Source organism: Streptomyces sp. NPDC058335 (assembly GCF_042723915.1).
In the GTDB taxonomy this organism is placed as follows: domain Bacteria; phylum Actinomycetota; class Actinomycetes; order Streptomycetales; family Streptomycetaceae; genus Streptomyces.
This window is the reverse complement of record NZ_JBHXHX010000024.1, coordinates 1-56,949: the sequence shown is the minus strand read 5'-3', so window position 1 is coordinate 56,949 and position 56,949 is coordinate 1. Positions and strand designations below refer to the sequence as shown.

At 71.7% G+C, this 56,949-nt stretch carries 51 protein-coding genes and 1 riboswitch; of the genes, 10 read left to right on the top strand and 41 right to left on the bottom strand.

What is annotated here, in order from left to right; genetic code table 11:
* Nucleotides 1-207: 207 nt before the first annotated feature.
* Nucleotides 208-684, top strand: coding sequence for a hypothetical protein (locus ACFWJX_RS34735; RefSeq protein WP_383250308.1), 477 nt, complete (start codon nt 208-210; stop codon nt 682-684).
* 436 nt (nt 685-1,120) lie between these two features.
* Here ACFWJX_RS34735 and ACFWJX_RS34730 read toward each other — a convergent pair whose 3' ends face one another.
* Nucleotides 1,121-2,293: an acyl-CoA dehydrogenase family protein gene (locus ACFWJX_RS34730; RefSeq protein WP_383250307.1), complete on the bottom strand. Its 1,173-nt coding sequence runs from the start codon at nt 2,291-2,293 to the stop codon at nt 1,121-1,123.
* A 201-nt stretch (nt 2,294-2,494) separates the two neighbouring features.
* On the opposite strand from ACFWJX_RS34730, the gene ACFWJX_RS34725 reads away from it, so the two are divergent.
* Nucleotides 2,495-3,739, top strand: a complete 1,245-nt coding sequence (locus ACFWJX_RS34725; RefSeq protein ID WP_383250306.1) for a glycoside hydrolase family 18 protein — start codon at nt 2,495-2,497, stop codon at nt 3,737-3,739.
* A gap of 57 nt (nt 3,740-3,796) precedes the next feature.
* Here ACFWJX_RS34725 and ACFWJX_RS34720 read toward each other — a convergent pair whose 3' ends face one another.
* From ACFWJX_RS34720 to ACFWJX_RS34710, 3 genes are all read right to left on the bottom strand, one after another.
* Nucleotides 3,797-4,456, bottom strand: a complete 660-nt coding sequence (locus tag ACFWJX_RS34720; RefSeq protein ID WP_383250305.1) for a TetR/AcrR family transcriptional regulator — start codon at nt 4,454-4,456, stop codon at nt 3,797-3,799.
* Between the two features lie 107 nt (nt 4,457-4,563).
* Nucleotides 4,564-4,710 (bottom strand): SCO1431 family membrane protein, encoded by a 147-nt coding sequence (locus ACFWJX_RS34715; RefSeq protein ID WP_383250304.1) that lies wholly within the window; start codon nt 4,708-4,710, stop codon nt 4,564-4,566.
* Between the two features lie 145 nt (nt 4,711-4,855).
* On the bottom strand, nt 4,856-6,277 hold the full coding sequence (locus ACFWJX_RS34710) for a peptidase C39 family protein (RefSeq protein WP_383250303.1): 1,422 nt from the start codon (nt 6,275-6,277) through the stop codon (nt 4,856-4,858).
* 199 nt (nt 6,278-6,476) lie between these two features.
* Here ACFWJX_RS34710 and ACFWJX_RS34705 point away from each other — a divergent pair, with 199 nt between their 5' ends.
* Both ACFWJX_RS34705 and ACFWJX_RS34700 read left to right on the top strand, forming a co-directional pair.
* Nucleotides 6,477-7,082 carry a uridine kinase gene (locus ACFWJX_RS34705; RefSeq protein ID WP_383250358.1) on the top strand — a complete coding sequence of 202 codons (606 nt, stop codon included), beginning with the start codon at nt 6,477-6,479 and terminating at the stop codon, nt 7,080-7,082.
* Nucleotides 7,083-7,575: 493 nt separating this feature from the next.
* Nucleotides 7,576-9,435, top strand: coding sequence for an AAA family ATPase (locus ACFWJX_RS34700; RefSeq protein ID WP_383250302.1), 1,860 nt, complete (start codon nt 7,576-7,578; stop codon nt 9,433-9,435).
* A 67-nt stretch (nt 9,436-9,502) separates the two neighbouring features.
* On the opposite strand, the gene ACFWJX_RS34695 is transcribed toward ACFWJX_RS34700, so the two are convergent.
* The 9 genes from ACFWJX_RS34695 to ACFWJX_RS34655 all read right to left on the bottom strand — a co-directional run bounded on the left by ACFWJX_RS34695 (nt 9,503) and on the right by ACFWJX_RS34655 (nt 16,803).
* Entirely contained in the window at nt 9,503-10,549 is a 1,047-nt protein-coding gene (locus ACFWJX_RS34695; protein ID WP_383250301.1) for a hemolysin family protein, read from the bottom strand.
* On the bottom strand, nt 10,546-11,871 hold the full coding sequence (locus ACFWJX_RS34690) for a hemolysin family protein (protein ID WP_383250300.1): 1,326 nt from the start codon (nt 11,869-11,871) through the stop codon (nt 10,546-10,548). Before ACFWJX_RS34690 ends, ACFWJX_RS34695 begins: the two co-directional genes overlap by 4 nt.
* A 223-nt stretch (nt 11,872-12,094) precedes the next feature.
* Nucleotides 12,095-12,550, bottom strand: a complete 456-nt coding sequence (locus ACFWJX_RS34685; RefSeq protein WP_383250299.1) for a PH domain-containing protein — start codon at nt 12,548-12,550, stop codon at nt 12,095-12,097.
* Nucleotides 12,551-12,563: 13 nt separating this feature from the next.
* Nucleotides 12,564-13,412, bottom strand: coding sequence for an ATP phosphoribosyltransferase (gene hisG / locus ACFWJX_RS34680; RefSeq protein WP_383250298.1), 849 nt, complete (start codon nt 13,410-13,412; stop codon nt 12,564-12,566).
* Nucleotides 13,413-13,461: 49 nt separating this feature from the next.
* Entirely contained in the window at nt 13,462-13,734 is a 273-nt protein-coding gene (locus ACFWJX_RS34675) for a phosphoribosyl-ATP diphosphatase (RefSeq protein WP_062704494.1), read from the bottom strand.
* A 33-nt stretch (nt 13,735-13,767) separates the two neighbouring features.
* Complete coding sequence (gene ribH / locus ACFWJX_RS34670) at nt 13,768-14,253, bottom strand: 6,7-dimethyl-8-ribityllumazine synthase (protein ID WP_086764975.1); 486 nt, start codon at nt 14,251-14,253, stop codon at nt 13,768-13,770.
* Nucleotides 14,254-14,273: 20 nt separating this feature from the next.
* Entirely contained in the window at nt 14,274-15,563 is a 1,290-nt protein-coding gene (locus ACFWJX_RS34665; RefSeq protein ID WP_383250297.1) for a bifunctional 3,4-dihydroxy-2-butanone-4-phosphate synthase/GTP cyclohydrolase II, read from the bottom strand.
* The gene (locus ACFWJX_RS34660) at nt 15,560-16,201 is read right to left on the bottom strand and encodes a nicotinamide riboside transporter PnuC (RefSeq protein ID WP_383250296.1); all 642 of its coding nucleotides are present in this window, start codon (nt 16,199-16,201) and stop codon (nt 15,560-15,562) included. The genes ACFWJX_RS34665 and ACFWJX_RS34660 overlap by 4 nt, the downstream gene beginning before the upstream one ends.
* A complete protein-coding gene (locus tag ACFWJX_RS34655; RefSeq protein WP_383250295.1) occupies nt 16,198-16,803 on the bottom strand; it encodes a riboflavin synthase in 606 nt (201 codons plus the stop codon). Before ACFWJX_RS34655 ends, ACFWJX_RS34660 begins: the two co-directional genes overlap by 4 nt.
* Nucleotides 16,804-16,951: 148 nt before the next feature.
* Nucleotides 16,952-17,082, bottom strand: a riboswitch (FMN riboswitch).
* A 215-nt stretch (nt 17,083-17,297) separates the two neighbouring features.
* On the opposite strand from ACFWJX_RS34655, the gene ACFWJX_RS34650 reads away from it, so the two are divergent.
* The gene (locus ACFWJX_RS34650; protein ID WP_383250294.1) at nt 17,298-19,688 is read left to right on the top strand and encodes a chitinase C-terminal domain-containing protein; all 2,391 of its coding nucleotides are present in this window, start codon (nt 17,298-17,300) and stop codon (nt 19,686-19,688) included.
* 89 nt (nt 19,689-19,777) lie between these two features.
* Here the strand turns inward: ACFWJX_RS34650 and ACFWJX_RS34645 are convergent, their stop codons facing one another.
* Nucleotides 19,778-21,022 carry an ROK family transcriptional regulator gene (locus ACFWJX_RS34645; protein ID WP_383250293.1) on the bottom strand — a complete coding sequence of 415 codons (1,245 nt, stop codon included), beginning with the start codon at nt 21,020-21,022 and terminating at the stop codon, nt 19,778-19,780.
* A gap of 152 nt (nt 21,023-21,174) precedes the next feature.
* Between ACFWJX_RS34645 and ACFWJX_RS34640 the strand changes: the two genes are divergently transcribed.
* Complete coding sequence (locus ACFWJX_RS34640; RefSeq protein ID WP_383250292.1) at nt 21,175-22,386, top strand: MFS transporter; 1,212 nt, start codon at nt 21,175-21,177, stop codon at nt 22,384-22,386.
* Here ACFWJX_RS34640 and ACFWJX_RS34635 read toward each other — a convergent pair.
* On the bottom strand, nt 22,346-22,804 hold the full coding sequence (locus ACFWJX_RS34635; protein ID WP_383250291.1) for an acyl-CoA thioesterase: 459 nt from the start codon (nt 22,802-22,804) through the stop codon (nt 22,346-22,348). The two genes, ACFWJX_RS34640 and ACFWJX_RS34635, sit on opposite strands and share 41 nt — an antisense overlap.
* A gap of 131 nt (nt 22,805-22,935) precedes the next feature.
* Between ACFWJX_RS34635 and ACFWJX_RS34630 the strand changes: the two genes are divergently transcribed.
* Nucleotides 22,936-24,315 (top strand): uracil-xanthine permease family protein, encoded by a 1,380-nt coding sequence (locus ACFWJX_RS34630; protein ID WP_383250290.1) that lies wholly within the window; start codon nt 22,936-22,938, stop codon nt 24,313-24,315.
* A gap of 125 nt (nt 24,316-24,440) precedes the next feature.
* Nucleotides 24,441-25,169: a DUF5995 family protein gene (locus ACFWJX_RS34625; protein WP_383250289.1), complete on the top strand. Its 729-nt coding sequence runs from the start codon at nt 24,441-24,443 to the stop codon at nt 25,167-25,169.
* A gap of 59 nt (nt 25,170-25,228) precedes the next feature.
* On the opposite strand, the gene ACFWJX_RS34620 is transcribed toward ACFWJX_RS34625, so the two are convergent.
* The 12 genes from ACFWJX_RS34620 to fmt form a co-directional block, all read right to left on the bottom strand.
* Nucleotides 25,229-26,926 (bottom strand): flavin monoamine oxidase family protein, encoded by a 1,698-nt coding sequence (locus ACFWJX_RS34620; RefSeq protein ID WP_383250288.1) that lies wholly within the window; start codon nt 26,924-26,926, stop codon nt 25,229-25,231.
* Between the two features lie 58 nt (nt 26,927-26,984).
* A complete protein-coding gene (locus ACFWJX_RS34615; RefSeq protein ID WP_383250287.1) occupies nt 26,985-27,773 on the bottom strand; it encodes a carbon-nitrogen hydrolase family protein in 789 nt (262 codons plus the stop codon).
* A 158-nt stretch (nt 27,774-27,931) separates the two neighbouring features.
* Complete coding sequence (locus ACFWJX_RS34610) at nt 27,932-29,134, bottom strand: MFS transporter (protein WP_383250286.1); 1,203 nt, start codon at nt 29,132-29,134, stop codon at nt 27,932-27,934.
* 197 nt (nt 29,135-29,331) lie between these two features.
* Nucleotides 29,332-29,784: an Lrp/AsnC family transcriptional regulator gene (locus tag ACFWJX_RS34605; protein ID WP_073493514.1), complete on the bottom strand. Its 453-nt coding sequence runs from the start codon at nt 29,782-29,784 to the stop codon at nt 29,332-29,334.
* Between the two features lie 10 nt (nt 29,785-29,794).
* Complete coding sequence (locus tag ACFWJX_RS34600; protein ID WP_383250285.1) at nt 29,795-31,264, bottom strand: amino acid permease; 1,470 nt, start codon at nt 31,262-31,264, stop codon at nt 29,795-29,797.
* A gap of 334 nt (nt 31,265-31,598) precedes the next feature.
* Nucleotides 31,599-33,041: a GuaB1 family IMP dehydrogenase-related protein gene (locus tag ACFWJX_RS34595; protein ID WP_383250357.1), complete on the bottom strand. Its 1,443-nt coding sequence runs from the start codon at nt 33,039-33,041 to the stop codon at nt 31,599-31,601.
* A gap of 199 nt (nt 33,042-33,240) precedes the next feature.
* Nucleotides 33,241-33,561: a barstar family protein gene (locus tag ACFWJX_RS34590; protein ID WP_383250284.1), complete on the bottom strand. Its 321-nt coding sequence runs from the start codon at nt 33,559-33,561 to the stop codon at nt 33,241-33,243.
* A complete protein-coding gene (locus tag ACFWJX_RS34585; RefSeq protein ID WP_383250283.1) occupies nt 33,558-34,019 on the bottom strand; it encodes a ribonuclease domain-containing protein in 462 nt (153 codons plus the stop codon). Before ACFWJX_RS34585 ends, ACFWJX_RS34590 begins: the two co-directional genes overlap by 4 nt.
* Before the next feature lie 49 nt (nt 34,020-34,068).
* The gene (locus ACFWJX_RS34580) at nt 34,069-35,112 is read right to left on the bottom strand and encodes a sugar-binding transcriptional regulator (protein WP_383250282.1); all 1,044 of its coding nucleotides are present in this window, start codon (nt 35,110-35,112) and stop codon (nt 34,069-34,071) included.
* 78 nt (nt 35,113-35,190) lie between these two features.
* Complete coding sequence (gene rpe / locus ACFWJX_RS34575; RefSeq protein ID WP_383250281.1) at nt 35,191-35,877, bottom strand: ribulose-phosphate 3-epimerase; 687 nt, start codon at nt 35,875-35,877, stop codon at nt 35,191-35,193.
* Nucleotides 35,878-36,002: 125 nt separating this feature from the next.
* Nucleotides 36,003-37,421: an RsmB/NOP family class I SAM-dependent RNA methyltransferase gene (locus ACFWJX_RS34570; protein ID WP_383250280.1), complete on the bottom strand. Its 1,419-nt coding sequence runs from the start codon at nt 37,419-37,421 to the stop codon at nt 36,003-36,005.
* Between the two features lie 85 nt (nt 37,422-37,506).
* Nucleotides 37,507-38,451 (bottom strand): methionyl-tRNA formyltransferase, encoded by a 945-nt coding sequence (gene fmt, locus ACFWJX_RS34565; protein ID WP_383250279.1) that lies wholly within the window; start codon nt 38,449-38,451, stop codon nt 37,507-37,509.
* Between the two features lie 325 nt (nt 38,452-38,776).
* On the opposite strand from fmt, the gene ACFWJX_RS34560 reads away from it, so the two are divergent.
* Complete coding sequence (locus ACFWJX_RS34560) at nt 38,777-39,334, top strand: hypothetical protein (RefSeq protein ID WP_383250278.1); 558 nt, start codon at nt 38,777-38,779, stop codon at nt 39,332-39,334.
* Between the two features lie 76 nt (nt 39,335-39,410).
* Here the strand turns inward: ACFWJX_RS34560 and ACFWJX_RS34555 are convergent, their stop codons facing one another.
* The 14 genes from ACFWJX_RS34555 to pyrR form a co-directional block, all read right to left on the bottom strand.
* Complete coding sequence (locus ACFWJX_RS34555) at nt 39,411-41,594, bottom strand: primosomal protein N' (RefSeq protein ID WP_383250277.1); 2,184 nt, start codon at nt 41,592-41,594, stop codon at nt 39,411-39,413.
* Between the two features lie 146 nt (nt 41,595-41,740).
* Nucleotides 41,741-42,949, bottom strand: a complete 1,209-nt coding sequence (gene metK, locus ACFWJX_RS34550) for a methionine adenosyltransferase (protein ID WP_383250276.1) — start codon at nt 42,947-42,949, stop codon at nt 41,741-41,743.
* 237 nt (nt 42,950-43,186) lie between these two features.
* Nucleotides 43,187-44,389: a bifunctional phosphopantothenoylcysteine decarboxylase/phosphopantothenate--cysteine ligase CoaBC gene (gene coaBC, locus ACFWJX_RS34545; protein WP_383250275.1), complete on the bottom strand. Its 1,203-nt coding sequence runs from the start codon at nt 44,387-44,389 to the stop codon at nt 43,187-43,189.
* A 158-nt stretch (nt 44,390-44,547) separates the two neighbouring features.
* Nucleotides 44,548-44,820 (bottom strand): DNA-directed RNA polymerase subunit omega, encoded by a 273-nt coding sequence (gene rpoZ, locus ACFWJX_RS34540; RefSeq protein ID WP_003977348.1) that lies wholly within the window; start codon nt 44,818-44,820, stop codon nt 44,548-44,550.
* 52 nt (nt 44,821-44,872) lie between these two features.
* Nucleotides 44,873-45,466 carry a guanylate kinase gene (gene gmk / locus ACFWJX_RS34535; RefSeq protein WP_383250274.1) on the bottom strand — a complete coding sequence of 198 codons (594 nt, stop codon included), beginning with the start codon at nt 45,464-45,466 and terminating at the stop codon, nt 44,873-44,875.
* Between the two features lie 60 nt (nt 45,467-45,526).
* Entirely contained in the window at nt 45,527-45,850 is a 324-nt protein-coding gene (locus ACFWJX_RS34530; protein WP_073493500.1) for an integration host factor, read from the bottom strand.
* A 279-nt stretch (nt 45,851-46,129) separates the two neighbouring features.
* The gene (pyrF, locus tag ACFWJX_RS34525; RefSeq protein ID WP_383250273.1) at nt 46,130-46,972 is read right to left on the bottom strand and encodes an orotidine-5'-phosphate decarboxylase; all 843 of its coding nucleotides are present in this window, start codon (nt 46,970-46,972) and stop codon (nt 46,130-46,132) included.
* Nucleotides 46,969-48,075, bottom strand: a complete 1,107-nt coding sequence (locus tag ACFWJX_RS34520) for a quinone-dependent dihydroorotate dehydrogenase (RefSeq protein WP_383250272.1) — start codon at nt 48,073-48,075, stop codon at nt 46,969-46,971. Before ACFWJX_RS34520 ends, pyrF begins: the two co-directional genes overlap by 4 nt.
* A gap of 53 nt (nt 48,076-48,128) precedes the next feature.
* Nucleotides 48,129-51,437, bottom strand: coding sequence for a carbamoyl-phosphate synthase large subunit (carB, locus tag ACFWJX_RS34515; RefSeq protein WP_383250271.1), 3,309 nt, complete (start codon nt 51,435-51,437; stop codon nt 48,129-48,131).
* A complete protein-coding gene (gene carA / locus ACFWJX_RS34510) occupies nt 51,430-52,587 on the bottom strand; it encodes a glutamine-hydrolyzing carbamoyl-phosphate synthase small subunit (RefSeq protein ID WP_383250270.1) in 1,158 nt (385 codons plus the stop codon). Before carA ends, carB begins: the two co-directional genes overlap by 8 nt.
* A complete protein-coding gene (locus ACFWJX_RS34505; protein ID WP_383250269.1) occupies nt 52,584-53,150 on the bottom strand; it encodes a hypothetical protein in 567 nt (188 codons plus the stop codon). Before ACFWJX_RS34505 ends, carA begins: the two co-directional genes overlap by 4 nt.
* Nucleotides 53,147-54,433 carry a dihydroorotase gene (locus tag ACFWJX_RS34500; RefSeq protein WP_383250268.1) on the bottom strand — a complete coding sequence of 429 codons (1,287 nt, stop codon included), beginning with the start codon at nt 54,431-54,433 and terminating at the stop codon, nt 53,147-53,149. The genes ACFWJX_RS34505 and ACFWJX_RS34500 overlap by 4 nt, the downstream gene beginning before the upstream one ends.
* 5 nt (nt 54,434-54,438) lie before the next feature.
* The gene (locus ACFWJX_RS34495; protein WP_383250267.1) at nt 54,439-55,419 is read right to left on the bottom strand and encodes an aspartate carbamoyltransferase catalytic subunit; all 981 of its coding nucleotides are present in this window, start codon (nt 55,417-55,419) and stop codon (nt 54,439-54,441) included.
* Nucleotides 55,420-55,501: 82 nt separating this feature from the next.
* Nucleotides 55,502-56,116, bottom strand: coding sequence for a bifunctional pyr operon transcriptional regulator/uracil phosphoribosyltransferase PyrR (pyrR, locus tag ACFWJX_RS34490; RefSeq protein ID WP_383250356.1), 615 nt, complete (start codon nt 56,114-56,116; stop codon nt 55,502-55,504).
* A gap of 260 nt (nt 56,117-56,376) precedes the next feature.
* Between pyrR and bldD the strand changes: the two genes are divergently transcribed.
* Nucleotides 56,377-56,877, top strand: coding sequence for a transcriptional regulator BldD (bldD, locus tag ACFWJX_RS34485; protein WP_020128858.1), 501 nt, complete (start codon nt 56,377-56,379; stop codon nt 56,875-56,877).
* The last annotated feature ends 72 nt before the right edge of the window (nt 56,878-56,949 follow it).

Genomic DNA, 56,949 nt, shown 5'->3' with positions numbered 1-56,949 from the left:
GTATACGTATACAGCCCAGGTCATACCGGTTCGTGATGTGGCGGACCGTACGAGCTGATCGGCATCTGCGATTGGCATGTGACGAACGCCACAGTCCGTGCCAAGTCTTCGTGATGCTGCCGTGATTACCGCCGAGACGGGCTGGGAAGTGCTTGCTGTGGTCGAGGCCGCAGCGCCTGAACGGCCCAGCCCGAGGGGGAGAATCCCATGCAGAGTCTTAAGCGCCCTGGTCGCACCGCGCCCAAGCGGTTCCAGCCCACCATCGTCGAGTCCGAGCCGGAGGGCGTCGAACCCGACGGCTTCGACGGCCCGGACGGCTTCGACGACGAGAACGGCGACCACGCCGACGAGTTCGACGCGTACGACACCTTCGAGATGTACCGGGTGATCTGCCCGGACTGCGCGCAGCCCATCGCCCTGCTGGCCGACGAGGAGATCCTGCCGGAGCACGCGCTGTGCGCTTCGCCGTGGAACCCGTTCGGGCTCACCGTCTGCGCCGGCACCGGCCGTACGGCGGCCGAGGCCCGTCCGGCGGACGAGTCGGTGGATCCCCAGGAGCAGGAGACGGCACTGCTGTTGACGCTCCCTCAGGGGCTGGACTGGCGCACGCAGCCCTTCTCGCACGTCGGCGGACCGGCCTCGCGCCCCATGCGCGTGCCGGCGATGCGCCGCCACGCCGCCTGAGCGCCTCGGCCCGACTCCCGTAGCCGCCCCGCGCCATGGCCGGCAGCCCGGCCGTGGCGCAGGATCAGCATGTCCGGGTGTCGCTCGATCGCGGGTGCAGGTCGGGCATGTGACGGTACGTCCGGAGGCGGTACGCGGTTCGTGCGGGCACGGGGCATGTCCCGAACTCACGCACAAGGGTGCGGGCCGTGACCTGGCGTCGCGCGCTCGCGTTGCCCTGGTATGACCCCCACATATCCAGACCCCGGGCGTCACCGCCAACTGTTCGTCCCCGTGCCCGCAGGATCGGTTCCGCTGGCTCCGCCGCCGCCTCCGCCGGACCCGCCGATCTACCGCGACATGATGCGCGTCTGGGCCGACGGGGGCCGCACCCTGCCCGGCCGGCGGGACCCGGAGTGGGTGCGGCTCGCGGCGCCACTGGTGCGGCCGGGCCAGTTCAGCGGGTCTCCGGACCCAGCAGGTGACGGGCGATGACCATGCGCTGGATCTGATTGGTGCCCTCGACGATCTGCAGGACCTTGGCCTCGCGCAGATAGCGTTCGACGGGGAAGTCCGCGGTGTAGCCGTATCCGCCGAGCACCTGGACGGCGTCCGTGGTGACCTGCATCGCCGCGTCGGTGCAGTGCAGTTTGGCCATGGCCGCCTGCCGGACGAACGGCCGGCCCGCGTCCCGCAGCCGTGCCGCCGCGAGGTACAGGGCCCGGCCCGACTCGACCCGGGTCGCCATGTCGGCGAGCAGGAAGCGCAGCCCCTGGAAGTCGGCGATCGGCCGCCCGAACTGCCGCCGCACGGTGGCGTAGGCGACCGCCTCGTCAAGGGCGGCCCGCGCGACGCCGACCGCGCAGGCGGCGATGCCGAGCCGTCCGGAGTCCAGTGCGGCGAGGGCGATGGCGAAGCCCTGGCCCTCGCCGCCGATGCGCAGCGCGTCGGGGATCCGCACGCCGTCGAAGTGGACCTGGGCGGTCGGCGAGCCCTTGAGACCCATCTTCCTCTCCGGCGGCGCGGCGCTCAGCCCCTCGGTGTCGCCGGGCACCAGGAACGCGGTGATCCCGCGGGCGCCCTCGCCGCCGGTGCGCGCCATGACGGTGTAGAAGTCGGCGACGCCGCCGTGGGTGGTCCAGGCCTTGGTCCCGTCGATGATCCAGCCGTCGCCGTCCCGGACGGCCCGGGTGCGCAGCGCGGCCGCGTCCGAGCCGGAGGTGGGCTCGGAGAGGCAGTAGGCGCCGAGCAGTCCGCCGCCGAGCATGGCGGGCAGGCGGGCGCCCCTCTGCTCCTCGGTGCCGTGGGCGGCGAGGGCGTAGCTGGCCAGGGTGTGCACGCTGACGCCCAGTCCGACGGTGAGGCGGGCGGCGGCGAGTTCCTCGAGGACTTGGAGGTAGACCTCGTAGGGCTGGTCGCCGCCGCCGTACGCGGAGGGGTACGGCAGGCCGAGGAGGCCCGATTCGGACAGGAGGGTGAACAGCTCGCGTGGGAAGCGTCCGGCGTCCTCCTCCTCGGCGGCCTTGGGGGCGATCTCGCGGCGGGCGATGTCCTGGACGAGGCCGAGCAGGTCGCGGGCCTCGTCGGTGGGCAGGAGGCGGTCCGTGGACGGCGGGACACGGTCGGTCATGGCATCCCTCTCCTTCCCCTGCCGGCCGGCGGCTCGGCGCTGTGAGTATGCCCGCGGGGCAAGAGGGCCGCACGGCAGGACCGGACAGGATTGGTCCGCACCATTGACCAACTGGTCTAGTCCTCCTACGCTCTCGACACCGCGTTACCGCGTTCATGCCAATCGGCGCGCGTTCCCCTCTCCCCCACGAGGTGACACCCGATGCAGCACTCCGCCCACCGCCGCTCCCGCTTCCGGGCGCTCGTCGCCGCCGCCTGTACGGCCGTGCTCGGCGCCGGCCTGCTCGCCGGTGCGGGCTCCGCCACCGCCACCGACGCCGCCACCCCGTCCGCGCGGGTGGCCGCCGGGTCCAAGGTCCTCGGCTACTTCACGGAATGGGGCACCTACGACCGCAAGTACCTCGTCAGGAACATCGAGACGTCCGGATCGGCGGCGAAGCTCACCCACATCAACTACGCCTTCGGCAACGTCACCGGCGGCAAGTGCACGATGGGCGACGCCTACGCCGCCACCGACCGCACCCACACCGCCGCCGAGTCCGTGGACGGGGTTGCCGACACCTGGGACCAGCCGTTGCGCGGCAACTTCAACCAGCTGCGCGAGCTGAAGAAGAAGCACCCGGGCCTCAAGGTCCTCTGGTCCTTCGGCGGTTGGACCTGGTCGGGCGGGTTCGGCGAGGCCGCCAGGAACCCGGCCTCGTTCGCCCGGTCGTGCTACGACCTGGTCGAGAACTCCAAGTGGGCCGACGTCTTCGACGGCATCGACATCGACTGGGAGTACCCGAACACCTGCGGCGCCACCTGTGACACCAGCGGCCGGGCGGCCTTCAAGAACCTCATGCAGGCGCTCCGCGCGAAGTTCGGCACCGGGAACCTCGTCACCGCGGCCATCACCGCCGACGCCACCGCGGGCGGCAAGATCGACGCGGCGGACTACGCGGGCGCGGCGCAGTACGTCGACTGGTACAACCCCATGACGTACGACTACTTCGGCGCCTGGGACGCCACCGGGCCGACGGCCCCGCACTCGCCGTTGCACTCCTACTCCGGCATCCCGAAGGCGAACACCCACACCTCGGCGACCATCGCCAAGCTCAAGGGCCTCGGTATCCCCGCCTCGAAGCTGCTGCTGGGCATCGGCTTCTACGGGCGCGGCTGGACCGGAGTCACCCAGTCGGCACCCGGCGGCACCGCGACCGGACCGGCCGCGGGGACGTACGAGCAGGGCATCGAGGACTACAAGGTGCTGAAGACCAAGTGCCCGGTGACGGGCACGGTGGGCGGGACGGCGTACGCCAAGTGCGGGAACAACTGGTGGAGTTACGACACCCCGGCGACCGTCGCGACGAAGATGACGTACAAGAACCAGCAGGGTCTTGGCGGGACCTTCTTCTGGGAGCTGAGCGGCGACACGGCCGGCGGTGAGCTGATCAAGGCCATCAACTAGCCGGTCCCGCGAGGGCACTCGGGGCGGAGGACCACGAGCCTTCGCCCCGAGGGCGGTTCAGGCCTGGCGTCGGGCCGGCTTCGGGGCCGGGAAGGCGGGGTCGAGTTCCTCGACGGCGCGCAGGGCACCGCCCAGGGTCCTCACCAGGAGGTCGCGCATGGTCTCGCGGGAGAGGTCGGGGCGGTCGATCCAGTCGAGGGTCGCGCCCTCCACGCTGCACACCCACGACAGCAGGCTCATGCGGGGCAGCGCCGGGATGTCGCTGTGGCCGTACGCCCCTTCGGCGATGGTGGCCACGATCGCCTCGCGGACCCCGTCCCGGATGGCGTGCACCTCGATGTCGAAGCCGACGCCGCCGCTGACGATGGTGCGGTACGCGGACTGGTGGTGCTCGGCGAAGCGCAGATAGCCGTCGATCGTGCGGTGGACCCGGTCCACCTGGGGCAGTTCGATGCCGCTCGCCGCGAAGGACACCAGGTCGGCTACGGAGTCCTGGATGATCGCCAGGTAATAGCCGCGCTTGGACTGGAAGTAGTAGTAGATCAGCCCCTTGGCGACGTGCGCCTGCCGGGCGATGTCGTCCATGGAGAGCGCGTCGTAGGACGTGTCGGCGAACAACCGGCGCCCGATGGCGATGAGTTCGGCGCGACGCGCCAGTGAGCGCTCGGTGCCGCGCGCCCGGGGACGGGACGCGTCACGCTGCTGGCTGATATTCAATGTCGACCCTGGTCTCCAACGGTCGGCGGGACGACGTCAGTATGTCAGGTCGAACGTGGGTGACGTCACAGCGGCTGCGGGCCGCCGACGGCGCTCCCGCACCGGTGTCAGACCAGGCCGAGCTGGGTCACGAGCATCGCCACGACGACGACCAGGGTCCATCCCATGACGTGTTCGAAGATCTTCGGACCGTCGTCCTTGGGCCCGCCGGTACGCGTGCGGGCGGCGGTGACGGCGGCGGTGTGTGCGGTCATGGTGTCTCACTGACGGTCGGGCGTGCGATGGACGGCGGACCCCCGCCGATCCGTCCACCTTGCCACCGCGCGGGGCTTTTGCGGCTGAGAGCTTCCTCACACGCCGACGGCCCCGGTCGCGCCGGGGCCGTCACCGAAGGGATTCTCAGCGGACGCCGACCGCCTCGAGCGCCCTGCACTGGAGCGGGCTCGGACGTGCCGGGAAGTAGAGGTAGCAGACGCCTCCGGTGCCGGACGCGACCTTGCCGCTCGCGTTGTAGCGCTTGGTCCGCAGCCAGATGTTCTCGAACTCCCGTCGCCGGTAGACGCGCCGCACCGCCTGATCGCTCGGCGAGGCCGGGTCGTTGGCGATCACGTCGCCGTCCGCGGTGAAGCCGATCACGGTCATCAGATGCCCGGACGTGCCGTACCCCGCACCCGTCAGCTCCTCCTTCAGGAAGGACTGGGAGGTGATGGCCGGGATACCGGCCGCGATGAGCGTCTCCAGGTCGGTCAGGGAGGTGAGCCGGGTCACCACTCCCTGGAGGTCCTTGAAGGTCGCGGCGTAGGCGGCGTTGAACGGCCAGTTGCCGCAGCCCTTGTACTGGTGGTCGAAGGTGTACCGGGCCGCGTGACACACCTGCGGGTCGGCGTACGTGGGGTCGACCCAGGCCAGTTGGCCGGGGGTGAGACGACCGCCCCAGTACTCGATGATCATCTGGGAGGAGGTGGGGCTGCACCAGGCCTCGCCGCCGTTGTCGTACTCGGGGTACTGGCCGACGTGGATCTCCTGCGAGTAGCGCGGGACGACCAGTTCCTGCGCGAGGCCGGGCACCGAGGCCGGCACGGTGAAACGGTCCGGCACGTCGGAGCCCATCGCGCCGACCCGCCACACGGTGGGGGTGAGCTTCGTGCCGGGCCTGCGGTAGAGGGTCAGCCGCAGCCGGTACGACGTGAGGCGCAGGCCGGTCGCGGCGTCGTCGACGGCGAGGGTGTCCGTCCACACGGTGCTCTTGCCGTCGGTCTGGTCGTCGACGGAGGTCCGCTTGATGTCCTGGTCGCCGGCCGCCCACCGGCCCATCACGTACCAGGGGGTGTCCGTGCCGTCGGAGTAGGCGGCCTTCAGCTCGATCCGGAGCCAGGTGCCGGCCGGCGTGCTGGCGTTCCAGGAGGCGATCGCCTCGGTGGCGGGGACCGCGAGGCGGTGGACGGGGGACGTCCAGGTCGCGTACTCCCAGGCGGCGGTGGTGCCGGTGTGCGGGTCGGTGTAGTCGGTGGTCCCGGCCGGGGCCGCGAGGACCAGGCCGGGCCGGGCCCCGGAGACGGCACGGGTGCCGGCGGCGGTGCCGGAGCGCCAGCCGGTGTAGGTGGTCCAGGAGTGGTGGTCCACGGTGCGGGCCGGGGCCGCGCCGGGCGCCGCGTCCGGACCCCCCGGCTCGGCCGGCCCGGCGGCCTCCGCCACCGCGGGGGCCGCGCCACCCGCCACGGCGGCGACGACCGCGGCGGCGAGGAGTGTCCTGCGGGACGGCTGATCGGTTCGGTCGGAGAGCTGGTCGGCTCTGCTGGACGGTTGTGCGGCTCTGCTCATGAGCGGAAGACCCCCAAGGTGTCCGAGTCGGAGCGGTCCGGTGTGCGGTGTGGGCCAACTATGGCGGGAGGCGGGCGGACCTGCCAGCACCTCAGCCTGTGCCACGCCAGGCAATATTGGTCTGGTCCACTGGCGTGACCTGCGGGAGGGCGGCCCCGCGCCGCTAGACTTGCCCACCCCGCCGCCACCACCGCCATCTCTGCCACCACCGCGACCACCGCCAGGAACCGCCATCCGCCAGCTCGCCTCCCGGCTCCGCCGTCTGCCGCCGTCCTGCGGCCCGGTCCGCCTGATCGGCGTCGACGGGCACGCCGGGTCGGGCAAGTCCACGTTCGCGGAGCGGCTGGCCGAGGCACTGGGCGGGGCGCCGGTGCTCCACCTGGACGACCTCGCGACCCACGACGAGCTGTTCGCGTGGACCGGGCGGCTGCTGACCCAGGTGATCGAGCCGCTCGGCCGCGGCGGGACGGCGCACTACGCTCCCTACGACTGGCGCACCCGTCGCTTCGGCCCGCCCCGGCCGCTCCCCCCGGCTCCCGTGATGGTGATCGAGGGCGTCGGCGCCGGCCGCCGCGCCCTGCGGCCGTATCTGGCGCAACTGCTGTGGATGGAGTTCCCCCGCGAGGAGGCCTGGACCCGCGGGCGGTTCCGGGACGGGGAGGAACAGCGGGAGTTCTGGGACGGCTGGGTCGAGGCGGAGGCGCGACATTTCGCCGAAGACCCGTCGCGGCCGTACGCGCACGGTTTGGTACGGCAGTTGCCGGAGGGGTACGAGGTGCTGCCGGGACCCGAGGGAACGCGCTGAGCGCACCATCTGGTCACGCACGGTGAGTGGCCACCCTCAATGTGGTGAAACGGTGAAGGACCTTGCGTTTGGACTTCGTCAAGTGCTTCAACTCGGCTTGACCGAGGGCCCGTACAGGACTTACGTTCTCAATGTGCGGCCTCAGAAGCCGCCCCGCAGTCGCGAAGCCCCCGGTTGTTCCCCCGTGATCGGGGGCTTCGTTCTGCCCTCACGCCCCCATTCGCGCCGGTTTGCGGATGCGCCGTGCCGCCGCCAGCTCACCCAGGGTCACCACGCGACGGTGCGCCCCCTCTGCTCCCACCTCGTCGAACGGGCTCTGCCACACCCTTCGGCGGGGTGCTCCCCCGCAGGTACGATGCCCCTCGGTGCGACCTACGGACGACTGCTGCGCGCACCTGGCAACTCCGGTCTGCAGCACAGCGGTTCGACCATGGCAGCCGAGGGGCTCCGGCCCGGCGGCATACCGACGGGGGCACGGTTTGTGGGGGACGTGATGGACTTCGGCACGCAGGGCCCCGAGGCCCCGGCCGACCTCGCCTGGCTACGAGGCGTGGACGCCTACACCATGGGCGCGTATCCGCAGGCGGAGGAGGAGTTCCGCACCGCGGTGCGGATCGATCCCGGCATGGCCGACGGCTGGCTCGGGCTGCACGCGCTGCGCGTCGACACGACGACGGCGCTGCTCAGGATGTTCCGGCACCGCGATCGCTTCGGTGACCAGCGCACCCGGCACCGCCGCACGCTCAACTCCTGGTACTGGCTCGGCTGGTGGGTCCAGCCCGTGCTGGAGAGCCCCCGCGATCTCCTGCTCGCGCACGCCTCGCACTGGCTGGACGGCCGGCACGTGCCCGAGCTGGACCGGGCGCTCGCCGGTCTCCCGCCCGTCGACACCGACCACCAGGTCCGCTTCCTGCACGCCTGCCGCGCCTACCTGGTCAAGGACTGGGAGCAGCTCGTCCGGCACACCGACCCGCTCCTCGACGACCCCCTCCTCGGCATCGAGGCCGGTCTGTTCGGCGGAATGGCCCGGGTCCGGCTGGAGATGTACGGGCAGGCCGAGCCGCTCCTCTCGACGGCGTTGATGCGCTGCCGCAGCGAACAGCCGCAGCGCAAGGAGCTGCGGTACTGGCTGGCCCGCGCGCACGAGGGCACCGGCCGTTCCGCCGCCGCGCTCCCCCTGTACCGGGCCGTGCACCGCGTCGACCCCGCCTTCATGGACACCTCGGCCCGGCTCGCCGCGATCTCCGAGGGCGACGGCTACGACGACACCGCCGACCTCGCGGCCATCACGCTGAGCGGAATCGGCCAGGACGTCGGGGACGGGCCGGACGTCCTGGACCCGCTGTTCGGCACCGAGGGCCGGGACCTCAAGCTCACCGAGCCCTCGGACCTGCCGCCCGTCGGTCCCGCCCCGATCGTGCCCGACCCGGCCGTACGCGAGAAGACCGTCGTGCCCTCGGTCCTGCCGGCCGGCCCCACCGACCCGGTGTTACTGGAGGAGGCGCTCGCCGAACTGGAGCGCATGGTGGGTCTGGAGCCGGTGAAACGGCAGGTCAAGGCCCTTTCGGCACAGCTCAACATGGCCCGGCTGAGGGCCGGACAGGGCCTGCCTGTCCAGCCTCCGAAACGGCACTTCGTGTTCTCCGGCCCGTCCGGCACCGGCAAGACCACGGTGGCCCGCATCCTCGGCCGCGTCTTCTACGCCCTCGGCCTGCTCGGCGGCGACCACCTCGTGGAGGCCCAGCGGGCCGACCTCGTCGGCGAGTACCTGGGCCAGACGGCCGTGAAGGCCAACGAACTGATCGACTCCGCGCTGGGCGGCGTCCTGTTCGTCGACGAGGCCTACTCGCTGTCCAACTCCGGCTACGGCAAGGGCGACGCGTACGGAGACGAGGCCCTGCAGGTCCTGCTGAAGCGGGCCGAGGACAACCGGGACCACCTGGTGGTGATCCTGGCCGGCTATCCGGAGGGCATGGACCGCCTCCTCGCGGCGAACCCCGGACTCTCCTCCCGCTTCACGACCCGCGTCGACTTCCCGTCGTACCGTCCGCTCGAACTCACGTCGATCGGTGAGGTGCTCGCCGCGGACAACGGGGACGCGTGGGACGAGGAGGCGCTGGACGAGCTGCGGTCGATCGCCGGGCACGTGGTGGACCAGGGGTGGATCGACGAGCTGGGCAACGGACGCTTCCTGCGGACCCTGTACGAGAAAAGCTGCGCCTACCGGGACCTGCGGCTGTCGACGTATCCAGGGACGCTGACGCGGGACGACTTGTCGACACTGCGGCTGCCGGACCTGATGCAGGCGTACGGCGAGGTGCTGTCGGGACGGGGGCCGCAGGACCCGGCCTAGGCCCGCTGATCGGACAGGCGGGGGCGGGCGGACGCACAGGGCCCACCCGTCCCGGCGACCGGGCCTTCTAGGTCGCCATCACCACCTCGGGATAGTCCCGGTGCGCGGGATCCGTCACCTCGCCGACCAGCAGCTCCAGGACATCTTCCAGCGCGACCAGACCGAGCACCCTGCCCGAGGCGTCGGCGACCTGCGCCAGGTGGGTCGCCGCCCGCCGCATCACCGTCAGCGCGTCGTCCAGCGGCAGCTCGGAGCGGAGCGTCGTCATCGGGCGCCACACCTGCTGCGGCACCGCCCGTTCGGACTCCTCCAGGTCGAGGACGTCCTTCACATGGAGGTAGCCCATGAAGGCGCCGTTCTCCGCGGCGACGGGAAAGCGCGAGTAGCCGGTGCGGGCGGTGAGGGCGACGATCTGCCCCGGAGTGACCGACGGCGGGACCGTCACCAGCGACTCCCGCTTGAGCAGGACGTCCGTCACCGGGCGGGAGCCCAGCTCCAGCGCGTCCTCCAGCCGCTCCTGCTCCTCGGGGTCGAGGAGACCGGCCTGACCGGAGTCCTCCACCAGCCGGTTGAGCTGCTCGCTGGTGAAGACGGCCTCGACCTCGTCCCTGGGCTCGACGCCGAAGAGGCGCAGGATGCCCTGGGCGCAGGCGCCGAGGGCGACGGTGATCGGCCGGCAGAGGCGGGCGAAGGCGACCAGGCCGGGGCTCAGCCACAGCGCGGCCTTCTCCGGGGCCGCCATGGCGAGGTTCTTCGGGACCATCTCGCCGACGACGAGGTGGAAGAAGACCACGGCCGCCAGGGCGATGACGTAACCCAGCGGGTGGATCATGCCGTGCGGCAGATGGATCCACCCGAAGACGGGCTCCAGCAGGTGTGCCACCGTCGGTTCGGCGACCGCGCCCAGGGTCAGGGAGCACATGGTGATGCCGAACTGGGCGGCGGCCATCATCTGCGGCAGGTGTTCCAGGCCGTGGAGGACCTGGCGCGACCGCGTCGTGCCGAGCGGTTCGATCTGGCTGCGGCGGACGGAGACGAGGGCGAACTCGGCGCCGACGAAGAATCCGTTGGCGAGCACGAGCAGGCCGGCGAAGGCGAGTTGGAGCACGCTCATCGGGCGACCTCCACGACCACTCCGGTGCGGACGATCCGGACCCGCTCGGCCCGGTAGTGGCCGACACGGCGGACCGACAGCCGCCAGCCGGGCAGCTCGGCCCGGTCACCGACGGCCGGGATGCGGCCGAGCAGGTCGGCGACGAGCCCGGCGACCGTCTCGTACGGCCCCTCGGGCGCGTCGAGGCCGATGCGCCTGAGGGTGTCGACCCGGCAGCTGCCGTCGACGTCCCAGGCGGGCCTGCCGTCCTCGGGCGGGGCGGCGGCCAGTTCGGGGGTGTCCAGGCCGTCGTGCTCGTCGCGGACCTCGCCGACGATCTCCTCGACGATGTCCTCCAGCGTCACCACGCCGGCGGTGCCGCCGTACTCGTCGACGACGACGGCGATGGGCTGCTCGCTGCGCAGCCGGGCCAGCAGGGGCCGCACGGGCAGGGTCTCGGGGACCAGCAGGGCCGGGCGGGCGATCCGGCCGAGCGGGGTGCGCAACCGGTCGTGGACGGGGACGGCCAGGGCGTCCTTGAGGTGCACCATGCCGACGATCTCGTCGATCTTCTCGCGGTAGACGGGGAAACGGGACAGGCCGGTGGCGCGGGTCAGGTTGACCACGTCCTCGGCGGTGGCCGACGCCTGGAGGGCGCTGACCTTCACGCGCGGTGTCATCACGTGCTGCGCGGTCAGCTCGGCCAGCGACAGGGTCCGCACGAACAGGTCGGCCGTGTCCTGTTCCAGCGTGCCGGCCCGAGCGGAGTGGCGGGCCAGGGAGACGAGTTCACCGGGGGTGCGGGCGGAGGCCAGCTCCTCGGTGGGCTCGACGCCCAGCGCGCGCACGAGCCGGTTGGCGACGGCGTTGAGGCCGGCGATGACCGGCCGGAACAGGCGGGCGAACGCGTGCTGCGGGCCGGCGACGAACCGTGCGACCTGGAGGGGCTTGGAGACCGCCCAGTTCTTCGGCACGAGTTCACCGACCACCATCTGTACGGCGGAGGCCAGCAGCATGCCGATGACGACGGCCACACCGGAGACGGCGCCCTCGGGGACGCGGATCGCGGTGAGAGGGCCGCCGAGCAGCTCGGCGAGCGCCGGTTCGGCGAGCATGCCGACGACGAGAGAGGTGATGGTGATGCCGAGCTGGGTGCCGGAGAGCTGGAAGGACAGCTCCTTCAGCGACTCGACGACCGTACGGGCTCGTCGGTCGCCTTCGGCGGCGGCCTTCTCGGCCTCCTGTCGCTCGACGGTGACGAGGCCGAACTCGGCGGCCACGAAGAAGCCGTTGGCGAGGATGAGCAGGAACGCGGCTGCCAGGAGCAGCAGGGGGATGGTCATGGTGCCGCCGCCTCCACGTCGGAGGGGGCGGCGCAGGTACTACAGGACGAACCGTCCATCGCCGGAGAGGGTCACTCCTCGGGTAGCAGGACCCCCCGTGCGCCCGGCAGGGCACCACGGGGGTGGAGGCGCAAAGGGGAACGTCTCCGTCACCAGATTAATCAAGACAGAGGGTCCAGCGGCAGGGTGGACGCCCCCGAGTCAGCCCTGACAATGCTCCGGGTCAGCCCTGATCCGGCTCGGAGCGGTGCACGGACCGGGCCTCCACGAGGCTGCGCAGGGCGCGCGCGTGGGCGATGGCCTGCTGCTTGTCGATGCCGGGCTGGATGCCGAGCGCGGGCAGGCTGGTGCCGTCGCTGAGGTCGAGGAACACCCAGGGGTCGCCCGCCCGGAGGTTCACCCTGAGGATCTCGGCCCATTCCAGGCGCCGCCTGCTCGCGATGTTGACCACGGTGACACCCGAGTCGTCGGCGACGACCCTGACGCGGGCCAGTTGGGCCGGCACCCAGAAGCAGAGGGCGCCGGTGAAGACGAAACTGAGCCGCTCCCCCGGGCCGAGCTGCTCCAGCAGCAGAGCCACGGCGGAGATGACGGCGAAGAGCGCCACTCCGGCCGAGAGCAGCACCACGCGGGTGCGGCTCGGCCGGAAGGTGACGGGGAGCGTGGGCTGGTCGGACATCTTCCCGGGGTTCTCAGAGTCGGCAGGCGTGGATGGCCGTGGTGAGGATGGCGCGGGCGCCGATGTCGTACAGGTCGTCCATGATCCGCTGGGCCTCCTTGGCGGGGACCATGGCACGGACGGCGACCCAGCCCTCGTTGTGCAGCGGGGAGACGGTCGGCGACTCCAGGCCGGGGGTCAGCGCGACGGCCTTCTCGAGCTGCTCGACGCGGCAGTCGTAGTCCATCATCACGTAGGTCCGGGCGACCAGGACGCCCTGGAGGCGGCGCAGGAACTGCTGCACCTTGGTGTCCTCGCCGTCGGCGCCGGTCCGGCGGATGACGACCGCCTCGGACTTCATGATCGGCTCGCCGATGACCTCGAGGCCCGCGTTGCGCAGGGAGGTGCCGGTCTCGACGACGTCGGCGATGACCTCGGCGACGCCCAGTTCGATGGCGGTCTCCACGGCGCCGTCCAGGTGGACGACGGAGGCGTCGATGCCGTGGTCGGCGAGGTGCTTGGCCACGATGCCCTCGTAGGAGGTGGCGACCGTCATGCCCTTGAGGTCCTCGACGCCGCCGGCCGTGCCCGGCTTGGTGGCGAAGCGGAAGGTGGAGCGGGCGAAGCCCAGCGGGAGGATCTCCTCGGCGTCGGCTCCGGAGTCGACGAGCAGATCGCGGCCGGTGATGCCGATGTCGAGGCGGCCGGAGGAGACGTAGATCGCGATGTCGCGGGGGCGGAGGTAGAAGAACTCGACCTCGTTCTCCGGGTCGACGATCCGCAGTTCCTTGGACTCGCGGCGCTGCTGGTAGCCGGCCTCATGCAGCATCTCCCCCGCAGGTCCGGACAGGGAACCCTTGTTGGGGATGGCGATGCGCAGCATGAGGTCGGCTTCCTTCGCGTGGTGTTGTTCGGGGGAGGGTGGGTGGGGCTCAGAGGTGGGCGTAGACGTCGTCCAGCGAGATGCCGCGGGCGACCATCATCACCTGGACGTGGTACAGCAGCTGCGAGATCTCCTCGGCTGCCGCCTCCTTGCCCTCGTACTCGGCGGCCATCCAGACCTCGGCGGCCTCTTCGACGACCTTCTTGCCGATGGCATGGACCCCCTTCCCGACCAGTTCTGCGGTGCGGGAAGTGGCGGGGTCGCCGTCGGCGGCCTTCTGCTGGAGCTCGGTGAACAGCTCCTCGAACGTCTTCTTGGACATGGTGATGCCACCCTAGCCGTTGTGCCGGTCTGCCTATCGCCAGGGTTCGGATACTGAGCGGAGGGTGGCCGCGGTCGCGACCGCCGCGGTCACCGCCTCGTGTCCCTTGTCCTCGTTCGAGCCCTCGATGCCGGCCCGGTCCAGGGCCTGCTCCTCGGTGTCGCAGGTGAGGACGCCCATGCCGATGGGGACGCCGGTGTCGACGGAGACCTGGGTCAGGCCCTGGGTGACGCCCTGGCACACGTACTCGAAGTGCGGGGTGCCGCCGCGGATGACGACACCGAGGGCGACGATCGCGTCGTAGCCGCGGCCCGCGAGGACCTTGGCGACGACCGGGAGTTCCCAGCTGCCGGGGACCCGGAGCAGGGTCGGCTCGTCGATGCCCAGGTCGTGCAGGGCGCGCAGGGCGCCGTCGACCAGTCCGTCCATCACCTTCTCGTGCCACTGTGCCGCGATGACGGCGACCCTGAGATCACCCACATTGCGTACGGACAGTTCCGGTGCACCCTTGCCGCTCACGTCTCTCCTTCGTGCCGTGCTTACTGGTTGCCGCAGGGGGACACGGGGGCCGTGTCCAGCCAGGGCAGGTCGTGTCCCATCCGGTCCCGCTTGGTGCGCAGGTAGCGGATGTTGTGCTCGCCCGCCTGGACGGGCATCGGTTCGCGGGCGGCGACCTCGATGCCGTGCCGGGTGAGCGCGTCGGTCTTCTCGGGGTTGTTCGTCATCAGACGTACGCTGCGCACGCCCAGGTCGTCGAGGATCTGAGCGCCGGCCGCGTAGTCCCGGGCGTCGGCGGGCAGGCCCAGCTCCAGGTTGGCGTCGAGGGTGTCCCTGCCGCGTTCCTGGAGTTCGTACGCCCGCAGCTTGGACAGCAGGCCGATGCCGCGGCCCTCATGGCCGCGCAGGTAGACGACGACGCCCCGGCCCTCGGTCTGGATGCGTTGCAGGGCGGTGTCGAGCTGGGGGCCGCAGTCGCAGCGCGCGGAGCCGAAGACGTCTCCGGTGAGGCACTCGGAGTGGACACGGACCAGGACGTCCTCGCCGTCGCCGATCTCGCCGTGCACGAGGGCGACATGCTCGACGCCGTCGACGGTGGAGCGGTAGCCGTACGCGGTGAAGGTGCCGTGGGCGGTGGGCAGGCGGGTCTCGGCCTCGCGGCGGACGGTGGGCTCGGCGGTGCGGCGGTAGGCGATCAGGTCCTCGATGGAGATGATCGTCAGACCGTGCTTGCGGGCGAACGGGATCAGCTCGGGCAGACGCAGCATGCGGCCGTCCTCGCCGGCGATCTCGACGATCGCGCCGGCCGGGCGCAGGCCCGCGAGCCGGGCGAGGTCGACGGCGGCCTCTGTGTGCCCGTTGCGGACGAGGACGCCGCCGGGCCTGGCGCGCAGCGGGAAGACATGGCCGGGCCGGACGAGGTCGGTGGGCTCGGCGGTGCCGTCGGCCAGGAGCCGCAGGGTGGTGGCGCGGTCGGCGGCGGAGATGCCGGTGGTCACGCCGTGCGCGGCGGAGGCGTCGACGGAGACGGTGAACGCGGTCTTCATCGACTCGGTGTTGTCCGCGACCATCTGCGGGAGTTCGAGCCGGTCCAGTTCGTCGCCCTCCATGGGGGCGCAGATCAGGCCGCGGCACTCGCTCATCATGAAGGCGACGATCTCGGGGGTGGCCTTCTCGGCGGCGATGACGAGGTCGCCCTCGTTCTCGCGGTCCTCGTCGTCGACGACCACGACCGGGCGGCCGGCGGCGATGTCGGCGATGGCCTGCTCGATCGGGTCGAGCGCGAAGTCCTCGACGCCGTCGGTGGTGTAGAGGATGGGTGCCGTGCTCATGCGGGCGCTCCTTCCAGAGCGGGCCGCGACCCCCTGCGGGAGCGCAGCCACCAGTCGCGCATGCCCCACAGGACGAGCGCGCCGTAGATGACGTAGACGAAGCCGGAGAAGGCGTAGCCGTTGGCGAAGTTCAGGGGGACGCCGACGAGGTCGACGAGGAGCCAGGCGAACCAGAACTCGACCATGCCCTTGGCCTGGGCGTACATGGCGACGACGGTGCCGACGAAGATGTAGGCGTCGGGCCAGGGGTCCCAGGACAGGGTCGGGTAGGCCTTGAAGAGGAGGGCCACGGCGACCGTGCCCGCGGCGGCGGCGCCGGCCATGGCGGCGCGCTCGCGCCAGGTGGCGAAGCGCGGGGTGATGTGGCCGTCGGCGGACCCGCTCCGGTCGCGGTTCCACTGCCACCATCCGTAGAGGGCGACGGTCATGACGACGGCCTGCTTGCCGGCGCTGCCGGTCAGGTGGCCGAAGAAGGCGCCGAAGAGGATGAGGCCGGAGAGGAACTGGACGGGCCAGCTCCAGATGGACCGGCGCCAGCCGAGGGCGAGGGCCGCCAGGCCGAAGATGTTGCCGATCATGTCCGACCAGAGGATGTGCTGGTCGAGGAGGACGAACGCCTCGGAGTTCAGCGAGTTCACTTCGCCGCTCCCGGAGTGGCGGCCATCAGCCGCTCCACGTACTTGGCGACGATGTCCACCTCGAGGTTGACCGGGTCTCCGGGCTGCTTCAGGCCGAGGGTGGTCAGGTCGAGGGTGGTGGGGATGAGGCTGACGGTGAAGTGGTCCCGGCCGGCTTCGACGACAGTGAGGCTGATGCCGTCGACGGTGATGGAGCCCTTCTCGACGACGTACCGGGCGAGGTCGGCGGGGAGCGCGACCTTGACGATCTCCCAGTGTTCGGAGGGGGTGCGCTCCAGCACCTGTCCGGTGCCGTCGACGTGGCCCTGCACGATGTGGCCGCCGAGGCGCGCGCCGACGGCCGTGGGCCGTTCGAGGTTGACGCGGGAGCCGACGGTGAGGGCGCCGAGGCTGGAGCGCTTCAGGGTCTCCGCCATGACGTCGGCGGTGAACTCGTCGCCCTCGTGTTCGACGACGGTGAGACAGACCCCGTTCACGGCGATGGAGTCGCCGTGCTTGGCGCCGTCGGTGACGACGGGGCCGCGCAGCCGGAAACGGGAGGCGTCGCCGAGATTCTCGACGGCGGTGACCTCACCCAGTTCTTCGACGATTCCGGTGAACACTTCCCGGGTCCTCCTGCCTCATTCGGGCACGGACTCCGGGGCCTGTCGAAGACGACAGAATGAAACGAGCGAGGACACCGGGGGCGACGCCGGACAGACTCGTCCGCGGACGAGTACATGTACGGCGGCACGCACGAATGCCTGCCCGCCGCGCACTGCCTCCCATCCGGACTTTAACCGTCGGTCCAGGAATTTCACCTGGTCAACCGGTCGCTGGAAGCGACCGGGTCGCGGACTGTAACCGCCGGTTCGGACTTTCACCGACCCCGGAGTGCGCTGCTGTAGGTACAGGGCCAGTGTGCCACGCCCGGCACTGGTCCATGCGGGTGAGGTCTGTGGGGTGGCTCACAGGGGGTGTCCATGGACATCTCGGGCGGGCCGCCGGGGCCCCAACTCGCCGCCGGCGCAGCCCTCTTCAAATTGGTCCATACCTATTGACGCACTGGTCTAGTCCTCTCTAGGGTCTGCGCAACTTCCGTGGAGAGGAACCGACTGTGCTGTCCCCCTCACGACACCGGGCGAGACCCGCGCTGCTCGCCGCCGCGGCGGCCGTCGCGGGCCTGCTGCTCGCCGGACTCCCGGCCACCGTCTCGAACGCCGCCGACCAGGACTCCTGCCGCCCCGACGGGCTGTACGCAACGCCGGGCGTGGACGTCCCCTACTGCTCGGTCTACGACACGGCCGGCCGGGAGAAGATGGGCGCCGACCACCAGCGCCGGGTGATCGGCTACTTCACCGGCTGGCGCACCGGCAAGGACGGCACACCCGCCTACCTGGCCCCGGACATTCCCTGGGACAAGGTCACCCACCTCAACTACGCCTTCGCGCACGTCGACGGGGCCAACAAGCTCTCCGTGGGCGCGGACGGTGCCGCCAACGCGGCGACCGGGATGACCTGGCCGGGAGTGGCCGGCGCCGAAATGGACCCGGCACTCCCCTATCAGGGCCATTTCAACCTGCTGAACAAATTCAAGAAGCAGCACCCGGACGTCAAGACCCTGATCTCCGTGGGCGGCTGGGCGGAGACCGGCGGCTATTTCGCCGCCGACGGCACCCGGGTGAACTCGGGCGGCTTCTACTCCATGGCCACGAACGCGGACGGCTCGGTCAACCAGACCGGCATCGACACCTTCGCGAGTTCCGCCGTCGACTTCATCAGGAAGTACGGCTTCAACGGCGTCGACATCGACTACGAGTACCCGACGACCATGAAGGACGCGGGCAACCCGCTCGACTGGTCCCTTTCCAACGCCCGCCGCTCCGGCCTGGTCAAGGGCTATGCCGCGCTGATGAAGAGCCTGCGCGAGAAGCTCGACCGCGCGGGTTCGGCGGACGGAAGACACTATCTGCTGTCGGTGGCCGCGCCCTCGTCGGGATATCTGCTGCGCGGCATGGAGACCTTTCAGGTCCAGAAATACCTGGACTACGTCAACATCATGTCGTACGACCTGCACGGCGCCTGGAACGAGTACGTCGGTCCGAACGCGTCCCTCTTCGACGACGGCAAGGACGCCGAACTCGCCGCAGCGGGCGTGTATTCGACGTCCCAGTACGGCGGGATCGGCTATCTCAACACCGACTGGGCCTACCACTACTTCCGCGGGTCGATGCCGGCCGGCCGGATCAACATCGGACTCCCCTACTACACACGGGGGTTCAAGAACGTGACCGGCGGGACCGACGGGCTGTGGGGCAGGGCCGCCACGACCACCTGTCCGGCCGGGTCCGGGCTCACCAAGTGCGGGGACGGTGCCGTCGGCATCGACAACCTCTGGCACGACCTGGACACCGCCGGCCGGGAGGCACCCGCGGGCTCCAACCCGATGTGGCACGCCAAGAACCTGGAGAAGGGCGTCGTCGGCGACTACGTCACCCGGTACGGCTTCCCGGCCGACACCCGGCTGACCGGCACGTACGCCCGCAAGTACGACGCCACGCTGGTCGCGCCCTGGCTGTGGAACGCCGAGAAGAAGGTGTTCCTGTCCACCGAGGACGAGCAGTCCGTCGCCGCCAAGGCCGACTACGTGGTCGACCAGGGCATCGGCGGCACGATGGTGTGGGAGCTGGCCGGCGACTACGGCTGGAACGCGGCCGAGGGGCAGTACGAGCCGGGGTCGACGCTGACCTCCGCCATGTACGAGAAGTTCAGGTCCGCCTCCCCGTACGGCGCGAAGCGGTCCACGGTGGAGCTGCCGACGGAGGCGCTGAGGATCGACGTGGAGTTCGGGCAGTTCCCGCTCGGCGACTCCAACTACCCGATCAGCCCCAAGCTGAAGATCACCAACAACACGTCCACGACCCTGCCCGGCGGCACGGAGTTCCGCTTCGACCACGGCACGTCGGCGCCCGGCAACGCCAAGGACCAGTCGGGCTGGGGGACTTCGGTGATCAGCAGCGATCACACGGGGAGCAACGTCGGCGGCCTCAAGGGCAGCTTCCACCGGGTCTCGCTGAAGCTGCCGGCCTGGCAGACGCTGGCGCCGGGCGCGTCGGCGGAGCTGGACCTCGTGTACTACCTGCCGGTCTCGACACCCTCGAACTGGACGGTGACCTTCGGCGGACGGACGTACGCGCTGGCCGGTGATCTGACGCGGGGCACGACGGTGGTGGAGCCGGGAGCGAGCCCCAGCCCGTCGACCTCGGCAAGCCCGAGCGCGAGCCCGAGCCCCAGCGCCAGCCCGAGCCCGTCGGCGAGCGTCTCCCCGTCCCCCTCCGGCGGGACCGGGCAGTGCACCGTCCCGGCCTGGGCCGCGACGACGGAGTACGTCGGCGAGAGCAAGGTGTCCCACAAGGGACACAGCTGGCGCGCCAAGTGGTGGACGAAGGGCGAGGAGCCCGGCACCACCGGTGAATGGGGGGTGTGGCAGGACCTCGGTGCCTGCTGACCCCTGACCCCGTGAGACCGGCCCGGCGGCGGTGACGACGGCCCTTGCCCGCCGCCGGGCCTCTCCATGACCGCGGCCACCCACGGAACTCAGTGGCCCCCGAACAGTTCCTCCTGGGCGGACTCCCGTGCCGTCAGCAGCGCCCCGCGCAGTACCGCGGCGCCGCCCAGGAGGCTCGGGCGAACCTGGGTGGGGAGCGGCGCCATCCGCCGCAGCCGTTCCGCCACCCGTGTCGCGAGCGCCTCGCCCCCGGCCTGGCCGACCTCCCCGCCGAGGACCACGCATCCGGGGTCGAGGACGGCCACGACAGAGGCGGCGCCGATGGCGAGCCGGTCGGCGAGGGCGTCGAGGAAGCGGCCGGAGGCGTCGTCGAGGCCGCTGCCGGGGGTGTCGTCGGAGGTGTCGTCCGGGGTGCCTCCCGCGGCGTGCGCCTGTGCCACCGCCGCCCGCACCAGGCCCGCCGCCTCCGGCTCTCCAGGCACCGGCTCCGGGGCCGGTCCCAACCCGTGTTCCCGTGCCAGCGCAGCGATCCCCGCCGAGCCCGCCAGGGAGTGGAAGCCGCCCTCGCAGTCGGTGGCCGACGGCAGGCCGGTGGTGCCGGGGACCGGCAGGAAGCCGATCTCGCCGGTGCCGCCGGAGGCTCCCCGGCGCAGGGCGCCGTCCAGGACGACGGCCGCGCCCGTGCCGTGGCCCAGCCACAGCAGCACGAAGGTGTCCCGGTCGCCGGCGGCGCCCTCGCGCTGTTCGGCCAGGGCCGCGAGGTTGGTCTCGTTCTCGACCGTCACGCGGGCCTCGGGGAGCCGCTCCTGCAGGGCGGCCACCAGACGGCGGTGCCAGGCGGGCAGGCCGGAGGAGTCGCGCAGTTCGCCGCTGGCGGGGTCGATCAGGCCGGGCGCGCCGATGCCGACGGTGTGGAGCCGGTCGGCGCCGGAGTCCTTCAGCGCCCGCTCGACGAGGGTCACCGCCTGCTCCACGGCGGGCCCGGTGCCGATGTCGCCGCCGATCGGCACGGACGCCTCGGCGAGCACCCGCCCGACCAGGTCGGAGACCAGCACGGCGACGCCCTCGGTGCGCACGTCCAGCGCCGCCAGATGGGCGCGGCCCGTGACGATGCCGTACAGCCGGGCGTTCGGGCCGCGTCGCTGCTCCCCCGCCTCGCCGACGATCTCGATCAGGCCGGAGGCGGTGAGGCGTTCGACGAGGTCGGCGACGGTGGGCCGGGACAGGCCGGTGAGCTGTTTCAACTGCCCCGCCGTCAACGGGCCTTCGTCCTGGAGGTGCCGCAGGGCGAGCCGGTCGTTGATGGCCCGGGCGGTGCTCGGGGATGCGGGCATGCGCGGAATCCTCCCATGGGCGCCGGAGCGTCACGCCGGACCGGCCTCTATTTATCAGGCAGGGTCCCTGATAGTTTACCCAGGCGCCGCGACGACGTGGCCCCCGCACGGCAAAGCGCCGGGCGGCACACTGACGAGGAGGGGCCCCAGGAATGAGCGAAGTGACCTACGCACCGTCGGAGCTACGGCGGGCCCGGTACGCCGTGGCCGCCGTGTTCGCCGTGCACGGCGCGGTCACCGGCTCCTTCGCCACACGGGTGCCGTGGATCCAGGACCACGCCTCGGTGGGAGCCGGCCTGCTCGGCTTCGCCCTGGCCTTCACGGCGTTCGGCGCCGCCTGCGCGATGCCGCTGGCGAGCCGGATCACCCATCGCTTCGGCAGCCGCGCGGCCCTGCGCGGACTGCTCGTGCTGTGGACGCTGGCGCTGGTCCTGCCCTCGCTCGCACCGAACATGGTCACCCTGTGCCTGGCGATGTTCGTCTACGGCGCCACCGCCGGCATGGCCGACGTGGCGATGAACGCCCTCGGCGTCGAGGTCGAGCAGCGGCTCGACAGGTCGATCATGTCGGGCCTGCACGGCATGTGGAGCGCGGGCGCGCTGATCGGCTCGGCGGGCGGAACGCTCGCCGCGCACCTGGGCACGGACGCGCGCCTGCACCATGTGCTGGCGGCCGCCGCCCTCACCGTGCTCGGACTGCTGGCCTGCCGGTGGGTGCTCGATCTGCGGCCCACCGACGACGAGGAGGCCCCGCCGCGTTTCACGCTGCCGCCCCGCTCGGCGCTGCTGATCGGCGCGGTCGGGTTCTGCGCGGTGTTCGCGGAGGGCGCGAGCCTGGACTGGTCGGCGGTCTACCTGGAGGACCACCTCGGTACCTCGGCCGGTCTCGCGGCGGCCTGCACGACCGGCTTCATGCTCACGATGGCGGTGGCCCGGCTCGTGGGGGACGCGGTGGTGAACCGGTTCGGCGCGGTCCGCACGGTCCGCGCGGGCGGGGTGCTGGCCGCCGCGGGCGGGCTGCTGATCGTGGTGGCGGATCACCCGGCGGTGGCGATGGGCGGGTTCGGGATGATGGGCCTGGGCATCGCCGTCGTGGTCCCGCTGTGCTTCGCGGCGGCCGGACACAGCGGCCCCAATCCCAGCCAGGCCATCGCGGGTGTCGCGACGATCACCTACACCTCCGGGCTGATCGCGCCGAGCCTGATCGGCGGGGTGGCGCAGGCGACCAGCCTGATGGTGTCGTTCGGCGTGGTGACGGTGCTGGCCTTCGGGCTGGTCCTGTTCGCGGGCGTCCTGCGCGGCGGCGAGCGTACATCCGTGAAGGTCAGTCCGCCGGACGCAGCAGTGCCCGGCCCGCGCTCCTGAGGGTCTCGCTCCACGGCGCCGGGCGCATGGTCGTCGCGTCCAGCCGGACCAGGACCCGGGTGCCGCGGGCGTAGGTGACCGCCCCGTCGGCCGAACAGAACCGGAAGCCGTAGGTCAGGCCGGTGTTGCCGAGCCGCTCAAGCCACAGGTGGACGGCGTAGGCGCCCGGCTTGGTGACGGGGGCCTCGTAGCTGACGCGCAGTTCCTTCACGGCGTTGCAGGCGTCGCCGGCGGCGGCCCAGTCCCCCTCGAAGCGCACGCCGTGCTCCTGCCACAGCTCGGTCCAGGCGCGCTCGACCATCAGCGGGTAGCGGGCGTTGTGCAGCAGTCCGAGCGCGTCGAGGTCGTCGAAGTGGACGGTGACGGGGATCAGCCGGCCGTAGGACAGGGCGGGGGCGGCCGGGGCTTCGGCGGTCACGGGCGGGGCTCCTGAGGGGGCGAAGGAAGATGCATGAGGCACTCACCCCTATCCTAAGCGGTCGCTCACCCTCCGGTTTCACGTGAGAATGGGCCGGACATCCCCCGCTCGAACGAAAGCGAAGCCCCACCATGGATCTTGGCGTCCGCTGGAAACTGCACGGCGACGGACGCACGCCGGAGCCCGCAGCGGTGGTCCGCCCCGACGAACGGCTCTCCTGGCCCCGCACGGCCGGGCTCGGCGCGCAGCACGTGGTGGCCATGTTCGGGGCGTCCTTCGTGGCCCCCGTCCTCATGGGCCTGGACCCCAACCTGGCCATCATGATGTCGGGCGTCGCGACCATCATCTTCCTGCTCGCGACCCGCGGCCGGGTGCCCAGCTACCTCGGCTGCTCGCTCTCCTTCGTGGGCGTCGCGGCGGTCATCCGCGCGCAGGGCGGCACCAGCGCCACCGTCACCGGCGCGGTCCTCGTCGTCGGTGTCGCGCTGTTCCTGGTGGGTCTGGCCGTGCAGCGGTTCGGCGCCCGGATCATCCACGCCGCGATGCCGCCGGTCGTGACGGGCGCGGTCGTGATGCTGATCGGCTTCAACCTCGCCCCGGTCACCGCCTCCACCTACTGGCCGCAGGACCAGTGGACGGCCCTCCTGGTCATGCTGTTCACCGGCCTGGCCGTGGTCTGCCTGCGCGGATTCTGGTCCCGCATCGCGATCTTCCTCGGCCTGGTCTTCGGCTACGGCATCTCCTGGGCGTTCGACCGGATCCTCGGCCGGATCCACTCGGCGGACGCGAGCGGCAAGATCACCGACCACTGGCGGCTCGACCTCTCCGCCGTGGGCCGGGCCGACTGGATCGGCCTGCCGTCCTTCCACGGCCCGAGCTTCGAGTGGTCGGCGATCCTGGTCGCGCTCCCCGTCGTCATCGCGCTGGTCGCGGAGAACGCCGGGCACGTCAAGGCGGTCGGCGAGATGACCGGCGACCCACTGGACGACAAGCTGGGCACGGCGATCTCGGCCGACGGCGTCGGCTCGGTGCTGTCCACCGCGGTCGGCGGCCCGCCCAACACCACGTACTCCGAGAACATCGGGGTGATGGCCGCGACCCGCGTCTACTCCACGGCCGCCTACTGGGCCGCGGCCGGCTTCGCGCTCCTCTTCGGCCTGTGCCCCAAGTTCGGCGCGGTGGTGGCCGCGATCCCGGGCGGCGTCCTCGGCGGCATCACCGTCATCCTGTACGGCATGATCGGCCTGCTCGGCGCCCAGATCTGGCTCAACGCCGGCGTCGACCTGCGCAACCCGCTGAATCTGGTCCCGGCCGCCGCGGGCATCATCATCGGCGTCGGCAACGTCACCATGGAGTTCACCGACACCTTCTCCCTCAGCGGCATCGCCCTCGGCACGCTGGTCGTCATCACCGGCTACCACGCCCTGCGCGCCTTCGCCCCGGTCCACCTCAAGACCCAGCCACCGCTCCTCGACGAGGGCACCAGCTCCTACGACGAGGCCGGTTCGTAGCCGTACGACGTACGGCGGGCCGCGGTCATCGCTTCCCCCCGTCCCCCAGGGATCCGTTCCCCCGTTCCGGGGAAGCACGGGTCCCGCCGGCCCGCGGGCCCGGGTAGGGCTGCGACCCTTCCTGCATGCCGCACTTGGAACAGTTCGTCCCTCCCCTCGAGACGTCCGTCGAGGGGGTGCTCTCCCGTATGCGCGCCCTCGACGCGGCCCTCCCGCCACGGGACGGGGTCGCCGTCTTCAACCGCGTCTATCTCGCCGTGACGGAGGAGGTGGACCGGCACATCGACACCGGCCGGTTCCCCGACGTCCGGGCCGCGGTCACGCTCGACGTGCGGTTCGCGGAGCGTTACCTCGCCGCCGTCGACGCCGCCACGGCCGACCGCCGCCCGCCGGCCTGCTGGCGCCCGGTGTTCCAGCTCCGCCGCCATCCGGGCGTGCGGCCCCTGCAGTTCGCCCTCGCGGGCATCAACGCCCATATCGGGCACGACCTGGTGCTCGCCGTCGTGGACGCCTGTCAGAGCCTCGGCTGCGAACCGGCCGACCTGGAGGACGAGTTCGACCGGGTGGGCGATGTCCTCGTGGCGTTGGAGGAGCGCATCCGCGAGGAGCTGATGCCGGGCCCCGACCTGCTCCAGATCGCCGATCCGCTGACCCACCTGCTCGGCTCCTGGAGCCTGGAGCGGGCCCGCGACGCCACCTGGTCCGCGGCCCGCGCCCTGTGGGCACTGCGCCGTCTCCCGGACGTCGCCGGGGACTTCACCGACCGCCTCGACGCGGCGGTCGGCTTCGCGGGCCGCATGCTCCTGACCCCGATGGCGGACTGGCCGGGCGGCGCGGTCGTACCCCGGCTCTGAGGCCGAGGCCGGGGGGACAGGGCCAAGGGCGAGGGGGCAGGGCGGGGGGCCGACAGGCCTCAGTCCTCCGGCAGTTCGACCGGTGCGATCTCGTCGTACACGTCACCGGGGCCCGGGTTGGTCGCGTCCGTCGTACCGCCGAGGTGGTGCATCACGCCCCAGACCGCGTTGAGGGCGGTCTGGACGGCGCCCTCGGCCCAGCCGGCCGTCCAGGAGATGTCGTCCCCGGCGAGGAAGATGCCCCGCTTGTCCTCGGGCAGCCGGTCCTGCATGAAGTGGGTGAACAGGCGCCGCTGGTAGCGGTAGTGGCCGGGCAGGTTGGCCTTGAACGCGCCCATGAAGTAGGGCTCGTTCTCCCAGGAGACGGTCACCGGGTTGCCGATGACGTGCTTCCTGATGTCGACCTTCGGGTAGATCTCGCCGAGCGACTTCAGCATGACCTCCATCCGCTCGTTCGCGGACAGCGGCAGCCACTTCAGGCTGTCGTCGCACCAGGTGTAGGACAGGCAGATGACGGCGGGCCTGTCCGGTCCGTCGTCGAGGAGATAGGTGCCGCGGGTCATGCGGTCGGTGAGCGTCATCGACATGACGTCCCGGCCCGTCTCCTCGTCCTTGTCGAGCCAGAACGGCCGGTCCACGGGCACGAACAGCTTGCTGGACTCCATGTAGTGGGTGCGCTCGATCGCCGTCCAGTGGTCGATCGGGAAGAGCGAGTCGTCGCAGGCGATCTTCGACAGCAGCATCCAGGACTGCGCGGTGAAGATCGCGGCCCGGTAGGTGCGGATGTCGCCGTTCGCGTCGGTGACGGTGATCCGGTTGCCCGCGGTGCGGTTGAGGCGGGTCACGGCCGGGCGGGGCTCGCCGCCCTCGTGCAGGCTCGCGAGCGAGGTGCCGTAGGGCCAGTGGACGATCTTCTCCGGCTCGCGCTCCCACAGCCGCAGCGGCAGCTGCTGGGAGCCGCCGACGATGCCGCGGTGGTGGTCGTCGGCCTCGGTGTAGACGACGCGGAGGATCTCCAGGATGGAGTTGGGGAAGTCGGTGTCCCAGCCGCCGGTGCCGAAGCCGACCTGGCCGAAGATCTCGCGGTGGCGGAAGGACCGGAAGGCCTCGGAGTCACAGAGGAAGCCGTAGAAGGTCTGGTTGTCGAGCTTCTCGACGAGCTTCGCCCAGATCTCGCGGATGCGCGGTACGTCGCGCTCGCGCATGGCCTGGTTCATGTCGGAGAAGTCGGCGCCCTCCTCGAGGCACTTGTTCCAGGCGGCGGCGACGTCCCGGTAGACCTGCGGCAGGTCGTCGACCGTCTCGGCGTAGTGCGACTCGCCCTTGAGGTCGACGACCGTCGAGGGCGTGACATCGGCGAGCGGATTGGGGAACGGCCTCGTCTCCAGGCCGACCAGGTCGATGTAGTGCTGGAGCGCCGTGGAGGACGGCGGGAAGCGCATCGCGCCCATCTCGGCGGTCAGCGAGGGATCACAGCCGTCGAAGCCCACGGTGCGCAGGCGCCCGCCGATCCGGTCGGCCTCGTACACGACCGGCTTGAGGCCCATCTTCATCAGCTCGTACGCGGCGACGATCCCGGAGAGCCCGCCGCCGATCACGGCGACCTCCGTGCCGTGCTCGGTCGCCGGGAGCTGGCCGAGGCCCGCCGGGTGAGCGAGGAAGTCGTCGTAGGCGTACGGGAAGTCCGGGCCGAACATGGTGATCGGCGGCTGTTGCTCGTCTGCGTGCTCGACGGCGTTGGGCACGGTGGACGTCATGAGGTGCGGACTCCTTGCGGCAACGAAGAGAGAGGGGGGAGGGGAGGTGAGAGGGGGGTCAGACCAGGGACCCGTAGAGGCCGGGGCGGCGGTCCTTCAGATACGGGTTCGCCTCGCGGGAGGCGGCCACGAAGGCGGGGTCGGCGTCGGCGAACACGAGTTCCTCGTCGCGTCCGGCGCGGGCGCGGGCGACGCCGTCGGGACCGGCCAGCGTGGAGAGCCCGACGAACTCGTATTCCCCTTCGCGGCCCACCCGGTTGACGTAGGCGACGTACATCTGGTTCTCGAAGGCGCGCACCGGGATCATCGACTCGGCGACGAACTGGAAGGGATGCATCTGCGCCGTCGGCACCACCAGGAGGCCGGTGCCGGCCAGGGCGTGGGCGCGGACGTTCTCCGGGAACTCGACGTCGTAGCAGATCATGAGGCCGACGGTCAGGCCGCCCAGTTGCGCCTGGACGACGGGCTGGTCGCCGGGCGTGAAGTGGTCCCGTTCGAAGCAGCCGAAGAGGTGGGTCTTGCGGTAGTTCGCGAGGCGGACGCCGTCGGCGGTGATCAGCTGGGCGGAGTTGTACACCGCCTCGCCGTCGCGCTCCGGGTATCCGTAGGCGACCGCGAGGCCGTGCCGCCCGGCGAGGTCGGCGACCGCGTCCGCGGAGTCGCCGTCGGCGGGTTCGGCGAGGCGGGCGATGTCGTCGCCGATCGCGTAGCCGGTGAGGAACATCTCGGGCGCGACGAGCAGCCCGGCGCCCGCGGCTGCGGCACGGCCCGCGGCCTCGTCGAGGACCTTGAGGTTCTCGACGACCGAGCCGGGCCGGCCGGAGCTCTGGAGCAGGGCGATGCGCATGCGTGTTCCTCACCGGAAGCGGAAGGGTGTGGGGGACACCTAGACGGTACGGCCCGCTGACCAGCGCGGACAAGAAGAAGCCGTTGCGCGCTGGTGAGCGGTTCGTTGCGTGCGCGGGGCGCGGGGCGGCGATTCGTTGCGCGGCCCCGCGCCCGCTGTCATCGCCGCAGGACGACCAGCAGGGCGACCGGTGGGACGATCACCAGATAGGGCACGGCGAGCAGGGCGAAGGCGGTGCCGTGCGCGGTCGTCGAGGCGAGCTGCGCGTAGGTGCCGTAGACGGCGATCGTGGCGAGTTCGGTGCCCAGGCCCGCGACCGAGGTGAGGGTGGCCCGGCCGGTGCCCTCGATGCGCTGCTGGAGGCGGGCGTCGGCCAGCACGGTCGCCAGCTGGAAGCCGCCGAAGGCCACGGCCACCAGGGCGAGGCCGGCCGGTGTGCCGGCCCCCGCGCCGACGGCGAGGGCGAGCGCGGAGGCCGTGAGCAGCGCGGCGAGCCCGCTGCCGCCCAGGCGTTCGGCCGGGCCGGCCAGCAGGCTTCCGGCGGTGACGCCGGCCCAGACCATCATCAGCAGGTAGGGAATCGTCGCGTCGGGGGCGCCGGTGTCCCGTGCCAGCAGCGGGGTGTACTCGTCGAGGGCGCCCCAGACGGCGGCGACGGCCGGGACGAGCAGCAGGGCGCCACGCACGGAGCGGTCGCGGCGGGCCTCGGCGAGACCGGCCCGCAGGGTCGACGCCCAGCCCTCACCGCCCGGTACGGCCGTCGCGGGGCCTCGGTGCTCGGGGAAGCGGGTCGCCGTCGCGGCGCAGAGCAGACAGGCCAGCACACTGGCCGCGCCGACCGCCGGATAGCCGTACCCCGCGAACACCGGCCCGGCCAGGGCCATCGCCGTCATCACCGCGACCTGCCCGGCCGCCTGGGCCCTGCCCATGACCCGGGCGTACCGGTCCGCCGCGCCGAGCCGGTCCAGTTCCTCGTAGACCAGGGCCTCCAGCGCGCCCGAGCCCAGCGCCCCGCGAGCACCCCACAACACGAAGCCGGCGGCGAAGGCCCAGTACGACGGGACGAGCACCCACAGGGCGAAGCCGGCCGCGCCCAGCAGCGGGCCCAGCCACAGCAGCAGACGGCGCGAGACGGCGTCCGCCCAGGCGCCGGAGGGCACCTCCAGCAGGACACCGGTGGCCGACCAGAGGACGAACAGCGAGGACATCTGCCCGACGGACAGCCCGGTGTCGGCGAACAGCAGCGCGTACACCGGGTAGAGCAGGACGAACTCGTCCAGGAACGAATAGCCGTACAGCGTGGCCGTGAGCCGCCGTACGCCGGGCGCGCCGACGGGCACACGCGCAGGTGAGAGAGTCATGGGGCCTTCCCGCAGGGACGTTTCGGACACCGGGGGTACGGCGTCCGAGGCGGCCCTCGGGAGGCACGGCTACTGGATCAATGTCGCCAGGTCATGGCATCGAGGGTAGACCCGGGCCGGGCTCGCCCACCAGCTCTTTGCGAAGCCGGAGCCGGAGCCCGGCCCGGAGCCCGAGCCCGACCCGGAGCCGGCGGCGCTCAGGTCGGCGAGCCGGACGAGAAGCGGCGCAGCAGCGGGGAGAGGACCAGCACGGACTTCGTGCGCTCGACGAACGGCTCCCCCGCGATCCGCTCCAGGACACGCTCGAAGTGGCGCATGTCGGCGGCGAAGACCTGGGCGATCGCGTCCGCCTCCCCGGTGACGGTGGAGGCGGCCACGACTTCCTGGTAGCGCTCCAGGCCCCGCTGGATGGTCTCCGGCGAGGTGTTGCGCCGGCAGTAGATCTCGACGTACCCCTCGGTCTCCCAGCCCAGGGCGGCCGGGTCGACGCGGACCGTGAAGCCGGTGATGGCCCCGGTGGCGCGCAGCCGGTCCACCCGCCGTTTCACGGCGGGCGCGGAGAGGCCGACGAGCTGCCCGATGTCCGCGTAGGAGCGGCGGGCGTCCTCGGCGAGGGCGTGCACGATGCGTTCGTCGAGATCGTTCAGCACTGCGGGTCGTTCACTTCACTTCGGATGACGCGAGGCGGGAGCGGCGATGGCCGTAAAGGAAGTAGAACACGAGCCCGACCGCCATCCAGACACCGAAGACCACCCAGGTGACGGCGGACAGGCTGCCCATCATCCAGAGGCAGAAGGCGAAGCCCAGCGCGGGCAGCAGCGGCGACAGCGGGACGCGGAAGGTGCGGGGCATCTCCGGACGGGTCCGGCGCAGCATCACGACGGCCACGTTGACCAGCGCGAAGGCGAAGAGGGTGCCGATGCTGGTCGCGTCGGCCAGCTGGCCCAGCGGTACGGCGGCGGCCAGGACGCCGCAGAACAGGGAGACGATCAGCGTGTTGGCGCGGGGCGCGCCGGTCTTCGGGTGGACGCGGGAGAACACCTTGGGCACGAGCCCGTCCCGGGACATCGCGAAGAGGATGCGGGTCTGGCCGTACAGGACGGTCAGGACGACGCTCGCGATGGCGATGACCGCACAGAACGCCAGCAGGGTGCCCCAGAACGTCTGGCCGGTGACGTCGCGCATGATCTGGGCGAGCGCGGCCTCCGAGTCGGTGAAGCCCCGCCAGGGCTTGGCGCCCACGGCGACGGCGGCGACGAGGACGTACAGCGCGGTCACGATGACCAGGGACAGCATGATCGCGCGGGGCAGGTCGCGCTGCGCGTTCGTCGCCTCCTCACCGGCGGTGGACGCGGCGTCGAAGCCGATGTACGAGAAGAACAGCGTGGCCCCCGCGGCGCTGACGCCGGCCATGCCGAGCGGCATGAAGTCGTCGTAGTTGCCGGAGCGGAAGCCCTGGACGCCGATGGCGCAGAACATCACCAGCGCGGCGATCTTCACGACGACCATGACGGTGTTGGCGCGGGCGGACTCGCGGGCGCCGCCGAGCAGGAACGTCATCGCGAGCAGGACGACGATCAGGGCGGGCAGGTTGAAGACACCTCCGTCACCGGGCGGGGCGGAGAGCGCGGCCGGGATGGTCACGCCGATCGTGCCGTCGAGCAGTTCGTTGAGGTACTCGCCCCAGCCGACCGCGACGGCGGCGACCGACACGCCGTACTCCAGGACCAGACACCAGCCGCAGACCCAGGCGATCAGCTCGCCCATCGTTGCGTACGCATACGAGTAGGAGGAGCCGGCGACCGGGATGGTGCCCGCCAGTTCGGCGTAGGACAGGGCCGAGAAGAGGGCCGTGAGTCCGGCGATCACGAAGGACAGCGTGACGGCGGGGCCGGCCTTGGGGACCGCCTCGCCGAGGACGACGAAGATGCCCGTGCCGAGCGTCGCGCCGATGCTGATCATGGTGAGCTGCCACAGCCCGAGGGAGCGCCGAAGGGACCCTCCCTCACCCTGGCCACCCTCGGCGACCAGGCGTTCCACGGGCTTGCGCCGCATGAGGCGCGCGCCGAGCCCGGGGGATGCGGGGACGGTCCGACTGCGCTGTTGCGGGGGTGCGCCTTGGTCGAGCACGCGCTGACTCCTTTGTCGCTGCCGAGCGGAGCGACGGGGACCGGCGGCACCCCTGCGCGAACAGGAACCCACCGAGCGGGGTCCCCGCCACACCTTGTACAGCGCACGACCCTACGAGGGGGAGCGTTGCCGGTGTAATGCAGCAACCTTGCGCGTATCCGCAAGATCGTTGCGTCTATCCCGGCGGGGTGCCTATTCGTTGCGCGAAGGCGGCCGCGCACGTCGGGGAGCGCATGTCAGGGGGCGCACGCGGGGGGCGGGCGCAGGGGCGGGCGCGAAAAGAAACCGCGGGCCCGGCCAGAGCCGGACCCGCGGGCACTCCCCGACGGAGCGGTCAGCTCCAGCTGGCGTGCAGGGGCTTGCCCTCCGCGTAACCGGCCGCGCTCTGGATGCCGACGACGGCCTTCTCGGCGAACTCCTCCAGGGAGCCGGCACCGGCGTAGGTGCAGGAGGAGCGGACGCCCGCGATGACCGAGTCGATCAGGTCCTCGACGCCCGGACGGGCCGGGTCGAGGAACATGCGGGAGGTGGAGATGCCCTCCTCGAACAGCGCCTTGCGGGCACGGTCGTACGCCGACTCCTCGGAGGTGCGGTTGCGCACCGCGCGCGCGGAGGCCATGCCGAACGACTCCTTGTAGAGCCGTCCGCTCGCGTCCTGCTGGAGGTCGCCCGGGGACTCGTAGGTGCCCGAGAACCAGGAGCCGATCATCACGTTGGACGCGCCGGCCGCGAGGGCCATGGCCACGTCGCGCGGGTGGCGGACACCGCCGTCGGCCCACACGTGCTTGCCGTACTTCTTCGCCTCGGCCGCGCACTCGAGGACCGCGGAGAACTGTGGGCGACCCACGCCGGTCATCATGCGGGTGGTGCACATGGCGCCGGGGCCGACGCCGACCTTGATGATGTCGGCGCCCGCGTCGATCAGGTCCTTGACGCCCTCGGCGGAGACGATGTTGCCGGCGACGATCGGGACCTGCGGGTCGAGGTCGCGCACCAGCCTGATCGCGCTGAGCATCGACTCCTGGTGGCCGTGGGCCGTGTCGATGACGAGGGTGTCGACGCCCGCGTCCAGCAGCAGCTTGGCCTTCTCGGCGAAGTCGCCGTTGATGCCGACGGCGGCGGCGATCCGCAGCCTGCCCCGCGCGTCGGTGGCGGGCGTGTACAGCGTGGCGCGCAGGGCGCCCTTGCGGGTGAGGATGCCGGCGAGCCGGCCGTCCGCGTCGACGGCGGGGGCGTAGCGCCGGTTGGCCGCGTCGAGGGTGTTGAACGCCTCGCGGGGGTCGATGTCCGCGTCGAGCAGCAGCAGGTCCTTGGACATGACCTCGGTGAGCTGCGTGAAGCGGTCGACGCCGCTGAGGTCCGCGTCGGTGACGACACCGACGGGGCGGTCGTCGCCGTCCACGACGACGCCGGCGTTGTGCGCGCGCTTGGGCAGCAGGGCCAGCGCGTCGGCGACGGTCTGGTGCGGGGCGAGCACGATCGGGGTGTCCAGCACGAGGTGGCGGCTCTTGACCCAGGAGATGACGTCGGTGACGACGTCGATCGGGATGTCCTGGGGGATCACCACGAGCCCGCCGCGCCGCGCCACGGTCTCGGCCATCCGGCGCCCGGCGACGGCGGTCATGTTGGCGACGACCAGCGGGATCGTGGTGCCCGTGCCGTCCGGGGAGCTGAGGTCCACGCCCAGACGCGACCCGACCGCACTGCGGCTCGGCACCATGAAGACGTCGTCGTACGTGAGGTCGTAGGCGGGCTGGATGTCGTTGAGGAAACGCACGTGCTGCACATCCCAGTCGATCAGAGGTGACCCCCGGACCGGCCGGCCAGGGGGCAGAGCACGTACTTCATTGTCCCATGAGAGCCGTGACGACCGACCCGGGACGATCGTCCAGGCTGGTCAGGATGGGGTTCGGAGGAACATCCGAGGGATGCCCGCGCAGCCCGGCCGGTCAGGCGCCACGCGGGGCCCCCGCCGGTCAGGCGCCCGCGACGCCCCCGAGGGCGAGCGCCACCGACAGCTCCGGCGTCCGGTCCACGGCCTGTGCGAAGACGTCCTCGGCGACCGCCCACTCCTGCGCGTTCTCCCGCGCGTAGGGCCGCCAGCCCCGTACGACGACCAGCAGCCCCCGGTCCGTGCCCTCGGCGGGCCAGACGCCGGGGTCGGACAGGCAGTCGACGAGCGCGTCCCAGTTGCGCCCGAACCATTCGGGCAGGTCAAGTGCACGGGCGGCACGGTCCATCAGCCCCGCCTTGTCCGTGACCCCGTCGAGGTCCAGCGTGACCACGTGCTGCGTCATCTCAGTACCGCCCTGAACGAGTCGTAGTGATCGTCGGTGTAATAGATCTCGCCGCCTTGCCCGGTGACGATGCGCCGTGCCCCGCGGTCGCGCGAGCCCGGCGTGGGCACGGTGTACTCGTGGTAGTAGCCCCGCTCGTGCCGGGGCAGCAGCCCCTCGAAGTTACCGAAGACGGCGCCGTCCTCGGCGTACGGGAAGGGCCCGCCCGCGTCGATGAGGTCCAGGGTCCGCCGGGCCTCGGCCGGCAGCTCGGAGACCCTCACGGTGGCCGTGCCGTCCGACCGGGACGGTCCGGAGGAGGGCTCGGTCGTCGCGCAGCCCGGCAGCAGGGCGAGCAGGCATGCCGTGAGCAGGATCAGCAGAGCGGGAAGCGGGCTGCTGAACCCGCGGCGCAACCGGTGCGGAGACCGGGCGGGAGACAGCCGGGGAAGCACACGGGGGACGCACCGCAGCAGCATGCGTCGATGCTGTCACGGCCGTCCCCCCATGATCTGCTGCCGGGGCCGGTCAGACCCCGTCGGGGTCCGCCCGGTTCAAGGCGGGCCTGGGCGTCGGGCCCGCCGTCATCAGGTAGTCCGCGGCCGAGGTGTCCGTCACCAGGCTGGTGACCAGCCCCGAGCGCAGTACCGCGTCGATCGCGCCCGCCTTGCGCTGACCGCCCGCGATCGCGACGACCTCGGGGATGCGGCGGAGCTGGTCCGCCTTGACGGTGATGCACCGCTCGCCGAGGTCTCGGCCGACCCGTCGCCCCTCGGAGTCGAAGAGGTGCGCGGACATCTCGGCGGCGACCCCGAGCGAGGCGTAGTGTGCCCGCTCCTCGTCGCTGAGCATGTCGTGCACCGTCGAGATGCCCGGCTCCCAGGAGCCGATGGAGACACAGGCGACCGTGACCTTGTCGAAGTACTCGAAGGCGCGGGCGATCCCGGTCTGGTGGCGCAGCGCGATCGCGGTGGCCGCGTCCGGCAGCAGCATCGGCGCGTAGATGGGGTGCGCGTCACCGCCGGACACCTGGGCGGCACGGCGGACGGCCTCGACCGAGCCGCGCTCGGCGGTCCCGGCGTCGTACACGCCCGTCAGCTGCACCACCGTGCAGGGCGGCAGCCGGTCCAGCGCCGCCGCCATGTGAATGGTGGACCGGCCCCAGGCCAGGCCCAGGACGTCCCCCTCGTTGAGCAGCTCGCCGAGCAGGTCGGCGGCCACCTCCCCCAGGTTCTCGGGGTCGGGCGACTCCTCGGCATCGGCCGGGGACTCGACCACCACGGCGTGCCTGAGGCCGTACCTGGCGCGGAGCGCGTCGGAGCGCTCGGCGTCCAGTTCGGCCGGCACGCGGATCTCGATCCGTACGAGATCCCGTTCGAGAGCGGTTTCCAGGACCCGGGCCACCTTGAAGCGGCTGACGCCGAACTCCTCGGCGATCTGGATCTTGGATTTGCCCTCGAGGTAGAAGCGGCGGGCCATGGCCGCCGCCTGGACCAGCTCAGCGGGCCCCATCCGCATGGCTGACCGGCCCGCCGACATACCCGACACGGCGATCTCCTCACTGCTGTTCACACTCTGGATACGCCGTTCATCCTTGCAGATGCGGCGCACTTGATCAGTCCCGATGAAAGCCGTTCACGTAGCTGTGGCTCAGTGGTCGCACGCCCAGGACGCCTTGGCGGTCGCCGCGTCCGCCTGCGCGCGCAGCGCGCGGACCGCCTCGGCCGGGTCGTCGGCCCCGTACACCGCCGAACCGGCCACGAAGACGTCCGCGCCCGCCTCCGCGCAGCGCTCGATCGTCGACGCCGACACACCCCCGTCGACCTGGAGCCACAGCTCCAGTCCGTGCTTGCCGATCAGCTCCCGGGTGCGGCGGATCTTCGGAAGCATGATGTCGAGAAAGGCCTGGCCGCCGAAGCCGGGCTCGACGGTCATGATCAGCAGCATGTCCAGCTCGGGCAGCAGATCCTCGTACGGCTCGATCGGCGTCGCCGGCTTCAGCGCCATGGACGCGCGGGCGCCCTTGGCGCGGATCTCGCGGGCCAGCCGCACCGGCGCGGCGGCCGCCTCGACGTGGAAGGTGACGGACGAGGCACCCGCCTCGACGTACTGCGGGGCCCAGCGATCGGGGGCCTCGATCATCAGGTGGCAGTCCAGCGGGGTGTCCGTCGCGCGGGCCAGCGACTCCACGATCGGCACGCCGAGCGTGAGGTTCGGGACGAAATGGTTGTCCATGACGTCGACGTGGAGCCAGTCGGCTCCGGCGACCGCCTGGGCCTCGTCCGCGAGGCGGGCGAAGTCGGCGGACAGGATGCTGGGGTTGATCTGCGCGGCCATGCCCCAAGCCTGCCATGCCCTACGGGGGTTAGCGGCATCGGTCCCGAACGGATATCCGGCTCTGCACGGTGCGGGCCGTCGGCGCGGCCTCACGGCGCCGACGCCCTCGCACCGCGGGCCCGCGGTCAGCCGGTGCGCCGGATGATCGCCAGGTACATCGCATCGGTCCCGTGCACATGCGGCCAGAGCTGGATGTCGGGGCCGTCACCGAGGGCGGGTACGCCCGGGAGCAGGGGCCGGGCGTCGACGAGTTCGGTCTCCGGGAACTGCTTGAGCAGGTCGGCGACGACCGCCCGGGTCTCGGCGAGATGCGGCGAGCAGGTGGCGTACCCGACGACGCCCCCGACCCGTACGGACTCCAGGGCGGTCCGCAGCAGCCCGCGCTGCAGGGGCGCGAAGCCGTCCAGGTCCTCCGTCTTGCGCCGCCAGCGCGCCTCGGGCCGGCGGCGCAGGGCGCCGAGCCCGGTACAGGGCACGTCCATCAGCACCCGGTCGAAGGAGCCGGGCCGCCACGGCGGCCGCGTCCCGTCGGCGGTGATGACCTGGTACGGCCCGGGGTTCCCGTCGAGCGCCTTGGCCACCAGCCGGGCCCGGTGCGGCTGCTTCTCCGAGGCCAGCAGCACGGCACCGCGTTCGGCGGCGAGCGCCGCCAGCAGCGCGGCCTTGCCGCCGGGCCCGGCGCACCCGTCGAGCCAGTGCGCGTCAGGCCCCTCCAGGGGCGCGTTGGCGAGCGCGAGCGCCACCAGCTGGCTGCCCTCGTCCTGCACGCCCGCGCGCCCGGACCGCACAGCGTCGATCGCGCCGGGCTCGCCGCCCTCGGTGAGCCGCACGGCGTACGGCGACCAGCGTCCGGCGACGGCGGCCTCCTCGCCCAGCAGCTCGTCCGTCGTGGACCGTCCGGGCCGGGCGACCAGGGTCACCTCGGGCCGCTCGTTGTCGGCCGCCAGCAGCTCCTCGATGCCGGCCCGGCCGCCGCCGAGGGAGTCCCACAGCGCGGAGACGATCCAGCGCGGGTGCGAGTGGACCAGGGCCAGATGGTCCTCGGGGTCGTCGTCGTAGGGCGGCGCGATCTTCTCGACCCAGGTGTCGAAGTCGTGCTGGGCGACCTTGCGCAGTACGGCGTTGACGAACTTGGCCCGCCCGTCGCCCAGCACCACCCGCGCCAGCTCCACGGAGGCGGACACGGCGGCGTGCGTCGGGATGCGCGTCCCGAGCAGCTGGTGCGCCCCCAGGCTGAGCACGTCCAGCACCGGCGGGTCGACCTCCCGCAGCGGCCGGTCGACACACGCGGCGACGATCGCGTCGTACGTCCCCTGCCGCCGGAGCGTCCCGTACACCAGCTCCGTGGCGAGGGCGGCGTCCCGCCCGTCGAAGTCCCCGCTCGCCCGCGCCTTGCGCAGCAACGGCGGCAGCACGAGGTTGGCGTAGGCGTCCCGCTCGTCCACGGCCCGCAGCACCTCGAAGGCGAGGAAGCGGACGGGGTCCTTCTTGGGCCGACGGTGGGGCTTGCCGGTGGTGCGGGGACGGCTGGGCTGCTCGCTCACGAAAAAGGTGCTCCGGATTGCAGGATGAAGGTACGCCCAGCCTACGACGGGCGGGCCGGGCCCGGTGCAGGAGCGTTACCCCCGGCTACGCACCCGTCGGCTCCCCGACCCGCTCACCGTCCGCGATGCGCACCCCGCGGGCCCAGTCGGCCGCCTGCATCGGCTTCTTGCCCTGCGCCTGCACCCACAGCAGCTCGACGGCGTACGACCCGGTGCCGACGTGCACGCTGTTCTTGCCGACGGCCAGTTCGCCCGGCGCGAGGTCCTCGCGCCCCGGCGCGGTCCGCACCTGGACGAGCTTGAGCCGCTCACCGCGGAACCTGGTCCAGGCGCCCGGCGCGGGCGTGCACCCGCGCACCACACGGTCGACGCGCATCGCCGGAGCGGTCCAGTCCACCTGGGCGTCCTCCACGGAGATCTTCGGGGCCAGCGTGATGCCGTCCTGGGGCTGCGGTACGGCCTTCAGCGTGCCGTCCTCGATGCCGTCCATGGTGGCGGCGAGCAGCCCGGCACCCGCGAAGGCCAGCCGGGTCAGCAGGTCACCGCTGGTGTCGGTGGGCCGGATCTCCTCCGTCACCGTGCCGTAGACGGGCCCGGAGTCGAGCCCCTCCTCGATGAGGAACGTGGAGGCGCCGGTGATCTCGTCACCCGCCATGACGGCGTGCTGCACCGGCGCGGCCCCCCGCCAGGCGGGCAGCAGCGAGAAGTGCAGATTGACCCAGCCGCGGGCCGGGATGTCGAGCGCCGCCTTCGGCAGCAGGGCGCCGTAGGCGACGACGGGACAGCAGTCCGGCGCGATCTCCGCGAGCCGCGCCAGGAACTCCGGCTCCCGCGGCCGGGCGGGCTTCAGCACCTCGATCCCGGCCTCCTCGGCCCGCTGGGCCACGGGAGAGGCGACCAGCCTGCGCCCCCGGCCCGCCTGCGCGTCGGGTCGCGTGACGACGGCGGCCACCTCGTGCCGCCCGGAGGCGAGCAGGGCGTCCAGAGCGGGAACGGCGACCTCGGGGGTACCGGCGAACACGAGCTTCATGAGTGGGCACGGGCCTCTCGGAGGAAACGGACGACGGGCGACGCACAAGTTTATTGCGCCGGAAGGAAGAGCCGCCGACGGCGCTGAGCACCCGCGGGAGAGGTTCACTCCCTGCCCGACCGGTCGCGCGGTGAGCGGGTGGGAGACAGAAACGGCGAAGGCCGAGCCGAGACCTCCGCCGGGGGCGTACGCATATGCCCATACGCCCCCACACCGTGACCAGCGGAGCGCACCCGCGTTGGTCAAGACAGAGTTGACCACACCGGACCGCGCCCACCGCGGCCCGCCCCCTTATCTCTTCAACGCCGGTTCGAGAGGCTTGTTCATGGCCGACCACGCAACCCACGACGCCCAGGCTCGGGCCAGCCTGCAATTGCTGGTGCGGGACATCGAGCGGGTCCGCCGGCAGGTGGACGCGCTGCGCACCCTCACCGCCCAGCTGGGCAACGTCTACCGCCCGCGCCGCTCCGGCCCGTCCACGGGCTTCGTCGTCTACGGACGCGCCCCCGCTCCGACGGTCCGCCTCGCCCAGGAACTGCGGGACAGTGTCGAGACCCTGGTCACCGCGGCGGTGGACTTCGACCGCTCGCTCGGCTTCTCGTGGGACGCGGTCGGCTCCGCGCTCGGCGTCACCAAGCAGGCGGTCCACCGCCGCTACGGCGCCCGCCGGGCGGCCGCTCAGACAGCCACGGCCACCGCCACGGACGTCGAGCGCACGACGGCGGAGGCTCCGGTCCCCCGCACGGTCAATGTGGGCACCGGCATCGCCGTGGTGCCCACGGTCCCCGCGGCCCGCTCGATGCCGACCCAGCCGACGGGGGGCAGCTCGTCCCTGCGCGAGGAAGCAAGACCGACGGCCTTCCCCGGCCCGCGGAACGGCTGAGGCGCTCCGCCCCGCTGCCCTCTCGGCGCACGTCCGAGAGGGCAGACGCATGTCCGCTACGCAGCCCCTGCGACGCTCAGCCGATGTCCGGCGGATCGACCCGCACCCACACCGCTCCCGAGACCCCCTCGCTCCGCGAGGCCGCCGCACCGCCCCGCGCCGCCATCCGCGCGGCCTGGGCCGTCTTGAGCGCCGCGGCCAGGGCGGCGCCCTTCCCCGGCGGCACCCGGATCAGCGCCCGCTCCCACTGCTCGCCGGGCGGCGGCGCCCCCGGCCGACGGGTCCGCCCCGCCGGCGTGACCGGCAGCGGGACGGGCCCCAGTACCTCGGCCTCCCCGGGCAGCTCCACGGAACCCAGGAACGCGGCGAGCGCCTCCCCCGTCGCCGCGACGGCCGCCATCCGTGACACCGGTGGAAAGCCCAGTTCGGCCCGCTCCGTCAGTTCCCGCACGGCGTGTCCGACGGGGTCCCACCGCACCAGCGCCTGCACCGGCCGCAGGGTCGGTTCGGCGACGACGACCACGGTCCCCCCGTCGCCCTGCGGCCGTACCAGCGAGGCTGCCGCGATCCAGCGCCGCAGCGCGTCCTCCCCGGCCCGCAGGTCGGGCCGCCCGACCATGGCCCAGCCGTCCAGCAGCAGGGCCGCCGCGTACCCGCCCTCGGCGACGGGCTCGGCCCCCGGCGTGCTCACGACGAGCGCGGGCGTACCCGGCACGGTGTCCAGCACCTGTTCCCGCCCGGACGTGCGCACCGGGACGGCGGGGAACGCCCGGCCCAGTTCCTCGGCGGTCCGCCGCGCCCCGACGACCTGGGCGCGCAGCCGGAACCCCCCGCACTCCGGGCAGTGCCAGGCGTTCTCCTCGCGCCCGCACCAGCCGCACCAGAGCGATCCGCTGTCCCGCGCCTCCAGGGGCCCGGAACAGTGCCGGCACCGGGCGGGTGCCCGGCAGGCGGCGCACGCCATGCGCGGCACATAGCCGCGCCGTGGGACCTGCACGAGCACGGGCCCGTGCCGCAGTCCTTCACGGACGGCCTGCCAGGCGAGGCTGGGCAACCGGGCGGCCCGCGCCGCCTCGTCCCGGGCGAGATCCTGGTCCCCGACGGTCCGCACCAGCGGCACGGCCCGCCGTACCTGCTCCCGGTCGGCGACCAGGGGCCGCGCCCACCCGCTCTCGACCAGCTGCGCGCCCTCGACGGTGCAGCTCCAGCCGCCCATCAGAAAGCCGCACCCGTCCTGCGCCGCCCGCAGCAGCAGCACATCGCGCGCGTGCGGCTGGGGGGCGTGCTGCTCGCTGTGGCTGTCGTCCCCGTCGTCCCACACGGCCACCAGCCCGAGGTCACGCACCGGGGCGAACATGGCGGCCCGCGTCCCGACGACCGCGCGCACGCTGCCGCGCCGCACGGCGAGCCACTCCCGGTACCGCTTCTCCGGCCCGGCGTCGGCGGTGAGCAGCGCATGCCGCCCCTCCCCCAGCAGAGCCGTCAGAGCGCCGTCCACGCGCGCGGCGGCCCGCCCGTCCGGTACGACGACGAGGGCCCCGCGCCCCGAGGCCAGCGTGGCGGCGACGGCCCTGGCCAGTTCCTCGCTCCACCCGGGACCGGGCAGGGCGTTCCACACGGCCCTCGGGGCCCCTCCCGAGGCGAGCGCGTCGAGGAACGCGCCCCCGTGCTGGTAACGCCCCCAGGACCCCGGCTGGGGCGCCTCCGGCGGGGGAAGCGGCGCGGGTGAGGGCCGCTGCTCGGCGCGAGCGCTGCGCGGCGGCACCGCCAGCTGGAGGACGTCCGCCAGGCTCCCCGCGTACCGGTCGGCGACGGCCCGCGCCAGCCCGAGCAGCTCCGGACTCAGCACGGGCTCGGGCGACACGACCTGGGCGAGGGCGGCCAGCGGCCCGGCGTAGTCCGACTCGGCGAGCCGCTCGACGAGAAACCCGTCGATCAGCCCCCCGCCCTCTCGGCGCCCCTCGCGCACCCGTCCGCGCCCGGCACCGAACCGGACCCGCACCCGCACACCGGGCTGGGCGTCCGCGTCCAGCTCGGCCGGCACCGCGTAGTCGAAGTACCGGTCGAGGTGCAGGACCCCCTTGTCGACGAGCACCCGCGCGACCGGCAGTTGCTCGGCGAGCGCCGCTCCCCGCCAGGTCCGGGGCTTCGCCCGCGGCACCTTGGCCTGCCGGACGGTCTCCCGGAGAAGCGCGAGCTGCTCCGGCGGCGCCCCGTCCCCGCCGCCACCGCCCTCCTGCTGCCCGTTCTCGCTGCTCACGCTTGCATTCATACCAAACGCCACTGACAGCGGCCCCGCCGAAGCCCGTACCCCTCAGCCGCCTGCCCGCGGGGCCGGGCCGCGCAACGCCGAGGCCCGGCCTCCCTGAGGAAGCCGGGCCCGGTGCGTGCGTCGAGGTCGGGAGCTCAGAGCCCCGCCGCCTCCTTGAGCGCGTCCACGCGGTCCGTGCGCTCCCACGTGAAGTCGGGCAGCTCGCGGCCGAAGTGGCCGTACGCGGCGGTCTGGGCGTAGATCGGGCGGAGCAGGTCGAGGTCCCGGATGATCGCGGCCGGGCGGAGGTCGAAGACCTCGTCGATGGCCTTCTCGATCTTCTCGGGATCGATCTTGTGCGTGCCGAAGGTCTCGACGAACAGACCGACCGGTTCGGCCTTGCCGATCGCGTAGGCGACCTGGACCTCGCAGCGCGCGGCCAGGCCGGCTGCGACGACGTTCTTCGCGACCCAGCGCATCGCGTACGCCGCGGACCGGTCGACCTTGGACGGGTCCTTGCCGGAGAAGGCACCGCCGCCGTGACGGGCCATGCCGCCGTACGTGTCGATGATGATCTTGCGGCCGGTCAGGCCGGCGTCGCCCATCGGGCCGCCGATCTCGAAGCGGCCGGTCGGGTTCACCAGCAGGCGGTAGTTCTCCGTGTCGAGCTTGATGCCCTCGTCCAGGAGCGCCTTCAGCTCCGGCTCCACGACGAACTCGCGGATGTCGGGCGCGAGCAGCGAGTCCAGGTCGATGTCGGACGCGTGCTGCGAGGAGACGACGACCGTGTCCAGCCGGACCGCCTTGTCGCCGTCGTACTCGATGGTGACCTGGGTCTTGCCGTCGGGGCGCAGGTACGGGATGGTCCCGTTCTTGCGGACGTCCGAGAGGCGCTTCGACAGGCGGTGGGCCAGGAAGATCGGGAGCGGCATCAGCGTCGGCGTCTCGTCGGACGCGTAGCCGAACATCAGGCCCTGGTCGCCGGCGCCCTGACGGTCCAGCTCGTCCTCGTCACCCTCGACCCGGGTCTCGTACGCCGTGTCGACACCCTGCGCGATGTCCGGGGACTGCGCGCCGATCGACACCGAGACGCCGCAGGAGGCGCCGTCGAAGCCCTTCTTCGAGGAGTCGTAGCCGATCTCCAGGATCTTGTCCCGGACCAGCTGCGGGATCGGCGCGTACGCCTTGGTGGTGACCTCACCGGCGACGTGCACCAGGCCGGTCGTGATCAGGGTTTCCACGGCGACCCGGGACGCCGGGTCCTCGCGCAGAAGCGCGTCGAGAATGGTGTCGCTGATCTGGTCAGCGATCTTGTCGGGGTGACCCTCGGTCACAGACTCCGAGGTGAACAGGCGACGGGACACAACGCTCCCTGGGGTTGCAGCGGCTGCTGGCTCATCATGGGCGGACGCGACGGGAGCTGCGCCCGGCGTCGTCCGACAACAGTTTATCGGTCGCGCTTCACCACCGGCCCACCTGTCTCGCCTCTCGGGAGCGCTGTGACCTGCGGCACAGGCATTCTGCCGAATGCGGGCCACTGTTGGCCAGGGGCGCACACCCGAACGGGCAATGCCGGGGGAACGGTGATGCGCATCAAACAATCACTCCAGACGCCGCGTCACCAGGTCCCACACGATTTCGGCCAGGGCTTCCTTGGGGCCGTGCGGGACCGGGGTCTCGCTGCCGTCGGCGCCCAGGACGACCGCCTCGTTCTCCTCGGAGCCGAAGGTCTTGCGCTCGCCGACCTCGTTGACCACCAGCAGATCGCAGCCCTTGCGCCGGAGCTTCGCCCGGCCGTTGGCCAGCACGTCGTCGGTCTCGGCGGCGAAGCCGACGACGACCTGGCCGGGGCGGGCGCGCTCGGCGGAGATCTCCGCGAGGATGTCCGGATTTCGCAGGAGAACGATGGGGTCCGGTTCCTGTCCGTCCTTCTTCTTGATCTTGCCCACGGCGTAGTTCGCAGGCCGGAAGTCGGCGACCGCGGCCGCCATGACCACCGCGTCGGCGTCGGCCGCCGCCTTCAGCACCGCTTCCCGAAGCTGTACGGCGGTGCCGACCGGGACGACGTCGACGCCCGCGGGGTCGGGCAGTGCGGCGTTGGCCGCGACGAGCGTGACGCGGGCGCCGCGGGCGGCGGCGGTACGGGCGAGGGCGTAGCCCTGCTTGCCCGAGGAGCGGTTGCCGAGGAAGCGGACGGGGTCGAGAGGCTCACGGGTGCCGCCCGCGCTGACGACGACATGCCGTCCGGCCAGGTCGGGTTCCCGGACGCCTCGGGCCAGGACGCGTCGGCAGACCTCGAAGATCTCGGCGGGGTCGGGCAGCCGGCCCTTGCCGGTGTCGACGCCGGTGAGCCGGCCGACGGCCGGTTCGACGACGACGGCACCGCGGCGGCGCAGCGTCGCCACGTTCTCCTGCGTGGCCGGGTGCTCCCACATCTCGGTGTGCATCGCCGGGGCGAAGACGACCGGACAGCGGGCGGTGAGCAGGGTGTTCGTCAGCAGGTCGTCGGCCAGGCCGTGGGCCGCCTTGGCGAGCATGTCGGCCGTGGCGGGGGCGACGACGACCAGGTCGGCGTGCTGGCCGATGCGGACGTGCGGGACCTCGTGGACGTCGTCCCAGACCTCGGTGGAGACCGGGTGGCCGGAGAGGGCGGACCAGGTGGCCGCGCCGACGAAGTGCAGGGCGGAGGCGGTGGGGACGACGCGCACGTCGTGGCCCGACTCGGTCAGTCTGCGCAGCAGCTCGCAGGCCTTGTACGCGGCGATGCCGCCACTGACCCCCAGCACGACCTTGGGTTTGTCCACCGTCTCTCCCCGACCTCGGAAAACGTACGCCGCGGCTCCCGGCGTACGGGTCCATGCTGCCTCATCGCGGGGGCCGACCCCCGCACCCCCGAGCAGACCACAGGCCCGGCAGTCGCGCTGCCGGGCCTGTGGGAAAAACTGACTGCGAGCTGAAAATACTACTGAGCCGGGCCCTCGATGGCCTCCGACGTCAGCAGACCCGCGTTGATCTCGCGGAGCGCGATCGAGAGCGGCTTCTCGTGGACGTGGGTGTCGACGAGCGGACCGACGTACTCGAGGAGGCCCTCGCCGAGCTGCGAGTAGTACGCGTTGATCTGGCGGGCCCGCTTGGCCGCGTAGATCACGAGGCTGTACTTCGAGTCGGTGGCCTCGAGGAGCTCGTCGATCGGCGGGTTGATGATGCCCTCGGGAGCGGAGATGGAAGAGGACACGCTCTACCTTCCGATAGGTGGGAAAAGACGGACGGTGATCACATGGTTCCGATCACACGACATCCATCAAGGCTAGCAGCTCGCGCGCTACGTCCTCGACGGAGGTGTTGACCAGGGTCTCGTCGAACTCCGGCTCGGCCGCGAGTTCGATCTTGGCCGCGTCCAGACGGCGTGCGATCACCTCGGGGGGCTCGGTGCCGCGGCCGGTGAGCCTGCGCACCAACTCCTCCCAGGAGGGCGGAGCCAGGAACACCAGCTGGGCCTCGGCCATGGAGCCGCGGACCTGCCGGGCGCCCTGGAGGTCGATCTCCAGGAGAACGGGCTCGCCCGCCTCCAGGCGCTCCAGTACGGCGGCACGCGGCGTGCCGTAGCGGTTGCCGGCGAACTCGGCCCACTCCAGCAGCTCGCCGTTGGCGATCAGCTTGTCCATCTCGTCGTCGGTGACGAAGAAGTAGTGGACGCCGTGCTGCTCGCCGGGGCGGGGCCTGCGGGTCGTCGCGGACACCGAGAGCCAGACCTCGGGGTGTTCCTTGCGCATATGAGCGACGACCGTGCTCTTGCCGACCCCAGAGGGGCCGGAGAGCACGGTCAGCCGCGGACGTGCGTCCGGGGGTTCGGGGGTCGTCCCCCGGGGTGTTACAGCCATGCAGCGATTATTCCAGCTGTCTCGCCGTGCCCGGGACGCTCTGCCCGGAGCACTTCGGACTCACTTGGCCGTGTCGCCGAACTCACGCTCCAGGGAGGCGATCTGGTTGGAGCCGAGACCGCGCACTCGGCGGCTCTCGGAGATGCCGAGCCGCTCCATGATCTGCTTGGCGCGGACCTTGCCCACGCCCGGCAGGGACTCCAGGAGTGCGGAGACCTTCATCTTGCCGACGACGTCATTCTCCTGGCCCTGCTTGATCACCTCGTGAAGGGAGGCGCCGGAGTGCTTGAGTCGATTCTTGACCTCGGCCCGCTCCCGGCGAGCCGCGGCGGCCTTTTCGAGCGCGGCTGCGCGCTGTTCGGGGGTAAGGGGCGGAAGAGCCACGCCTACGTCACCTCGGATGTCGAACTGTCGGATACGGACCGGTGAGGAACCTAGTCGCCCCACACCTGGGGAGCTACGAGCAACACGCTTGCCCGTTCACCCTCCGCTCGGAGACTAGCGGCCAACACCGCCAGAGTCAGCGAGAACAGCGGAAAAGTCCTGGTCAGCCTCAGCCAGGACGGATATTTAAGACAAATTGCCCCGGATTTGAGGATGTATTCAGGCTCAAGTCCGTCCGCGGCCGTCCGACGGAGACCCCGGTCGGACGGCCAAGGGCGTTCAGGCGGCTTCGACCGCCGCCCTGACCTGTTGCGCGAATCGATCCGCGGCGTCACGCAGCGCGACGACATCGGGTCCGTGGCGCAGCACTCCGCGGCTGACGTTCGGCACGACGTTGCGCACCGCGGCCCCGAAGACGCGCGGCAGGTCCGCCGGAGTCGCTCCCTGGGCCCCGATACCGGGCGCGAGGATCGGGCCGCTGATGTCGAGGTCGTACGCCGACAGGTCACCGAGCGTGGCACCGACGACCGCGCCGAAGGAGCCCAGCGGCTCCTCCCCGGCGTTCTCGGCGGCCAGGTGCGCCAGCATGGTCGCTCCGACGGTACGCCCGTCCGCCCGCACCGCGTGCTGGACCTCGCCGCCCTCCGGGTTGGAGGTCAGCGCCAGCACGAACAGTCCGGCGCCGCTCTCGCGCGCGAGCGCCACGGCGGGCGAGAGCGACCCGTAGCCGAGGTACGGCGAGACGGTCAGCGCGTCCGAGAACAGCGGGGCGTCCTTGCGCAGGAAGGACTCGGCGTACGCGGCCATGGTCGAGCCGATGTCGCCGCGCTTGGCGTCCATCACGACCAGGGCGCCGGCCGCCCGCGCCTCCTCGACGGACTTCTCCAGGACGGCGACCCCGCGTGAGCCGAACCGTTCGAAGAAGGCGCTCTGCGGCTTCAGGACGGCGACCCGGTCGGCCATGGCCTCGACGACCGTGCGGCTGAACCGCTCGAGACCGGCGACGGTGTCGTCCAGGCCCCACTCGGCGAGCAGCGAGGCGTGCGGGTCGATGCCGACGCAGAGGGGGCCGCGCTCGTCCATGGCACGGCGCAGTCGGGCGCCGAAGGGTTCCAGGGTCATGCCGTCTTCCTCACGTCGGCGCCGACCGCGTCGGCGAGGGTGGCGTACGGGCTGGTGCGCAGGCGGGCGGCGAGCCCCTTGTGGATCGCGCGGGCCCAGAAGGGCCCCTCGTAGACGAAGGCGCTGTAGCCCTGGACGAGGGTGGCGCCCGCGAGGATGCGCTCCCAGGCGTCCTCGGCGGTCTCGACGCCGCCGACGCCCACCAGGGTGATGCGGTCGCCCACGCGCGCGTAGAGGCGCCGCAGTACCTCCAGGGAGCGCGCTTTGAGCGGCGCTCCCGACAGGCCGCCGGTCTCCTTCACCAGGGTGGGTGCGGACGTCAGACCGAGGCCCTCGCGCGCGATGGTGGTGTTCGTGGCGATGATGCCGTCCAGGCCCAGCTCGACGGCGAGGTCGGCGACGGCGTCCACGTCCTCGTCGGCGAGGTCGGGGGCGATCTTCACCAGCAGCGGCACACGCCGGTGGGCGACCGTACGGTCGGCGGCCTCGCGCACCGCGCTCAGCAGCGGCCGCAGCGCCTCCGTGGCCTGGAGGTCGCGCAGCCCGGGGGTGTTCGGGGAGGAGACGTTGACGACCAGGTAGTCGGCGTAGGGCGCGAGCCGCTCGGCCGACTTCACGTAGTCGGCCACCGCCTCGGCCTCCGGTACGGCCTTGGTCTTGCCGATGTTGACGCCCACGACGGTCGTGAAGACGGGCTCGCGGGAGGCCAGGCGCGCGGCGACGGTCAGCGAGCCTTCGTTGTTGAAGCCCATGCGGTTGATCAGCGCACGGTCGGCGACGAGACGGAACAGCCGCTTCTTGGGGTTGCCGGGCTGCGCCTCCCCGGTGACCGTGCCGATCTCGACGTGGTCGAAGCCCACCATCGCCATGCCGTCGACGGCGACCGCGTTCTTGTCGAAGCCTGCGGCGAGCCCGAAGGGGCCGTGCATGCGCAGGCCGAAGGCCTCGGTGCGCAGTTCCTTGTGGCGGGGGGCGAGGGCGGCCGCGACGAACGTGCGCAGCACCGGGATCCGGGCGGCGAGCCGAATCCAGCGGAAGGCCAGGTGGTGGGCCTTCTCCGGATCCATCCGGGAGAAGACCAGGCGGAAGAAGAGCTTGTACATCACTGTGTCCTCATACGGAGGGGGACACCGTTTCCGGTGTCCCCCTGGGGCTGCTAGTCGCGGGCCGCGGTCAGATGCGCGGCGTGTTCCTGGAGGGAACGCACCCCCACATCCCCGTGGTTGAGGGCGTCGATGCCCTGGACGGCGGCGGCGAGCGCCTGGACCGTCGTCAGGCAGGGCACCGAGCGCGCCACCGCCGCCGTACGGATGTCGTAGCCGTCGAGGCGGCCGCCCGTGCCGTACGGGGTGTTGACGATGAGGTCGACCTGGCCGTCGTGGATCAGCTGGACGATGGTCTTCTCGCCGTTCGGGCCCACGCCCTCGGACTGCTTGCGCACGACCGTGGCGTTGATGCCGTTGCGCCGGAGGACCTCGGCGGTGCCGGAGGTCGCGAGCAGCTCGAAGCCGTGGGCGACCAGCTCGCGCGCCGGGAAGATCATCGAGCGCTTGTCGCGGTTGGCGACCGAGATGAACGCGCGGCCCTTGGTGGGCAGCGGGCCGTAGGCACCCGCCTGCGACTTGGCGTACGCCGTGCCGAAGACGGAGTCGATGCCCATGACCTCTCCGGTGGAGCGCATCTCCGGGCCCAGGATGGTGTCGACGCCGCGGCCGGAGGTGTCGCGGAAGCGGCTCCACGGCATCACGGCCTCCTTGACGGAGATCGGCGCGTCCAGCGGCAGCTCGCCGCCGTCACCGGTCGCCGGGAGGAGCCCTTCGGCGCGCAGCTCGGCGACGGTCGAGCCCAGGGAGATCCGGGCGGCGGCCTTGGCCAGCGGCACCGCGGTCGCCTTCGAGGTGAAGGGGACGGTGCGGGACGCGCGCGGGTTGGCCTCCAGGACGTAGAGGATGTCGCCGGCCATCGCGAACTGGATGTTGATCAGGCCGCGGACGCCCACCCCGCGCGCGATGGCCTCGGTGGAGGCCCGCAGGCGCTTGATGTCGAAGCCGCCGAGGGTGATCGGGGGCAGGGCGCACGCCGAGTCGCCGGAGTGGATGCCGGCCTCCTCGATGTGCTCCATGACGCCGCCGAGGTACAGCTCCTCGCCGTCGTAGAGCGCGTCGACGTCGATCTCGATGGCGTCGTCGAGGAAGCGGTCGACGAGGACCGGCCTGGTGGGGCTGATCTCGGTCGACTCGGCGATGTAGGAGGACAGCCGGGTCTCGTCGTAGACGATCTCCATGCCGCGGCCGCCGAGGACGTACGACGGCCGGACGAGGACCGGGTAGCCGATCTCGTCGGCGATGGCCTTGGCCCCGGCGAAGGTGGTGGCGGTGCCGTGCTTCGGGGCCGGCAGGCCGGCCTCGGCGAGGACACGGCCGAAGGCGCCCCGGTCCTCGGCCGCGTGGATCGCCTCGGGGGGCGTGCCGACGATCGGTACGCCGTTGTCCTTCAGCGCCTGCGCCAGGCCCAGCGGGGTCTGGCCGCCGAGCTGGACGATCACACCGGCGATCGGCCCGGCCTGCGCCTCGGCGTGGACGATCTCCAGCACGTCCTCGAGGGTCAGCGGCTCGAAGTACAGGCGGTCTGAGGTGTCGTAGTCGGTGGAGACGGTCTCCGGGTTGCAGTTGACCATCACCGTCTCGTACCCGGCGTCGGACAGCGCGAAGGAGGCGTGGACGCAGGAGTAGTCGAACTCGATGCCCTGGCCGATGCGGTTCGGGCCGGAGCCCAGGATGATGACGGCCGGCTTCTCGCGCGGCGCGACCTCGCTCTCCTCGTCGTAGGAGGAGTAGAAGTACGGCGTCTTCGCGGCGAACTCGGCGGCGCAGGTGTCGACCGTCTTGTAGACCGGGCGGATGCCCAGCGCGTGCCGGACCTCGCGGACGACGTCCTCGCGCAGGCCGCGGATCTCGGCGATCTGCTGGTCGGAGAAGCCGTGCCGCTTGGCCTCGGCGAGCAGGTCGACGTCCAGACGGTCGGCGGCGGCCAGGTCGTCGGCGACCTCCTTGATCAGGAACAGCTGGTCGACGAACCAGGGGTCGATCTTCGTGTACGCGAAGACCTCCTCGGGGGTGGCGCCCGCGCGGATGGCCTGCATGACGGTGTTGATCCGGCCGTCGGTGGGACGGACGGCCTCCGTCAGGAGCTGCTGCTTGTCGCCGGGCTCGCCGACGAAGGTGAACTGGCTGCCCTTCTTCTCCAGCGAGCGCAGCGCCTTCTGGAAGGCCTCGGTGAAGTTGCGGCCGATGGCCATGGCCTCGCCGACGGACTTCATGGTGGTCGTCAGCGTCGAGTCCGCGCTCGGGAACTTCTCGAAGGCGAAGCGGGGTGCCTTGACGACGACGTAGTCGAGCGTGGGCTCGAAGGAGGCCGGGGTCTCCTTGGTGATGTCGTTCGGGATCTCGTCGAGGGTGTAGCCGACGGCGAGCTTGGCCGCGATCTTGGCGATCGGGAAGCCGGTCGCCTTGGAGGCCAGCGCCGACGAACGCGACACGCGCGGGTTCATCTCGATGACGATGACCCGGCCGTCCTCGGGGTTCACCGCGAACTGGATGTTGCAGCCGCCGGTGTCCACGCCGACCTCGCGGATCACGGCGATGCCGATGTCGCGCAGGGTCTGGTACTCGCGGTCGGTCAGCGTCATCGCGGGCGCGACGGTGATCGAGTCGCCGGTGTGCACGCCCATGGGGTCGAAGTTCTCGATGGAGCAGACGACCACCACGTTGTCGTGCTTGTCGCGCATCAGCTCCAGCTCGTACTCCTTCCAGCCGAGGATGGACTCCTCCAGGAGCACCTCGGTGGTCGGCGAGAGCGTGAGGCCCTGGCCGGCGATCCGGCGCAGCTCCTCCTCGTCGTGGGCGAAGCCGGAGCCGGCGCCGCCCATGGTGAAGGAGGGGCGGACGACGACCGGGTAGCCGCCGAGCGTGTCGACGCCGGCGACGACCTCGTCCATGGTGTGGCAGATGACGGAGCGGGCGGACTCGCCGTGCCCGATCTTGCGGCGGACCTCCGCCACGACGTCCTTGAACTGCTCGCGGTCCTCGCCCTTGTGGATGGCCTCCACGTTGGCACCGATCAGCTCGACGCCGTACTTCTCCAGGACGCCGTTCTCGGACAGCGAGATGGCCGTGTTGAGGGCCGTCTGGCCACCCAGGGTGGGCAGCAGCGTGTCCGGCCGCTCCTTGGCGATGATCTTCTCGACGAACTCGGGGGTGATCGGCTCGACGTAGGTGGCGTCGGCGATCTCCGGGTCGGTCATGATCGTCGCCGGGTTGGAGTTGACGAGGATCACGCGCAGGCCTTCGGCGCGCAGGACGCGGCACGCCTGGGTGCCGGAGTAGTCGAACTCGGCGGCCTGTCCGATGACGATCGGGCCGGAGCCGATGACCAGGACGGACTGGATATCGGTGCGCTTAGGCACGCTGGCCCTCCATCAGGACTGTGTTCATCAAAGACGTGAAGCGGTCGAACAGGTAGGCGGCATCGTGCGGGCCGGCTGCCGCTTCGGGGTGGTACTGGACGGAGAAGGCCGGCTGGTCGAGCAGCTGGAGCCCCTCCACGACGTTGTCGTTCAGGCAGACGTGCGAGACCTCGACGCGCCCGAACCTGGTCTCGCTGACCTTGTCGAGGGGCGCGTCCACGGCGAATCCGTGGTTGTGCGCGGTGACCTCGACCTTGCCGGTCGTACGGTCCTGGACGGGCTGGTTGATGCCGCGGTGGCCGTACTTCAGCTTGTAGGTGCCGAAGCCGAGGGCGCGGCCGAGGATCTGGTTGCCGAAGCAGATGCCGAACAGGGGAGTCCGGCGCTCCAGCACCTCGGCCATCAGTGCCACGGGGCCGTCGGCGGTGGCCGGGTCGCCCGGACCGTTGGAGAAGAACACGCCGTCGGGGTTCACTGCGTACACCTCGTCGGCGGTGGCCGTCGCGGGCAGCACATGCACCTCGATGCCGCGCTCGGCCATGCGGTGCGGGGTCATGCCCTTGATGCCGAGGTCGATGGCGGCGACCGTGAACCGCTTCTCGCCGACCGCCGGGACGACGTACGCCTCCTGGGTGGCGACCTCCTCGTAGAGGCTCGCGCCCTTCATGTGCGGCTGGGCCTGCACGCGCGCGAGCAGCTCGGGCTCGGCCGCGATCGCCTCACCGGAGAAGATGCCGGCGCGCATGGAGCCGCGCTCGCGCAGGTGGCGGGTGAGGGCGCGGGTGTCGATGCCGGAGATGCCGACGACGTTCTGTCCGGCCAGTTCGTCGTCCAGGGAGCGCTTGGACCGCCAGTTGGACGGCACGCGCGCGGGGTCGCGCACGACGTAGCCGGAGACCCAGATGCGGCCCGACTCGTCGTCCTCGTCGTTCCAGCCGGTGTTGCCGATCTGCGGGGCGGTCGCCACGACGATCTGGCGGTCGTAGGAGGGGTCGGTCAGGGTCTCCTGGTAGCCGGTCATGCCGGTGGAGAACACCGCTTCGCCGAAGGTCTCCCCCACGGCCCCATAGGCACGGCCGCGGAAGATCCGGCCGTCCTCCAGGACGAGTACGGCGGGAGCCTTCGCGGCTCCCCTGGTGGAGGTCGTCATCGTGCGCCTTCCGTTTCCCTCTTGTTGATCATGGAGTTGATGGTGTCGACCCATTCGGTGTGCTCGGCCGCGTGGTCCGAGCGGAACCCGGAGTCGATCAGCTTGTCGCCGTGCTCCCAGGTCACCAGGAGCAGTCCGCCCTCGGCGAGGACCTTGCCGGCGATGCCCTTGCCGAGCACCGCCTCGCGCAGCGCGCCGGCCGGGACGAAGAAGTCGCTCGCGCCGGGGCGTACGACGTCCAGGCCCGCGTCCGTCAGGGTGAGCTCGACCCGGCTGCGGGTGCCCAGGCCGTGCGCGACGATGCGGTCGAGCCACTGCCCGGCGGTGGTGGAGCCGTGGTAGCGGCCGCTCATCGTCAGTCTCGCCTCACCCGGGTCGGACGGCGCGGTAAGCAGCTCCGGCAGGTCGCTCTGGAGCGTGCCGCGCCACTTCCAGCCCTCGCGCATCAGCCAGTAGACGAGCGCGACGAAGAGGCCGAGGCCGACGACCCAGCCGACGCGGGCGGCCCAGTCGGTCACTGCGGCCGATTCCTTCTCGGCCGCGAGCAGGATTACAGGTGTCACGTGAGCTTCCCGTCGACGAGCGTGGCCTTGCCCCGGAGCCAGGTGTGCGTCACACGGCCCGGCAGCTCACGCCCCGCGTACGGGGTGTTCCGGCTGCGCGAGGCGAAGCCCGCGGGGTCCACCGACCCACGGTATGCCGTGTCGAGGAGCGTGAGGTTGGCGGGCTCACCAGCCGAGACGGGCCGCCCGTGGCCCTTGGCCTGCCCGATGCGGGCCGGCGCGAAGGACATGCGCTCGGCGACCCCGGCCCAGTCCAGCAGGCCCGTCTCCACCATCGTCTCCTGGACCACCGACAGCGCGGTCTCCAGGCCGACCATGCCCATGGCGGCGGCGGCCCACTCGCAGTCCTTGTCCTCGTGCGGGTGCGGGGCGTGGTCGGTGGCGACGATGTCGATGGTGCCGTCGGCGAGCGCCTCACGCAGGGCGTGCACGTCACGCTCGGTGCGCAGCGGCGGGTTCACCTTGTAGACCGGGTCGTAGGAGCGCACCAGCTCGTCGGTGAGGAGGAGGTGGTGCGGGGTGACCTCGGCGGTGACGTCGATGCCGCGGGACTTGGCCCAGCGGACGATCTCGACGGACCCGGCGGTCGACAGGTGGCAGATGTGGACGCGGGAACCGACGTGCTCGGCGAGCAGCACGTCCCGCGCGATGATCGACTCCTCGGCGACGGCCGGCCAGCCGCCGAGCCCCAGCTCGGCGGAGACGACGCCCTCGTTCATCTGGGCGCCCTCGGTCAGCCGCGGCTCCTGCGCGTGCTGGGCGACGACCCCGCCGAAGGCCTTCACGTACTCCAGGGCGCGGCGCATCATCACGGCGTCGTCCACGCACTTGCCGTCGTCGGAGAACACGGTGACCCCGGCGGCCGACTCGTGCATGGCGCCCAGCTCGGCGAGCTTCCTGCCCTCCAGGCCGACGGTGACGGCGCCGATGGGCTGCACGTCGCAGTAGCCGTGCTCGCGGCCCAGTCGCCAGACCTGCTCGACGACGCCGGCGGTGTCGGCGACGGGGAAGGTGTTGGCCATGGCGAACACGGCCGTGAAGCCGCCGCTCGCGGCCGCCCGGGTGCCGGTCAGGACGGTCTCGGAGTCCTCGCGGCCCGGCTCGCGCAGATGGGTGTGCAGGTCGACGAGGCCCGGCAGCAGCACCTTGCCGTCCGCCTCGACGACCTCCGCCCCCTCGGCGGACAGCCCGCTGCCGACGGCCTCGACGACCTCGCCGTCGATCAGGACGTCCTGGGGCTCGCCGCCGAGCACCCGCGCACCACGGATCAGGATCTTGCTCATGGTCGTTACTTCTCCTCGGTGGTACGGGCGTGGGCGACGGCGGGTTCGTTCCCGCCCAGGAGCAGGTACAGGACGGCCATCCGGATCGAGACCCCGTTGGCGACCTGTTCGACGACGGTGCAGCGGTCGGAGTCGGCGACCTCGGCGGTGATCTCCATGCCGCGGACCATCGGGCCGGGGTGCATCACGATGGCGTGCTCGGGCATCCGCGCCATCCGGTCGCCGTCGAGGCCGTAGCGCCGCGAGTACTCGCGCTCGGTCGGGAAGAAGGCGGCGTTCATCCGCTCGCGCTGGACGCGCAGCATCATCACGGCGTCGGACTTGGGCAGCGTGCTGTCGAGGTCGTACGACACCTCGCAGGGCCAGGTCTCGACGCCGACCGGCACCAGGGTGGGCGGGGCGACGAGGGTGACCTCGGCACCGAGCGTGTGCAGCAGGTCGACGTTGGAGCGGGCGACCCGGCTGTGCAGGACGTCACCGACGAGGGTGATGCGCTTGCCGGACAGGTCCCGGCCGAGCCCGGCGTCCCGGCCGACGAGCCGGCGGCGCATGGTGAAGGCGTCCAGCAGGGCCTGGGTGGGGTGCTGGTGGGTGCCGTCACCGGCGTTGATGACGGCGGCGTCGATCCAGCCGGAGGTGGCGAGGCGGTACGGCGCTCCGGAGGCGCCGTGCCGGATGACGACGGCGTCGACGCCCATGGCCTCCAGGGTCTGGGCGGTGTCCTTCAGGGACTCGCCCTTGGAGACGCTGGAGCCCTTGGCGGTGAAGTTGATGACGTCCGCGGACAGGCGCTTCTCGGCGGCCTCGAAGGAGATCCGGGTCCGGGTGGAGTCCTCGAAGAACAGGTTGACGATCGTGCGGCCGCGCAGGGTCGGCAGCTTCTTGATGGGCCGGTCCGCCACCCGGGCCATCTCCTCGGCGGTGTCGAGAACATGGACGGCGTCGTCGCGGGTGAGGTCGGCGGCCGAGATGAGATGACGCTGCATCTGTCAGGCTCCGTAAGACATGAGGGAGTTTTCGGGCATGCGGGCGCGTGGGGGCACGCACTCGGGGGCGTACGTCGGAGTGCTAGCGCTGTGCGCCCGGGGCGGTCTGCCTGACACCGAGCAGCACGGTGTCGCGACCGTCCTCCTCGGCCAGCTGGACCTTGACCGTCTCCCGCAGTGACGTGGGGAGGTTCTTGCCGACGTAGTCGGCGCGGATGGGCAGTTCGCGGTGACCGCGGTCGACGAGGACCGCGAGCTGCACCGCGCGGGGGCGCCCGATGTCGTTCAGGGCGTCGAGGGCGGCGCGGATGGTGCGGCCGGAGAAAAGCACGTCGTCGACGAGGACGACCAGCTTGCCGTCGATCCCGTCGCCGGGGATCTCGGTGCGGGCCAGCGCACGCGGCGGGTGCATGCGCAGGTCGTCGCGGTACATGGTGATGTCGAGGGAGCCGACCGGGATCTTGCGGTCGGTGATCTGCTCGAGCTTGGCGGCGAGCCGACGGCCGAGGAAGACGCCCCGGGTCGGGATGCCGAGGAGCACCACGTCGTCGGCGCCCTTGGCGCGTTCGACGATCTCGTGGGCGATACGGGTCAGCACCCGCGCGATGTCGGGGCCTTCGAGAACGGGCCGCGCGTCCTGCGTGTCGTGCGAGCCCTGCGGGTCTTGGCTGTCCTGCGAGTCCTGCTTGTCCTGCATGTCCATATGAAACGGACCTCCTTCTCCGCCTCACGGGACGGACCTTAAAGGACGTCGGATTTGCGCCATCCACGGTAGCAGGCCGGGAGGACGCCCCCGTTCACCCTATTGGCTCAATCGGCCACGGATACCACGGAAGAGTCGGTGTGGACCATTCGGCTTGACGCAGAAGAATCACGCTGCGTAACCTCACAGTGAGTTACCAGCCGCGCGGCATGGAAACCCAACCCAGTCGCGTCGACCCAGTGCCGGGGAGCTATATGTCCAGCGAATACGCCAAACAGCTCGGGGCCAAGCTCCGGGCGATCCGCACCCAGCAGGGCCTTTCCCTCCACGGTGTCGAGGAGAAGTCCCAGGGACGCTGGAAGGCGGTCGTGGTCGGTTCGTACGAGCGCGGCGACCGCGCCGTGACCGTGCAGCGCCTTGCGGAGCTGGCCGATTTCTACGGTGTTCCCGTGCAGGAGCTGCTCCCGGGCACCACTCCGGGCGGGGCCGCCGAGCCGCCGCCGAAGCTGGTCCTGGACCTGGAGCGGCTGGCCCATGTGCCGGTCGAGAAGGCCGGTCCCCTCCAGCGGTACGCGGCCACGATCCAGTCGCAGCGCGGCGACTACAACGGCAAGGTGCTGTCGATCCGCCAGGACGACCTGCGCACGCTCGCCGTCATCTACGACCAGTCGCCCTCGGTCCTGACCGAGCAGCTGATCAGCTGGGGCGTGCTGGACGCGGACGCGCGTCGCGCGGTCTCCCACGAGGAGGGCTGAGCGCTAGCGGCGACTCAGCAGAAACGTACCGCCGGGGCGGCCGGACCGAGAGGTCCCGGCCGCCCCCGCGGC

Bases quoted from the DNA above. Each gene is read 5' to 3' on its own strand.
- ACFWJX_RS34735 (WP_383250308.1), top strand. From the start codon at position 208: ATGCAGAGTCTTAAGCGCCCTGGTCGCACCGCGCCCAAGCGGTTCCAG.
- ACFWJX_RS34730 (WP_383250307.1), bottom strand. From the start codon at position 2,293: ATGACCGACCGTGTCCCGCCGTCCACGGACCGCCTCCTGCCCACCGAC.
- ACFWJX_RS34725 (WP_383250306.1), top strand. From the start codon at position 2,495: ATGCAGCACTCCGCCCACCGCCGCTCCCGCTTCCGGGCGCTCGTCGCC.
- ACFWJX_RS34715 (WP_383250304.1), bottom strand. From the start codon at position 4,710: ATGACCGCACACACCGCCGCCGTCACCGCCGCCCGCACGCGTACCGGC.
- ACFWJX_RS34710 (WP_383250303.1), bottom strand. From the start codon at position 6,277: ATGAGCAGAGCCGCACAACCGTCCAGCAGAGCCGACCAGCTCTCCGAC.
- ACFWJX_RS34700 (WP_383250302.1), top strand. From the start codon at position 7,576: ATGGACTTCGGCACGCAGGGCCCCGAGGCCCCGGCCGACCTCGCCTGG.
- ACFWJX_RS34695 (WP_383250301.1), bottom strand. From the start codon at position 10,549: ATGAGCGTGCTCCAACTCGCCTTCGCCGGCCTGCTCGTGCTCGCCAAC.
- ACFWJX_RS34690 (WP_383250300.1), bottom strand. From the start codon at position 11,871: ATGACCATCCCCCTGCTGCTCCTGGCAGCCGCGTTCCTGCTCATCCTC.
- ACFWJX_RS34685 (WP_383250299.1), bottom strand. From the start codon at position 12,550: ATGTCCGACCAGCCCACGCTCCCCGTCACCTTCCGGCCGAGCCGCACC.
- hisG (WP_383250298.1), bottom strand. From the start codon at position 13,412: ATGCTGCGCATCGCCATCCCCAACAAGGGTTCCCTGTCCGGACCTGCG.
- ACFWJX_RS34675 (WP_062704494.1), bottom strand. From the start codon at position 13,734: ATGTCCAAGAAGACGTTCGAGGAGCTGTTCACCGAGCTCCAGCAGAAG.
- ACFWJX_RS34665 (WP_383250297.1), bottom strand. From the start codon at position 15,563: ATGAGCACGGCACCCATCCTCTACACCACCGACGGCGTCGAGGACTTC.
- ACFWJX_RS34645 (WP_383250293.1), bottom strand. From the start codon at position 21,022: ATGCCCGCATCCCCGAGCACCGCCCGGGCCATCAACGACCGGCTCGCC.
- ACFWJX_RS34640 (WP_383250292.1), top strand. From the start codon at position 21,175: ATGAGCGAAGTGACCTACGCACCGTCGGAGCTACGGCGGGCCCGGTAC.
- ACFWJX_RS34630 (WP_383250290.1), top strand. From the start codon at position 22,936: ATGGATCTTGGCGTCCGCTGGAAACTGCACGGCGACGGACGCACGCCG.
- ACFWJX_RS34625 (WP_383250289.1), top strand. From the start codon at position 24,441: ATGCCGCACTTGGAACAGTTCGTCCCTCCCCTCGAGACGTCCGTCGAG.
- ACFWJX_RS34620 (WP_383250288.1), bottom strand. From the start codon at position 26,926: ATGACGTCCACCGTGCCCAACGCCGTCGAGCACGCAGACGAGCAACAG.
- ACFWJX_RS34615 (WP_383250287.1), bottom strand. From the start codon at position 27,773: ATGCGCATCGCCCTGCTCCAGAGCTCCGGCCGGCCCGGCTCGGTCGTC.
- ACFWJX_RS34610 (WP_383250286.1), bottom strand. From the start codon at position 29,134: ATGACTCTCTCACCTGCGCGTGTGCCCGTCGGCGCGCCCGGCGTACGG.
- ACFWJX_RS34590 (WP_383250284.1), bottom strand. From the start codon at position 33,561: ATGACGCAGCACGTGGTCACGCTGGACCTCGACGGGGTCACGGACAAG.
- ACFWJX_RS34585 (WP_383250283.1), bottom strand. From the start codon at position 34,019: ATGCTGCTGCGGTGCGTCCCCCGTGTGCTTCCCCGGCTGTCTCCCGCC.
- rpe (WP_383250281.1), bottom strand. From the start codon at position 35,877: ATGGCCGCGCAGATCAACCCCAGCATCCTGTCCGCCGACTTCGCCCGC.
- fmt (WP_383250279.1), bottom strand. From the start codon at position 38,451: ATGAAGCTCGTGTTCGCCGGTACCCCCGAGGTCGCCGTTCCCGCTCTG.
- ACFWJX_RS34560 (WP_383250278.1), top strand. From the start codon at position 38,777: ATGGCCGACCACGCAACCCACGACGCCCAGGCTCGGGCCAGCCTGCAA.
- gmk (WP_383250274.1), bottom strand. From the start codon at position 45,466: ATGGCTGTAACACCCCGGGGGACGACCCCCGAACCCCCGGACGCACGT.
- pyrF (WP_383250273.1), bottom strand. From the start codon at position 46,972: ATGACCCTGGAACCCTTCGGCGCCCGACTGCGCCGTGCCATGGACGAG.
- ACFWJX_RS34520 (WP_383250272.1), bottom strand. From the start codon at position 48,075: ATGTACAAGCTCTTCTTCCGCCTGGTCTTCTCCCGGATGGATCCGGAG.
- carA (WP_383250270.1), bottom strand. From the start codon at position 52,587: ATGACGACCTCCACCAGGGGAGCCGCGAAGGCTCCCGCCGTACTCGTC.
- ACFWJX_RS34500 (WP_383250268.1), bottom strand. From the start codon at position 54,433: ATGAGCAAGATCCTGATCCGTGGTGCGCGGGTGCTCGGCGGCGAGCCC.
- ACFWJX_RS34495 (WP_383250267.1), bottom strand. From the start codon at position 55,419: ATGCAGCGTCATCTCATCTCGGCCGCCGACCTCACCCGCGACGACGCC.
- pyrR (WP_383250356.1), bottom strand. From the start codon at position 56,116: ATGCAGGACAAGCAGGACTCGCAGGACAGCCAAGACCCGCAGGGCTCG.
- bldD (WP_020128858.1), top strand. From the start codon at position 56,377: ATGTCCAGCGAATACGCCAAACAGCTCGGGGCCAAGCTCCGGGCGATC.